This window comes from Novosphingobium sp. NBM11 (assembly GCF_015390225.1).
GTDB lineage: Bacteria > Pseudomonadota > Alphaproteobacteria > Sphingomonadales > Sphingomonadaceae > Novosphingobium.
Map to the genome: position 1 here is coordinate 738,538 of NZ_VUOG01000001.1, position 57,671 is coordinate 796,208.

A 57,671-nucleotide genomic window follows, 5' to 3' on the forward strand; every position below is an offset into this window, starting at 1 on the left:
CGAAGAAGAGCGCGCCGTTTCGATCACGCTGTCGATGTTGCAGGACCGCGTGCCGGCAAGCTTCGCCGAGGTAGCGCCGGTCGCGGGCGACATCGTCCTGCCGACCCTGCCCGCGGCGCGCCTCCATGAACGCCGGCGGTTTGCAATCGAAGGCGCTGGCCTCTCGGCATCCGAATATCTGGTCCAGGCGTCAGCCGACCTCGTCCTCGCCGAGCCCGAGTTCCTGGTGTCGTTGCTCGGCTCGAACATCTTCGCGGTCACGCTCGATCGTATCGCGCTGAAGGCGGGCGATAGCGCGCGGCTCATCATCATTCGCCGGGGAGCTGTCCAATGAGCGAGAGACCAGAAGAGACCGCACCGGATGCCGGTGGGCCTGGTGAGCAGAGCCCTTTCCAAGCGCATCTCGCCGCTCAGGCGGCGCAGGACGGCGGTGACGAAGCGCGGGGTGCGGCGCTGCTCGACTGGCGCGCGCGCTGGGATTCGCTGAGTTCGACGGGCAAACTGCGCGTGAAGCAATTCGGCGTGGCCACGGCGATCGGCGTGCTTGGCTACGGCCTCTATTCTGCGAGCACCGCCGACAAGCCGGTCGTCGCGGCGCCGGAGGCCTCCAAGCTCGATATGGGCGCGGGCCTCCGCGGTGACAGCCTCGAGGTGAAGCTGCGCGGCGATCTGAAAAAGGTCCTGGACGGCCAGTCCATGCTCGGCGACCGGGTGACGGCGATCGAGGAGGGCAAGACACCGATCGGGCCGCAAGGCACTGGCCCCGCGGCCGCAGGGGCGGACGGCGCGCCATTGCCGCCAGCGCTTCCCGGCGGCGGCGCGCCGGAGTTTCCGCCATCGCCATCCGGTGCTTCGGGCGCGGCGGGCGACAATAGTTTGCCAGCCCCGCCATCCGCACCGGTGGGACCTCCCGCTCCGCCGGCACCGCCGGTCGAAAAAGTGGTGGGTGCAATCGGCGCCGCCACATCGCCGGTCGTCCCCAAGGATGCGGCCGCGGCGTCGGACGAGTCGAAAAAAAAGATTCGGACGATCTATTTGCCGCCTGGTTTCATGAAGGCGCGGCTGCTGACGGGCGTGGACGCCTTGGCGAGCCACGACGCGACCTCGAACCCGGAGCCGATCATCGCGCGGGTCCAGGCGCCAGCCGTGCTCCCCAATGACGTCAAGGCGAACCTGTCCGGTTGTTTCGTCATCGGCAACGCGACCGGCAGCCTCGCCAAGGAGCGCGTCGAGATCCAGCTCGTGACGCTCTCCTGCGTCGACTTCGACGAACATTCGGTCGTCGACCAGAGCGTCAAGGGCTTCTTTGTCGATACCGACGGCAAGAAGGGCCTGTCGGGCAAGGTCGTCACCCGCGCCGGCGCGGCCTTGGCCCGGACTTTTATCGCAGGGACCATCAGCGGCATCGCCCAGACGGTCGAGAATAGCTTTGGTGATACGTCGACCTCGGCGCTCGGCACAGTGAGGACGCTTAATGCCGGCGATGCCGCCAAGTCCGGCATAGCGGGCGGCCTTTCCAAATCTTCGGACAAGCTGACCGATTTCTATCTCGATCTCGCGCGCCAGGCCGGCCCGATCGTCGAGGTCGGCGCCGCGAAGGACGTGGTCGTCGTCATCCAGGAGGGCGTGACGCTCGAAATCAAACCATCGGCGGGGAGCAAATTCTGATGCCCAGAACCCTTTCATGCAAGGTCTCGATCCGCGGTCACCGACTGCTTCTCATCCCGGTGATCGCGGCCCTTGGTGGCTGCGCGACGCTCGGCTCGGTGATGTCACCTTACTCCGAAAAATATAGCTGCAAGAACAGCGACCATGGACAGTGCGTGCATCCCGAGAAGGCCTATGAGGATGCGGTCGCCGGCCGCCCGTCCCGGTCGGACCCTGCAGTCACCAACGACAAGAAGCTGCTGCGCGGCCAGGCTGCTGCACCGGCAATGTCTGGCATGACCGCCAAAGGCGCAGCCGCGCCGGTGGGTGCCTATCTCGGGTACAAGGACAGCGTCTATCGCGAGCTGCAGGGGCTGATCGACCAACCGGTCACGCCGATGCTCAAACCGCCGCGCACCGTTCGCACGCTGATCCTGCCTTATGCCGACCGTCAGCGGCCTGACCGCCTCTACATGCCGCGCTACGTCTTCTCGATCGTCGAGACGCCCGCCTGGGTCGTCGGCGACTATCTGGTCGATCCGGTTCAGCCATCGACCCAGGCGCCCGTCCTGGGTCAGGTCCAGGAGCGTGAGATTGACGGGGCTATTTCCGCAACGGCGCTGGCGCCGCCGGCCAGGGACCCGCGCACGCTGGTGCCAGCGCCCATGAATGCGCGTCCGTTGGCGCCGACGCCCAGGGCTTCGAGCACGCTCGGGCCCGCGCCGAAGGATCAGAGCAAGTGAAGGCGCGCGGCTCCCGAACAGGCGGCGATCTGAGCTTTGCCCAGCTGCGGCAAAGCGTCGCGCGCGATCGCTTCTCCGATTACCTGCCGCTCGTTGCATGGGACGAGGATGAGGAGGCGTTCCTCTGCATCGACGATGGTTGGGGCTATGGCTGGGAGCTCGTGCCGAGCGCCTACATGTTTGCGCATGTGCATCAGGCGCTGCTCGGGCTTCTCAACATTCACTTCCCCGATGGCACGGTCCTTCAGCTTCACAGTTTTGCCGACCCGCTGATCGAGACGGCGCTCGATGCGTTTCTCGATCTCAAGACCCGCGACGATCCCCTGATCCAGGCATCGGCCAGGCGCACCGCCGATTATCTGATGGCGGGGACACATGGCCTTCGTGCGATGCACGGCATACCGATCAGGGACTTTCGCACCATCCTGTCGGTAAAGACGAGGCGTCCGCTGGGGAGCGATCTGCGCCGCCAGATCGAGGAGCAGCTCGCCAAGCTCGGCATCGTCCGGCTGCCCCCGGAGGAGATCGTCTCCTTCTATCGCCGGATCTTCAACGGTGTGTTCGCCGCCGCGCCCGGCGTTTTCTCGTCGAGCCCTGATGCAACCGGGGCGGCGCCGCCGATCCGCAAGCAGATCATCGACGCGGGTCCCGACCTGCTGTTCGAGGGTCCGGAGCTGTTCCTCGGCAACCAGGTCGCGCGCTGCCTCACGCCCAAGTCGCCGGCGCGGCGGATCACCGCCGAGCGGGCCAATCGCCTGACGGGCGGCATGCGCGGTTCGGCCGAGGACAGCGACCAGATCGGGGGGCCGTTCCTCTACACGCTCAACGTCCTGTTCGATCATTCGCAGTTCGAGATCCACAAACGCGCCCAGGTGCTCTCTGCGCAAAAGGCCGCCGGCAGCTTTGCGGTCGAGGTCAGCAAACAGATCGAGGAGATCGGCTGGATCCTCGACGAGGCCGGCAACTCCAAATTCGTGCGGGTGATCCCGACCGTCTGGGTGTTCGGTCGCACCAGCGCCCATGCCCGGGAGATGGCGGCGCGCGCCAAGCGGCTTTGGGAAGGCGAACCCCTGCCCTTCATGATGCAGGAGGAAAGCTATCTCAATCCGATCCTGCTCACGATGAGCCTGCCGTTCGGGCTGTACCCGGACGGGCGCACCTTGCGAATGCTCGAGCGCGATTTCCGGATGCCGGTGAAGGCTGCGGTGCTGATGGCGCCGATCCAGACCGACTTTCGCGGTGGCGGGCGCCCTGCCCTCCTCTACACCGGCCGGAAGGGCCAACTGGTCACGCTCGACCTGTTCGATCCGCGCATCAACAATTACAATTTCATCGTCTCGGCGGAGAGCGGCGCCGGCAAGAGCTTCCTGCTCAACAATCTGTGCCAGCAATATTATGCGCAGAATGCGCTCATTCGCATCATCGATATCGGCGGCAGCTATCGCAAGCTCTGCACGCTCTGCTCGGGTCGTTACATCGACATCGGCGAGGAGAAGCTCGTCCTCAACCCGTTCGACATGGGCTTCGCGCTCGACGGCGAAGACAAGCAGTCGGCGATCTCGATGGCGGTCGCGATCGTCGCCGAGATGGCGAACGCCGCCACCCGCAAGGGTGTCACCACCTCGGAATGGAATCTCCTGAAATCGGCTGTCCAGTGGACGATCGATGAAGGTCATTCCGAAGAGGGCATCGATGCGGTCCGTGCATGGCTCGGCGCCTATCCCGCGTTCGCGGCATCGGATCTCGACCGCGTCGATCATCTGATACCGGTCTCGAGGGAATTGGCCTTCAACCTGCGCGATTTCGCGAGCGAGGGCGCTTACGGCCATTTCTTCAATGGGCGTTCGACCTTCGATATTTCGGCCGACGAATTCGTGGTACTCGAGCTCGAACGGCTGAAGAGCATGCCCGACCTGTTCAACGTCATCGTCATGGTGGTGGTGAACGCCGTCACCCAGGAGTTGTACCTCTCGGCGCGCGACCGGCCGCGCTTCGTCCTGTGCGACGAAGCCGCGCAGTTCATGACCAAGACCGAAGGCCAGGACCTGTCACGTCTGGCCGAGGCGTTCGGCCAGGGCTATCGGCGCGCCCGCAAATATCAGGGCAGCTTCGGGATCGTCCTCCAGTCAATGAACGATCTGATCCTGTTCGGCGGCACCGGCCAGGTGATCCTCGAAAATGCCGCGACCCGCTTCCTCCTCCAGGGCTCCACCTATGACAAGGCGGTCGAGAACAAGATCCTCGATTATTCGGGGTTCGTGCTCGAGCTGCTGAAGTCGGTGCGCAATTCCAAGCCCAACTATAGCGAGGTCTTCATCGACTCTCCGCTGGGTCTCGGCATCGCCCGGCTCGTCGTCGACCCCTTCTCCTACTGGATCAACACCAGCGCGCCGCAGGAGGTTGCCGCGTTCGAGGCGCTGCTGCGCGCCGGCCGCTCTCCGCTCGACGCGGTGTGTGAACTCGCCGGCGTCGATCCGGCCGAGATCCTTGGGTCTCGCCCAGAACTGCCCCTGCATGAGGAGATGGCGTGATGCTGAAGCGCAAGCCTCCGCAGAAGCAGATGGTCTTTGATCTGACCTCGTTCGACAGCAGCAAGGATGCTCAGCTCGAACGGATGATCGAAGCACGCGTCGCGATCCGCGCCGAGGCGGCGGCGATCCGCTGGCGGTTCCGGCTGATGGTGATCGAGGCGGCCATGATGATGAGCCTGGTGCTCGTAGCCGGGTTCGCCCTCAACCAACCCCATGCGATGGTGGTGCGCAGTGCGCTTATTGTCGGCGCGGCCTGCTTCGCGAGCGGTGTGATGCTGGTGGGCCTGTCCGGCGCTACCGGCCTGGCGATCTCCGCCTTTCGTCGATGGAGGGCGCGATGATCCGCGTGACACTCGCCGACGGCACCGCGGAGGTGATGGAGCGCGAGATCGAGCCGCGCCGTCCGGGCGAGACGCTGTACGATTTCATGCTGCGCTCGGCGCATGAGACAAGCCTCGAGGCGAGAGCGCTGCGCGCCCTGCTCGATGCCCATGTGGCGAGCCTTGGCGCGGAGCGTGCGTCCGTCGTGCGGCGGCGACGTGCGATGCTGGTCGGGCAGAGTTTCATCTCAGGCTTGGTCGCGAGCGTCCTGATCCGGCCCGACACGGTCGGTGACGCCTGGATTATCGCGATGCCGGTGGCGGTCCTGACCTTGGGTGCCAGCCTGGTGCTGTCATTCTTCATGCCGGCCCTCGACAAGGGTGTCGTCCGGATGGCGCGGTGGTGGCGGCGATGAGGGGTATCTTGTCCTCGACGCCGTCGCTCGGCTCGATCCGTTTGCTGCTCGGCAGCAAGCTGCTGTTGCTGATCCAGGCGTGGATCGTGCTGCGCAGCGGTCAGCTTCTGGACGGTATGCACTGGTTTGTCGTCGGCGCGATCGTCGTCATCGCCATCCTGTGTCTCGTCGGCGCCGTCATCGGCGAGCCGGACGACAGCGCCGAAGACCATAACCGGCCGTGGCGGCGCAGAGCGGAGGGTCGTCATCATGAATGAGGCTATTGGCGGCGCGGCAAGCTTCACCACCCCTGCGCGCATTCGTGTCGTGTTGTTCCAGGGCGCCACAACGATCGTTCTGCTCGCCTGCGCGCTTGTCACCGCTGCGGCGCATGCCCAGACTTCGGTGATCGGACGCACCTGGCCGATCGCGGAACCCGATGCCCTGGAGGAAATCGAGGGTCGCACACAGAAGCTGCCGGCCTTTATGGCCAGCCGTTTCGGCCCGCGCGCGAGCTGGTCGGCGATGAAGGCCGCTCCGCTGGCCGTAGCGCAGGCGAACCGCGTGCGGAGCGTCGTTCCGTTCTACACGCTCGATTTCGATGTGAAGCTTCCGGACGGCAAATTGCTTTATCCGAAGGGCTTCACCTTCAACCCGCTGACCTATGTGTCGCTGCCGCAACGCCTGGTCGTCGTCCGCCCCGAGGATCTTGGCTGGGCGCTGCGCACCGCCACGCCATCAGATTGGATCCTGCTTGCCGCCGGCCCGCGTGGCGGGAGCGATCCGATCACGCTCGGCCAGAAGGTTGGCCGCTCGCTCTTCATCCTCGAGCAGCGCGTGAAAGACCGTCTCGGTCTCGAGGTGGCGCCGGTCATCGTGTCGCAGATCGGCCAGAAACTGGAGCTGACCGAGGTGAAGCTCAACCGCACCGGGAGCGCGCCGCGATGACCCGTCTCGCATTGTTGCGCAGCATAGCGGCTGCCTTTCTGCTTCTTGTGCTGTCCCCGGCTTCGCCAGCGCATGCGTCGTCTTGTCCGACCGGGACGGTGTTCAACCCGATCACGAAAGTGCGCTGGACGTGCATCTTTCCGATCACTATCGGCGGCGTGAAGATCGGCACGGGCGACAAGCTCGGCAAGGCGCTCGACGCGCAGTCGTCCTCGAGTCCGATCTGCGCCTGCCGGAAGGGTGCGACCTTCTGGTTCGGGGTGAAGGTCTCCTTCTGGTCGCCCAATCGCATGGTCGACGTGGTGACCGAGCCAGGATGCATGATGGCGCTCGGCGTCGACCTGATGCCGACCCACGGCAAGCTGCAAGGCAGCCAGTCGTCGATCGCCGACGGGACGAACACGCGCAAGATGTTCGCGCAGATGCACTATTATATCTCGCCGGTCTGGAAGATGCTGGACATGTTCACGGACCTGCCCTGCTTCCAGGATGACGGGTTCGACGTGGCGCTCATCACCGAGGTGCTGCCGACCTGGCAGTCGGGGACGCTCGGCGCGATCATCCAGCCCGAGGGCATATTGTTCGGCAACCCCGCCGCGGGGCTCGCCTGCATGGCCGACAGCGCGGCCGCGGCTGCCGGCAAGGTTCTCGACCCGCTCTTCTGGTGCATGGGCAGCTGGGGTGCGACCTATCCGATCGCCGGCGACATTCATTTCGATGACTCGGTCGAAGCCTGGGCTGGCCTCGCCGCGCGCGGTACCTTCATGATGGGCCGCCTCGGCGCGCTCACCATCTCGTCGACTGACGGCTGCTCGTTCAAGGCCCAGCCGATCTGGACCAAGTCCCGCTACAAGCTCCAGCTGATGGAGCCGGTTAAGGGCGGGAGTTGCGTCAATATCGGCCGGCCAGGTTCCTTGTGGTCGAGCGCGAAGCACGCGCCCGGCAAGGACAATGCCCAATTCATGCTCTTCGAAAAGACGATCTGCTGCGCCGGAGTGTCGGTGCCATGAGCGGATCGTTTCACGGACACCTCGTCAGTTCCGGACGTCAGGCCGGGTCTGCCCGCCAGGACCCGTTGGGTCTCCCGGGACAAAGCGAGGTGGGAGCGGCGCTGCACAGCCCCCGCGGTGCCGCTCCAACCCCGGTCAGCGCGGCCGGCTCCCTCCCGGCTCGGCAGATGGCATTCCCCCGTGCCTCTGTCCTGGCGGCGGCCGCGCTGACCATTTTTGAAGGCCGGGCGGTGTCCCGCCTTTCCCGTTCTTCGGACTCCCAGGCAGCTCCACCGTTTCCGCCTTCGTCAAAGATCGCGGCAGGACGGGCCGTCGGAGCGCGTGCTATGAGGCGAGCTGTCGCGGTTCTGCTCGTCGTCAGCGCGCTTCCCGCGATGGCGCATGCCCAGACGATGGAGGATCGCGCCCGCGCGGCCGCGCAGGCGTCGCGTGCGAAGACGGGTGACAGCGATACGCTACTCAACACCACGATCACGCCGGCGATGAGCGGGCAGCCGATCGCGACCGTCGACAACAGCAAGACGTTCACGCCGACGATCGCCTGCCAGAAGACGCAGAGCCTGCTCGAAGTGTTGGTCCAGCCCTCGGCCAGCGGTGACATTGGTATCGTCCGGATCAGCCAAGACAAGGATTTCGACGGGACGTTCAACACGGTGAGCAACCTGCCCGTGCCGGTGTCCGGTATCTGCGCGAACGGCATCATCTCCTGCGCGCCCGGTACCTGGAACCAGTGCAAGTATTTTCGCTGGGATGTCGACTCGTCCAAGTCCTTGAAGCTGACCCAGGTCGACATGCCCGAGCTTTCCGGTTGCTACTGCGTCAACAATAGCTGCGGCGCCAATCTCGTCTGGAACAACCTCAATTCGGTGCTGGGCGATCTCGGCGGCGGCATGGTGGGCGCGCTCACTACCGCCGATCCGCGCATCGGCGTGGCGCAGGCACAGATCAATGGTCCGGTGATTGACTATGTCGGTGCCCAGTCGACCGCTTGCGCGAGCGACGGGACCGTCGCGCAGACGGCGTATAAGAACAACCCGGCCGCCATCCAGGGGGATGCCGCGTCGATCGCCGCCGGCAACAGCATCTTCCAGATGGTCGCGGCGTCACCTGCGGGTTCGGGAAAAGCGCAGCAGACCAGGGCCTGCACGATCGAGCGTCAGGTCAATGTCATCGACCCACAACTCGATGACATCATCGCCCGCACCGCCGGCGGTTATGCGACCAGCCGGACCGCCAACAACGTTGCCGATTTCCTAATGGGCTCCCCACCGGACAACAGCCTGAGCGGAGGGTCCTGCAGTCTCTTCGATTTCCGCATGACACTGCACGTATCCGACCCCGCGCGCATTCGGCAAGCATCCCTGGTCGAATGGTTCGCGGACGACTGGGGTCAGGTGCGGATCGACGGCAACCTCGTCGATTCGGGACCCTCGCCCTGGACAACCAGCGGTCTGCCGCCCGGAAAATGCGAGCTGAAGAAGACCTATTACGCTTTCCCCAATCTCGACCTGAAACCCTATCTGACCAAGGGAGACCACGAGATCTGGTTGCGGGCGGCGGTCAGCAGCGGTGGTGAGGCGTTCGCAGATGTCCATGTCGAGGTGGATGACAGCTGCGGTTCCACGGAGCAGCTCGTCGACCTGTGTTCAGGGTACGCGGCGGACAGCAAATGCCATCTCGACAGCGAGGATGTCGACGGCGTTGAGACCTTCCGGGGCGGCGTTGCCACCGGCCTGAGGCCCCTGCCCCAGACCTGGCTGTTCGGAGCCGACCGGTGCACGTTGCAGCTCACCCGCGACTTCTTCCTGCGCAAGCGCAACTATGTCTGCGAGACGGACAACGCGGCGTTGCCCGATCCGGACCTGAGCCGCGGCGCCTATATCATCGACCATTCGACCGAGACGTTGCTCGCTGACAAGCAAACCCAGGCGGATGGCAGCGTCACCACTACGACCCGGCCTTTCAGCCTTCCGGATCGGGGCAGCGTACCCGCCTGCGAGACGATCTGCAAAACCCAGGCGCCGAAGATCAACACGGCCGCCGCGCCATCGGGTGTGATGGGAAGCCAGCAGAATGATCCGACCGGGATCGACACCTTCTATCACGTCTGCTCGGCCGACAATGTCTGCCCGACCGGCCCCGGCGAGCAAATCGTCTCTGCCTGCGGTTGCCTCGACGATTTCCCTGAAGCCGTCGTGATGATGCAGACGGTCAGGCTCGGCGGCGCTGACATGACCTGCACGAGTGCCACGCCATGAAGAGTTCGTTCCTCAGCCGATCGCTGCTGCTCGTCTCAGCTCTGTCGCTTGTAAGCGGCCAGTCGGCGGCTTATGCGCAGGCGAGCGCCGCCGCGATGCCGCAAGCGCGCGCGGTGATCGCCATTCCTGTCGAGCCGATCGATCCGATCGAACCGACCGACCCGACGGGCCCAACCGGACCGACCGGCCCCGCGCCCACCAGCGCCAGTGAAATGTGCGCGGTCGATCTCAACGGCAATGGCGATGCGGCCGATGAGGGCGAGACGGCGAGCTGCGCGGCGACGGCGAGCGGCGGCTGGCAATGCCCGATCAGGGCAGTAGCGTGTACGGTGACGGGGCCGGCCACCTATGCTTGCCCGCTCGGGGACCAATATGCTTGTGAGGTGCCGGCTGGCGGCGGCGCGCCGACCTGTTCGCCCGACGCCTGTATCGACACGGGCGCCAATCCGGTCGTCACCGATCCGGTCGTGGACGATCCCGGCGTGCCCAATGACGGCCAGGTCGACGCCGACGGGAACTGCCTCGACCATATCGAGATCTTCTCAGGCCGCGCGCTGCGGTGCCGTCCGCCCGGCCTGCTCGATACCTTCCAGAACTGCTGCGCCGACAAGGGCAAGATCATCAAGGATGGGATCGGTTCGTCGCTGACCTCGCTCAGCACGAAGATCGCGGTCGCCAAGGGCGTGCTGACCGGCATGAAAGCCGCCTACACCGCCTTCAAGGCTGGCGCGACCGCCAGTCAGGCGGCCACCGCCGGGCTCAAGGGGATCATCGGCATCGACCCGACCTCGCTCGCCATCAGCCTCGCGATCAACCTCATCATCGAGTTCCTGTTCCAGGGATGCGACAGCCAAGACATGGAGACCGGCATGCTGCGCGGCTCAGGCATGTGCCACGAGATCGGCAGCTACTGCACCTCGAAGATTCTTGGCATCTGCATACAGAAGGCCAAGGGGCATTGCTGCTTCAACACCAAACTCGGCCGCATCATCCAGGAGCAGGGTCGGCCGCAGCTCAAGTCGTTCAATTCCATTGGCTGGGGCACGCCGAAGAACCCGATGTGCCGGGGTTTCACGCCTGAGGAGTTTCAGGCGCTCGATTTCTCGAAGCTGGACCTCTCCGAATATTATTCGGACATCGAGGCCCGGGCTCAATCCGACATCCAGATCGATATGAAGGACCGCGTCGATGCGTATATGCAGACGATCGGCAAGAATTAGCCTCGTCCTGGCCCTGGCGCTCGGGGTAACCCCGGCCGTGCGGGCGCAGACCGTGGCCGGATCGCCGCCGAGCCCACCGCCGACCGACGCGCGCTCGAAGGCAGCCAGCGAAGGCAATGCCGCCATGGAGCGGCTCAAGCAAGCCGTCAGCGCGCAAAAGGGTCGCGCAACGACGGGGGAGCCCGCCCCGTCGGTTCAGCCTTCGGCCGAGCTCCGTCGGCGGGCTTTCGATGCTTTGCGGCGGCATGCTGCTTCACCCCAGATGGATGCGCGTGCTCGCGCAGCGTTCGCGACGGGACAGGCCGGGCTTGATGCCGAGCGCGAGGCAATGGCCGCGAAGCTCGGCCAGGCGCTGGGCCTCAGCGCGCCTGACATGGCCGCTGTCGCCGGCGCTGCCGCGCCGGATACAGTCAAAGGCTGGGTGCCGGTCCTGTTCGCATCGTCGTCGATGCCGATTCCGACGCTGAGGGCCTATGCCGCACAACTTGAGCGCGTGGGCGGCGTGTTGGCGTTCCGGGGTATGCCGGGCGGTCTTACCCGCGTTGGACCCATGGCGAAGCTGTCCGCCGAGATCCTGCGGATCGATCCAGGCTGCTCGGGCCCCGCATGCGCAATGCGGGGTGTCCAATTGATCGTCGACCCGATCGTCTTTCGCCTGGCTGGCGTCACGCGGGTGCCGGCGCTCGCGATGATCCCGGGCGATCCCACCCAGCCCTATTGCGAGCGCGACGCGGCTAGTCCGCCGATCGCTCGCATCGTGTCCGGAGACGCGAGCCTCTCCGGATTGCTTGAGGAATATGCCCGCCTTGGCGGCAAAGAGGAGGTGCGCGATGCTCAGACTCGCTTGGGCGCTCGCTAAATGGATTTGGTCCGAGTTGCGGTTCTTGCCCATACGGGCGGCGGTCGCGCTCGGCAGTGGTGGCCTTGGCCAGCCGCCAAAGCCTGAGCAATTGCTGAAGGCCTATCTGATCGTGTTGCCGATCGGGCTCGCGACCTGGTGGGTGATCCCGCAATTCACGCTGGTGATGACGCCCTCGATACACGCATGGGCGGTGCGGGCCGATCCGGGGCCGATCCACAAGGGCGATCTCGTCTCGTTCATGCTCACGAACGCGATCGCCGGGCCCAAGCCGGTGTCGGTCACCAAATATGCGCTGTGCATGCCCGGCGAACGGCTCGACATGATCGAGAAGCCGTCGTTCGGAGGCCACACGTGGGACGGCTGGTACTTCTGCAATGGCAAGCTGCTCGGCGTGAGCAAGCCCTACGGCCGCAAGGGACAGAAGCTCGATCACTATCAGCCAAACGGTGTGATCATCCCATCGGGCTATGCCTATGTCGGGTCGAACCATCCGGACGGGTTTGACAGCCGTTATTATGGGCCTGTCGCGATCGGCCGGCTGACCAGAATGGAGAAGTTGCTGTGATCGCCGGGATGCGCTGCCTGCGCGCGGCTCTTCTTGCCGCGATCACACTCTCGGTACCGGTCCAGGTCCAGGCCCAGGATCAGCGGCCAGCCATGACCGGCAAGGATGGGTATTGGTGGTACCAGGCACCGCCGAAGGCCGCCGAGGAAAAGCCCGATCCCGATGCGCTGGTGAAGCCGGTGATTCCGCCGATGGTCGAGCTTGCGACCTGGACGCCGCCGAAGATCCATAAGCTGATCGAGCAGCAGCGCGATTATGCGGCGACCGTGCTTACGGTCGATGCCGTCGCCGATTTCTGGAAGCTCGAGGATTTCGCGCGGCGCAAGGCGCGGGCGTTCGCCGGCGTGACCCAGATCGCGATGCTTCAGCATCCCGAGCTCAATTCGAAATCGGCCAATCCGATGGTCGGGGATGCGCGCGATCAATTGACCGCGTTCAAGGACGATGCGCGCAGGCAATATCTGCGCGCGCATGCCTCGGAGTTCGCCCTGGTCATGTTCAGCCGGACAAGCTGCGGATATTGTCGGGTGCAGTGGCCCATCGTCCAGCGTTTCCAGGAGGAAATGGGCTGGCAGGTCACGCTGATGGATCTCGACCGCCGGCCCGAGGTTGCCCAGCGCTTCGGGGTCGAGGTGACGCCGACGACGATGATCATCCGGCGGAACAGCCAACTGCGGATGGTGATCGCAAACGGCGTCGAGGCCTATCCCAACCTCGCACAAATGGCGTACCAGGCCGTGCGATTGCTCACCGGCGATATTCGGCCCGAGCAGTTCATGACCGGCGCCGGCGAGGAAGACGGGTTCTTCGACGCGCTCGCGAATGGGCCGGTCTCTGCGACCGATCCGCGCGTGCTCGGGGGCGATCTGGTCAACACCGGCGGGAGTCCGCGGCCGTGACGCGGCGTGTCCTTGCCGGAGCAGCAATGGTATCCGCCGTCGCGGGAATCGCGGCGGGAGCGATGGCTCAATCGGCATCGGCAGGGCAAGATGCAGCGCGTCGCGCCGCGATCCACCCGGTTGCGGACACCGCCAGCCTGCAGGCGTGGCTCGCTCGCGTTCCGCTGACCCGTCAGTTTCCGCCGGACTTCGCCGATACATTGCGCGGCCAGGCGCCGGCGTTCGTCATCGAAATGAGCACGAGCCCGGGTTGCGTACCGTGCGGCGATATGTGGACCAAGCTATCGGCCTTTGGCCGGCAATATGGCTGGCGCGTCGCTGCGATCGGCGGCCAGGAAGCGATGGTCCGTTCGGGCCGGCTTGGGCTGCCCTGGGTTGGCCATCCGGTCGTTTGGGTCCGACCGATCGCGGATTCGAACAGGATCGTGCCGATCGCGATCGGCACCGATCATGCGCTGAACCTCGCCCGCAACATCTATCTCGCCGTCAAGATGCTGACGGGCGTGCGACCTGATGTCGGCCTTCGGGCCATGTCCAAATATACCGGGATTGTCGGCGTGGGCGCGCCGCGGAATCCGGCCAACCGAGGAGGCTGAGCATGGCGGGCCAGCACCTCTTTCATCTCACTCGAACCCGAGGAAGCCCGCCATGTCGCTTGCCGTTCCCAGACTCTATCGTCGTCTAGCTCGCCCTCTCTCGTTCAGCCTGTGCGGGATCGTCGCTGCGTGCGGCACCGCGGCCCCGGCACATGCGCAGAGCTGGGCGGAAAGTTGGTTCGACAACGCAACCTACACCTCTCCCGGCAGCTTCGAGGATCAGACGCGCGGCTATGTGACCGCGGGTGGCATGTCAGGCCGTGTGGATGTCCATAACGACTATCTGATGTCGCTGAGCCTGCCCAAGATCAAGGCCGGATGCGGCGGCATCGACATGTTCCTGGGTGGTATGTCGTTCCTTGATCCCGACTATCTCGTCCAGAAGCTGGAGAGCATTCTTCAGGCGGCCCCCGCGGTCGCGTTCCAGTATCTGCTTGAGACGCTCGACGAGAAGATGGGTAACATCATTTCGAAGATGGAGGCGGCGACCAACTTCCTGAATTCGATTCAGGTCAATGATTGCCGGTTGGCCAACCGCGCGGTCCAGATCGCCAAGGGCGACGACAATATGAGCGGCATCATCGAGGAGATGACCGGCTACAAGTCGGTGAAGGAAGGGTTCGCGAAAAGCTACCAGCAGAGCCGCGAGAAGATCCAGGCGAACCAGAATAACCCGACCGAGGATCTGAAGGACGCGCTGCAGAATTGCCCGGCCGAGGTGACCGACATCTTCCGCACGGGATCGCTGCTTTCGCACGCGGCTTCGCGGGTCGGTGCCGGCGACTGGGCGGATGTGATGCGCGCGCGTGTCGGCGACGTCTATATGCGCTGGGACCCGACCGACAAGGTGCCGCTCTTCTCGGCGATTCCCGCCTGCCCGAAGCAGGATACGGAAAGCGCCGATGACTTCCTCTCCGGCCGCGTCCAGAAGCGCGCGCTCAATGTGCCGCCCACGGCCGGTGATTGCAGCCAGGACGGCACCAAAGGTGCGCTCGAACTCGCCCGCACCCGGATGGAGTCGATCGCCGGCAAGATCAGGACGCGGGGTGGGCTTTCGGCGGACGAACGCCAGTTCGTTGCCAATGTCAGCACGCTACCTGTGTATCGGATGCTCGAATGGGGCGTTCGACAAGGCGTCCAGGGCTCGGTCATCAGCGATACCGATGAGCTGGTAGCGTTCACCCTTGCCTATCAGATGCTGAACGACCTGACCCGCTCCATCGACTTCGCGCTCAGCAATGCCGAGCGTGGGACGACGGCGGCCGGCGCTGCCAATGCGACCAGTACCAATATCTGCCAGACCCGCATCCTCACCAAGGGCATCGAGCAATTGCGGGACCTGCGCGAGGAGGTCCTCCGCCAGCGTGCCCAGATGCGTCAGTCCTATCTCGCGGCGCTGAGCCAGGCGAACCTCTCGACATCCTATGCTGGGCTTTTGCGTCAGCGCGATCGCGATGCGCGCGACGCCGCTGGTGCCGCCGCGAACCGCAACCAGTAGGTGCTCCAATGATGCGTCGGATCCTTCGCGCCGTTGTCACGGTCGCCGCATTGCTCGCCGCCTCGCCGGCCTTTGCCGTCGATACGAGCTTCTACACCTATGACGGCTTCGCCGAGACGGTAGATGCATTCCGTCTCGTCGCGATGATCTTTGCCGACCCGCGTTACGAGACGCTGGTCGTGGTGATCGCGACGGTCGGGATTGCGGTGGGAGCGACGCTGACCGCCATTCGTGGCCAGGGTATGGGGCTTGTCGCCTTCGGCTTTCAGATGCTGGTCGGCATCGGCCTGTTCGTCGGTATGATCGCGACCACCGGCACGGTCCACGTCTATGACAAGGTGCGCAACGCCTATCAGCCGGTCGGCGGCGTCCCCAATCTGCTCGTGCTGGTCGCCGGCACGACCAACCTGATGGAGCGCGCCCTGGTCGAGACGATCGACGACAACACGCTCGATCCGGATTCCAAGATCGAGTTCGGCGCCGGGGGGCACACGTTCGACCTGTTCTTCAATGCCGTCGCGCCGCGTGGCCCGATGACCGACACCTTCCTTGATGCAACGATCAAGGACTATGTCCGGCAATGCTATCCGGTCGCGCGCGTGTCGCCGGCTTACGGCATCGACGATGACAAGTTGTTCCGCACGACAACCGATCTGCCAGCCGCGTTCGCAGCGATGGCGGGACCTGCGACCTTCAGCACGGTCTATACGGCGGCGGACAAGGGCGGCACGACGAAGAGCTGCGACGAGTCTTGGCAATATATTTCTGACAGGCTCTCCGATCCGACCTTGTTCGACGATTACACCAGGCAGGTTTGCCTGCGGACGGGCTTCGACGCGACCGATGCCAATCAGCTCACTCGCTGCCGCGCCCAGCTCGGCGAGGTGGGCGGCATGATGATGGGCTCTCCGCTGTCGCTTCAGGCATTCATGACAGATGTCCTGCTCGGCAACACCGTGGGCGACGTCCTGTTCGAGGATAGCCCGGCAACAGCGGCCCGGGTCATGGCCAATCGCGCCGTAATGTCGAGCGGTCTTGCCACGATGTCGGTTGCAAACGAATGGATGCCGACGATCCGCGCGGTCGTATTCGGCATCATGCTGTTCATGATCCCGATCGCGCTTCTGTTCATCCTGACGCCGATCAACCTTCGGGTCATGAGCTTCGCGCTTGGGCTGTTCGTGTTCGTCGCCTTGTGGGGCGTGATCGATGCCGGCATTTACCAGCTTACCCTTGGGCGCGCGATGGGCGCGCTTGCCGAGATGCGCTCGAACGCCAACGGCGCCAACGCCTGGCTTCTCGCCCCTTCTTCCGCGCAAAAGGCCCTTGCGATCTTCGGCAGCTTCCGCACGGCGGCGGCGGGCCTGGCGGGCGCGTTCGTGTTCACGGTGTTCCGGTTCTCGGGGAATGTCTTCACGGCGTTCACCAGCGGCGCGCTCGGCGTCCAGGGTCAGGGCACTGCCGCCGCGTCGCCTATGGGCACAGCGGAAGGTCGCGCCTCGGCCCTTGAGGCACAGGCGTCCGCGTTGGGCACATCCGCGCGACGCGGGGCTTCGTCGAGCTTTGGTGACTTTGGCGAGCGATCGACATTTGGCGCCAACCGCAGCTTCGGCGCGGCGAGCACGATGTTGGGTGAGCGCAACAGCGGGGTGCCAGGAGTGCCGGCATTCGGCATGGGCGGGATCGACGCGGCGCGCGAACTTGGCGGGCTCGCACCGGCGCTCGTCAATGGGGATCTGTCCAACCCTGCGACGCAACGCGCAGTCAGGGCCAACGCCACGACGGCCGCGTTTCAACAGTTCGCCGAGAAGGACGCGCTCCGGGCTTTGGGTACAACCTATTTCGGTTCCGGTCAGGCTGGTGAGCGCGCCTTCGCTGCGTTCTCGCAGCATCTGGTGCAATGGCGCGCCTTTGGGGATCAGCGCGCTTACGACATGATGCAGCAGGGCGCGACGCGGGCCTTCGAGCGAGGCGGCTACTCGCCGAAGGACGCTGCGCTGAAGGCGTCCGGTGTCATCGCTCAGGCCTCGGCGGACCCGACCTTTGCAAAGCTGACCGCCAATGCCTTCGACCAGGAAGCGATGCTCCGCAATGACATCACCTCCGCGCAGGTCCAGGTCGGTGCTATGGAAGGGCGGCGCGATTTCGCCGGCAACAAGGTCGCCGGCATCGAGCGCGGAAACGTGGCAACCGAGCAGGCCCATCGGACCGGCACCAACCAGGGACAACGCGACGCCGCCGGCATGCTTGGCCTGTCGGTTCAGGAGACCAGCCGCCGCATCGGCTTTATCAACGCGCTCGCCGGCGAAGCGCGCTCTTCCGCGATCACCCAACTCTCCCGCGCGACTGGCCGCAATGAGGCGCAGGTCGAGCACGCGCTCGAAACCTATAATGCGTCGACGCAACTCGGTACGGCGGATGGGGCCACCGCGGAAGCAGGACGCGAGGGAACGAGTGTCTACGGACGGACGCGCGAGACAGCCGGGTTCGATTTTGCCGAGCGCGCGGGCAAGCTCGACGCGCAACGCGAAGTTGGGCGGGACGGTACGAGGAGCGCGGCGCGCATCGGGGAAGAGCGTCGACAGTCGGACAATTTTGGGTTTGCGGAGGGCGCGGAGGCGGCAGGCGTCTCGACGCGCGAAGCTGCGCGGCTCGATAGCTTCATCCGCACGCTTGCCGGGACGGCCGGCAATCAGGTCGATATGGCTGACGGCGGCGCCGGTGGGATCGCGGATCGCGCGCGTAATGAGCGTACGTCTCGAATCGTCGACAATCAGCGCCTGACGCGAATGCAGGGGCTGCTGCGCGCCAATGGCATCACGATGACGAAGAAGCAGCTAGCGATGAGCCAGAATGGCGACCTTGCCATGAACGTAACGCCAGAGGTCGCTGGTCAACTGCGCCGCGCCGGGCTGATCAATGACAGCCAATATGGTGCAATTGCCGGTGGCGGTTCGGCGCGGTTCAGTTTCGCCGATAATGACCTCTTGGTGTCGAGCAGCACGGGTTTCACTAGATCGGCGCGTAGCGACACCAGCACACGCTTCGAAGCCGGCAAGCAGGCCGGCCCTGACACGATCGAGCATTTCCTCGGTGGCGGTGCCGAAGGAAAGGCCGCCATGGCCCATTGGCTCAAGGGCGGGTTCGAGATGGACCGCCAGGGGAATTGGCGGCTGAAACCGCAGGTCGCCGACACGCTCGAACGGGATGTTCAAGCAATTATGGCTCAAACCGGATGGTCGCGGAATATCACTCGTCGCGCGGAGGACAGCACCACTATGGGAACCGATGTCGGTCTTTCGGTTTCAGCAAGCGCGCAGCGCGGGTCCTCCAAGGGTGGCGGAAAAGGGAGCTCGGCATCTCTTTCCGGCGGCGCGGGCGGTTCGTTAGGTTTCGCAGGCAGCGACCGCGGAACAACTTCAGAGAATGCCGACGCTACACTAGACATAGTGAATTATGACGTGAGAGGAGCCGTAGCTTCCGCAGAACGCGCGGCATCTCGCTCGCCCAATCCGGAGCAAGCTTTTACACGAGTTCTCTCCGATCAGTTGCTTGGCGACCGTGGATTGCGGAACCGGTACCTCGAGGACGCTGATTCCGCGCGTGGGACAGCCGATATTACCGGACCCCTTACCTCGATCGAGCAATCGTCAGTCCTAGGCAGCGGCAGATTTTCGGATGATCTCGCTAACGGCCCGTTTGATGGTGATCCAAAATTCAAGGAGCGGCGGGATAAATGAAACTATTTCATATCATCTAGGGAACCCCTGAGCAAGTAGGCCTTGCAGAGTAGGCCTTGCAGAGGCAATGATGGAATGATTCTCTTCGCAAAAGGAGGGCCGCATGAAGCAGGGTCGTTTTTCAGGGATTGGGATTTCACGGCCACGCAAACAGACGCGGCTGGCGGTATTTCTGGATCAGATGGCGGCTGTGGTTCCGTGGGAGCGGTTCGAGCAGTTGATCATTGCGCATTACCCGGTGGTGGGGCGGGGGCGTCGTCCTTACCCGTTGCGGTCGATGCTGAAGATCCATTTCATGCAGCAATGGTTTGGCCTGTCCGATCCAGCGATGGAAGAAGCGCTGTGGGAGACGCCACTGTTGCGGGAATTTGCAAGGATCAGCCTCGACTTCGAGGGCGTACCCGACGAGACGACGATCTTGAAGTTTCGGCATTTGCTTGAGAAGCATGAATTGAGCAAAGCGCTGTTTGACGAGATGACGGCGGTTTTGACCGAGCGCGGTTTGCTGTTGCGCCAGGGCACGATCGTGGATGCGACTTTGATCGCCGCGCCGCCATCGACCAAGAACCGCACGAAGTCGAGCGATCCCGAGATAAAGCAGACCAGGAAGGGCAATCAATGGTATTTCGGCATGAAGGCGCATATCGGCGCAGACGCGGCTTCGGGCTGCGTGCATTCGGCCGAAATGACATCGGCCAATGTGCATGATAGCGTGGCGACCGATGCCTTGCTTTACGGCGAGGAGGAAATTGCCTTTGGCGACAGCGCCTATGCCAGCAATGAGCGTTCGCTCGAAGCCGATCGAACCGAAGCCGACGTCGTCTGGGCCACGCCCTTCAAGCGCAAGAAGGGCCAGGCCCTGACCGATGAACAGCGCCGGATCAACCGGCTGACGTCTTCGTTCCGCTCCAAGGTCGAGCATGTCTTCCGGGTCGTCAAGCGCCAGTTCGGCTACACCAGGACCCGTTATCGCGGACTGTACAAGAACAACCAGCAGATTTTCTGCCAGCTCACCCTGGCCAATATCTACATCATGCGCGAGCAATTGGCCTGAACTGCAGGATAATTGCGCCCGCAGAACGGGAAACGGCCCGGAAAACAGCCAAATACCGACGGAAATAGGCCGAAAATCCACAATATTGGCCAAATTCGCGCACCGCAAGGAGCGCGGCGCGGCAAAGCTCACCGTTGACGCCGCACGACGCCCAATTCTCTACCTGCGCAGGTTCCCTAGATATCGCCAGTGGTTGGGCGAGCGAGGATCGAGGGGGTCGGCCATCGGGTCGAGGTATCCACCAACGGAGCGCTTCGGAAACAACTCGTCATGAGATGGCTCGACCCATTCCCAGCCGTAATATTCCATCCACGCCGGTACAAAGCGCACTCCAAGAACCATCAAAGCGGTGAACGGATAGAGGGCGATATTGAGATAGCCGGCCACCGCGGTCGAATAAGCATCGTCGAGAACTGGGCTCCAATAGGAGGCGAGTTTGCCCGTCCAATAGATAGCGATGCTGGCCCACCAGAGTTTCGCATACCAGGGGCGCCACAGCCAGGCCGATGCTCGGGGCCGCGACCGCACAGCGCTCGCGTCCAATTCTGCCTGTTCGCTCATGACGTCGACTGGGCCCATGCCGGATCCTTTCTGCCGTGGAGAATACCATCGGCAAGGAAAGATTGGAATCCCGTCATGGCGAACTTCGGCTCCAATTCACGTCCTATGGTCATTCCCTTGGCGAGCGGCCGACCGCCCTTTCCCACTTCTCTCCTCACCCTGGAGTGGTCTGTTGTCGAGTTGCCTGATCCTCGGAGACAGCATCGCGATCGGTGTCGCCGCAGCGCTGCAGATCCTTCATTTCGGAGGGTGCGATGTCCTGGCGCGGAACGGGGCCTCTGTCGGGTCAATAGCGGCAATGGCACCTTCAATCGGGTATCGCCAGGTCGTTGTCTCAGCAGGCTCCAATGATCGTCTGAGCCCGTCGCGTGCACGCGACCTTGTCACACTGCGACGTAAGCTGTGGGGCGCAAAGGTTACGTGGATATACCCTCGGCAGCCGACGCCTGCATGGGATGTGTATCGCGTGGCGCGGCGTTTTGGCGACCGGACGGTCGATATAAAAAGCGCCGGCTCGAGGGACGGTGTCCATCCGCGAAGCTATATCGCGGTGGCACGCGCAATCCTTTTCCAAGCGGACCGGGCTAATTTTCAACAGTCGCGCTGGCGATCGGTGGGCGGGACGATGCGATAACGCCATCAGCGTTGACGTTACCTGCCCTGTTAGCGCCGAAGGAGATCGGTGAAGGCGATCTGTCCATCAAAGAGCGCCCGCACGATCAAATAGGCGCGCTGCGCGTTACCATAAGCCCGCCTCACCCCCTCGACATGTTCATGGGCGGTCGATCGCGATACGCCGAGAATATTGCCGATCTCCCGGTCGGTCTTTCCCCTTCCGACGAGGACAAGCGCTTCCATCTGTCGCGGCGTAAGGTCCGGTACAACGGTATCCTCAAGCCTCAATTTCTTCCGCATGATCCGCCTGGCTGCTTCGAATGCAAATGTACCGCACAGTTGGGCGATTGGCAGTGCGTTTTCGTGGAGTTGGTCGAGCGATCGCGCCGCGAAGGAGCATGTTCCCTGATATTCACCGGGCAGATGCACAGGCACCGTGAAACCAGCGCCAAGGCCGAAGCCGATGGCTTCCGAAAGAATCTGCTTGTGACGGGGCGTCAGACGGATGATGTCTCCGACGTCGTGCCACGAGAAGCCATTGACGGTCTTGGTACTTGCAAGATGGATAGGATCCTCCGCGAAATATGCGCGCTCGAGGACATGGGATACCCAGTCTTCGTTATAGGTCGATAACCGGATTGCTCCTTGCGGCGGGCACGTCAGGTCAACATGGTGGCCCATCGCAAACTGCGAGAACCCGAGCATATTGGTGACCCGCCTTAGGGCTTCATTTAAATCGTCTTCGGTCAGAACCGAGCGAAAGGCCTTAAGGAAGTGGTTCAGATCCAGTTTGGTCAACATAACGGCAGACCCTTCTAAAAGGAGGAATGCCTCTCGAGCCCTCTCCTGAACCGTGTACTTTTGAGCGAAAATCTCTTTCATTTCGTCGCAGGCCGAGTCTTCCCGATACCGCTAACTAGATGTGTTGTTCGCTAATTTCGACCAACAGCTCAAGGAACGTGGTTATCTCGCTATGGGCGGTCAGATCGTCGATGCGACACCGGTGGCCGCGCCAAAGCAACACCGCGCCAGGATCCAGACCCTTTTTGATCAGCTATCGGGCAGTGTCGAGTTCGTGTATATCTGCCCGATGTGGGGAGCTTCGCTATGAAGCTCTGCCGGGCGCCGGATGCAGATCCAGGTCGCCTCCTGCAGTACCTTCGTCCAGCGATCCCACCTGCAGTTCCTTCACGACGATCTCGCGGATGGCTGTCTTCAGCAGCTTCCCGGTCGCGGTATGCGGCAGCTCCTCGACGACCAGCACATCGTCCGGAATACTCCATTTGGGAATCTTACCCGTGTACAGTTCGACCATGTCCTGACGTGAGAAATTCATCTCCGGCTTGAGCTGCACGATGAGCACCGGGCGCTCGCCCCAGCGCTCGTCCGGCTTGCCGACGACAGCGGCCTCTTTGATGGCCGGATGGGCCTGGGCGATATTCTCCAGCTCGATCGAGCTAATCCATTCGCCGCCGGATTTAACCACATCCTTGGTGCGGTCGACGATCTGGATAAAACCATCGGCATCCATGGTCACGACGTCGCCCGTGTCGAACCAGCCCTCTGCCGCGTGCGCCGGGCTGATGGGGCTGTTGTAGTAGCCGGCGGCGACCCAGGGGCCGCGCACGAGCATCGAACCGAAGCTCTTGCCGTCCCTCGCGATCGGCTCGCCATCGGCGCCCTTGATGCAGAACTCCATGCCGAAAAGCGGCCGTCCCTGCTTGGCCTGCAGCGCCAGTTTCTGTTCGGCCGGTAGTCCTTCGTGCTTCGTCTTCAACGTCGCGGCGAGGCCGATCGGGCTGGTCTCGGTCATCCCCCAGGCGTGCCGGACCATGACACCCTTGTTCTGGAAGCGGCTGATCATGATCGGAGGCGAAGCGGAACCCCCGATCGCGACGCGCTTCAGACTTGTGAACGATTGGGCGTGCGAGTCCATCCAGTCCAGCAGTGCGAGCCAAACGGTCGGCACACCGGCGGTAAATGTCACGCCTTCCTGCTCGAACAACTCATGCAGGCTGGCGCCGTCCAGCCTCGGCCCCGGCATAACAAGCTTGGCGCCGACCATCGGTGCCGCGAAAGGGACACCCCAGGCATTGACGTGGAACATCGGCACGATCGGCGAGGCCGAATCCAGGGCCGAGAGTCCCAGCACATCGGGCAGCGCGCAGGTCATGGCGTGCAATACGCTGGACCGATGGCTGTAGAGCACGCCCTTGGGCTCGCCCGTAGTCCCGGAGGTGTAGCACAGGCCCGACGCGGTATTCTCATCGAGATCCGGCCACTCGTATTCGTCCGATTCTCCCGCGATCAGTGTCTCGTAGCAGACGAGACCGGGAAGGATCTCGGATTTCGGCATATGGGCTTCGTCGGTCATGATGACGACGGCCTTCAGATCCTTCAGCCTGTCCGCCAGCACTTCGAGGATCGGCAGGAACGACAGGTCCGAGAAGAGGATCCTGTCTCCGGCATGCGCGATGATATAGGAGATCTGCTCTGGGAAGAGGCGCGGGTTGATCGTGTGGCAGACGAGGCCGGATCCGGACACGCCATAATAGAGCTCCATGTGCCGATAGCCGTTCCAGGCCAGTGTTCCGACCCGGTCGCCGTTTTCGAGGCCGAGGCGTCCGAGGGCATTGGCGAGCTTCTGCGCGCGCCTTGAAAGCTCGGCATAGGTATAGCGGTGGATCGGCCCTTCCACCGTGCGCGATACGACCTCCGTGTCGCCGTGATAGGCCGCCGCGTGTCGCAGAATCGACGACACGAGCAGCGGCGAGTGCATCATCTGTCCAAGCATCACATTTCCTCCCAAGGAATTTCTGATCAAAGCAGTTCGGCTTCGATATCCATCAAAGACGCTGCCCCGCTGATGATTGCCGCCTCCAGCCAGAGCGTCTGCGGCAGCACCCGCTCTGCGAAGAACGTCGCGGTCGCCAGCTTGCGGCGATGAAGCGGAGTCTGTCCGGTGGCCGCCTGGGCCGCCATCCGGACCCACACCCAGCCGAAGGCCACGAGTGCGAAAAGGCGCAGATAATCGGCGGCGGCAGCTCCGGCCTCCGCGGGCGCGGCTCGCGCCGCGAGAAGGTGGCGCGTCGTGGTTTCCAGGCGGCCGAGCGCCTGGGCAGTGGCCTTCGTGATGACACCCGCTGCGGGTAAATCCGCAGCTGTACGCAGATCCTGCTCGATGAGCGCGAAAAAGCGCGAGGCCAGCGCGCCATCCTCCATCGGCAACTTGCGGCTGACGAGGTCGAGCGCCTGAACGCCGTTGGTGCCCTCGTAGATCTGCGTAATGCGCGCGTCTCGGACGAACTGCTCCATGCCCCATTCGCGGATGTAGCCGTGGCCGCCGAGCACCTGCTGCGAGGCCACGGCCGTCTCGAAGCCGAAATCGGTGAACGCTGCCTTCACAACCGGCGTGAGCAGTGCCACGAACCCGTCGGCTTCCCTGCGCGCGGCCTCGTCAGGATGCCGGGCGGCGATGTCCATTTGCATGGCGGTCCAGATCGCCAGCGCCCGGGAGGCATCGGCCAGGCTGCGGCCGGTCAGCAGCATCCTGCGTACGTCGGGGTGTTCGATAATCGCAACGGGACCGCGGGTGCCGTCTGAAGAACGGCCCTGAAGGCGCTCGCGTGCGTAGCCCGTGGCCTTCTGGTTCGCCGCTTCTGCGATGCCGAGTCCCTGGATGCCGACAAAAAGACGCTCGGCGTTCATCATCGTGAACATGGCGTTGAGGCCGCGGCCCGCCTCGCCGACGAGCCAACCGATCGCGCCGTCGTAGTTCATGACGCAGGTCGGCTGCGCGTGAATGCCCATCTTGTGTTCGAGCGACCCGACGGACATGTCGTTGCGCGCTCCGAGCGAACCGTCCTTCCCGATGAGGAACTTCGGAGCCAGGAACAGGCTGATGCCCTTGACCCCCTTCGGCGCGCCCGGCAAGCGCGCGAGGATCAGGTGGATGATATTGCCGCCGAAGTCATGGTCGCCGGAGGAGATGAATATCTTCGTGCCCTTGATCCGATAGGAGCCGTCGCCAACGGGCTCTGCCTTCGTTGTCAAAAGGCCGAGGTCGGTACCGGCCGCGGCTTCGGTGAGCGCCATTGCGCCAGTCCATTCGCCGGAGATCATCTTCGGCAGATAGGTCGCCTTGAGGTCCGAGTTCGCGTGGCGGGAGATCGCCTCCACCGCGCCTCGGGTGAGCCCGGGGAACAGGCCGAAGGACAGGTTCACGGAGGAGATCATCTCATCGACCAGTATCTGTACGACGCGCGGCAGACCCTGGCCGCTATATTCCGGATCGCCCGAAAGACCGGCCCAGCCGGCCTCTACGAATGCCCGATAGGCTTCGGGAAAGCCCTTCGGCGTGGAGACGAACCCGTTTTCAAGCCGGCAGCCCTCCTCGTCGCCGGACCGGTTCAGCGGTTCGAGCACGCCGACGCAGAACTTGCCAGCCTCATCGAGAATCGAGACAGCGAGGTTCGCGTTGACGTCTTCGTGGCCCGGCAGCCTCCGCATCAGGCCGTCGAAGTCGAAGACCTCTCCGAGCAGGAAGGTTATGTCGCTGACAGGCGGTGCATAGGATGTCATTGTTCTGTCTTTCTCTCGTCAGTTGCGCAGCGGCTTGCCGGTCGCAAGCATGTGCTTCACGCGGGCCACTGTCTCCGGCGTCCCGCACAGGGCGATGAACGCGCGCTTTTCCATCGCGGTAATCTCGTCCTCACCGACCGGCTTCAGCGGATCGGCGCTGACACCGCCCGTCAGGGTGTCGATCAGGGCAATGCCCACGACCCGATCATGCGCTGTGGCGCGACCGGCGATCACCTCGCTATCCAGCAGGTTGCGGATGGCGGGCGCTCCCGATAGACCGGCCAACGCGATCTTCGGCCTTTCCGGAGCCGAGTAGCCGGGCACGAGATCCAACGCCTTCCGCTTCGCATCGGCGAGCAGTCGGTCCCGGTTCATGGTGATACCGTCGGTTACCCTCAGCAAACCGAGATTGCGCGCCTCGAAGGCGCTCCCGGAGACCCTGGCCGATGCGATCAGATTGAAGGCGGCGATCGCGGGCGCCACAGGGCCGTGCGGTGCGGCTGTCAGTGCGTACTGCCTGATCAACATCTCCTTGCAGCCGCCCCAGCCGGGGACGACGCCGATCTTCGTCTCGACGAGACCGATCGACGCCTCGGCATGCGCCTGGATTGCACTGCAATGGAGCAGGATCTCGCAGCCGCCGCCGAACGCCATCGCCGCGAGTGCGCCGACGACCGGGAACGGGGCATATTTGATCGCCCTGAAGGTAGCGTGACCCCGATCGATGAAGGCATTGCCAGATGGGCCGCGATGCCGGAACCCATAACGCCCGCGCCGATCACGGCGGCTTCGGCAATCACCCTCATCAGGCCGCTTCCAGGACCATAGCGATGCCTTGTCCTCCCCCGATGCACTGGGTGGCCAGCCCATAACGTCCGCCATCGCGCTTCAGCACGCTCGACGCCTTGCCCACCAGACGCGCGCCCGTGGCGCCGAGCGGATGACCGAGCGCGATGGCACCGCCATCCCGGTTGAGACTGGCCGGATCGATCCCGAGATCGCGACAGCAGGCGAGGACCTGCGCGGCGAAGGCCTCGTTCATCTCCACAACGTCGAGGTCAGCCACGGAGATGCCGGCTCGCTTCAAGGCCTTTCGGCTCGCCTCGACAGGTCCGATGCCCATGATCTCTGGAGCACAACCCGTAATCGCGTAACCCGCCACACGCGCTAGCGGATCGAGCCCGTGCCGCCTGACGAAGTCAGCGGAGCAGACGAGCGTCGCGGAGGCGCCATCGGTGAGCGGCGACGAGTTGCCAGCGGTAACGGAGCCGTCGACCTTGAACGCCGTCTTCAATCCGGCAAGCTTCTCCGCATCCGTTTCCCGCGGACAACCATCGGAAGCGATATCGCCGACCGGGGATATCTCGGCAGCCAGCCTGCCGTCCGCCCGCGCCGCCAGCGCTTTTTTTTGGCTTTCGAGCGAATAGGCATCCTGCACCTCGCGGGAAAGGCAGTAGCGTTCCGCCAGGGTCTCCGCGGTAAGACCCATGTTGAGGAAGACGAGCCGCTGAGCATCCGTCCAACCGGGGTTGGGTTGAGGATTGAAACCCATCATCGGTACGCGGCTCATGGATTCGACACCGCCGGCGATGAAGGCGTCGCCAGCTCCCATGGCGATCGCGCCGGCGGCCATCTGGATGGCCTGCATGGAAGAGCCGCACCAGCGGTTGACCGTGGAGCCGCCGACCGATTGCGGCAGGCCGGCGGTCAGCGCGGCGCAGCGAGCGATGTTGAGCCCCTGCTCACCTTCCGGAAAAGCACAGCCGAGATTGACGTCCTCGATCTCGTCGGCCGGGAATCCCGCTCGGGCTACGAGCGCCGCGATGACGCTGGCAGCGAGATCGTCGGGTCGGACCGGGGCGAGCGCACCCCTGTAGGCCGGAGCGAACGGCGTGCGCAGATAATCGACGATATAGGCTTCGGCCATTCCGGTCTTCCTTGATGTGTTAGTTATCGACCGTCAGATCGGGGGCATTCTCGCGCCGTTGATGGCATAGGCATGGAGGACAGTTGAGCGAAGTAAGCTGCGAGATCATCAACGGCGGTCCATCATCAGACTCGACACTCGGATTTCCCCTTGAAATTCAGATCGCCCGTTAAGAAGCGCCTGATCGAACCTAGAACCGGTAAGTTACTCCGACGCTGGTCAGGACCGGGTCGATGTCCAAACGGGTCCGGACAGGCGCTCCACCCAGTGAACCGGTGGCGTGCGTGGAGAAGGGAACGTATCGAACGTCGGCGTTGAGCATCCATTCTGCGCCAAGCTCATACCGAACACCCACCTGAGCCGCAGGCGCCCAACTGTCGTCAATGCTGAAATTAGCCAAAGCCCTGTCGCGCGCATTCAGAAAGATGATCCGTCCGACCCCCACTCCCAGATAGGGATGAACCTTGCCAAGATTGTTGAAATGGTACTGGGCCGACAAGATGATGGGTCCATAGTTGACTTTGGCCACTGTTCCGAGCGGCTCAAGCGAACCGGCGCCGTCAATTTGCGCGGTCGGTGGTACGCCGAGAAACAAATTTCCGGCAATATTGGGCGTGACGAAATATCCGATATCAGCAGTCACCGTCGTTGCGTCTCCGATCCTCACATTCGAGCCGGGGACATGCCCTCCCGCCAAGGTGATGTCGGGCGCATTCTCACTCACCAAGACCCGGGTTGCATTCACACTTACTGCCCACCGCTTGAAATCTCCCGAGTCCTGGGCCCACGCAGGTTGAGGGGAGGCACTCAAGACGGCGAGAGCGGCGGTGTATTGCGCAAGCCTTGTATAGGTATGTGCTGCATTTTTTCTCATGAAATTATCCTCCCTATGGGCCGCCACTATTCTGGATCGGCATTTTTTGATGGATCTATACGGTTCCAACTGTCGTCCTATTTCTGCGACGAGTTAGCGGGCTGCCTCCATGTCGGTGCTGAGTGCGAGTTTCGTTTCCCCAAGAATGAGCTCGGCAGCTCTTTCCGCAATCATCATCGTCGGGGCGTTGGTGTTTCCGGCGACCAGCGTCGGCATCACCGAGGCGTCGACGACGCGAAGACCTTGCACGCCACGCACCCGGAGAGACGGATCGACGACCGACTGAGGGTCTCGTCCCATCCGGCATGTTCCCACAGGATGATAGATCGTCTCCGCTCGCCGACGGATATCCGCCACGATATCCGCCTTGCTCTGGACCGCTGGCCCAGGGACCAGTTCGGTTTTCGAGAAGGCCGCCATTGACGGCGCCGACAGAATTTGCCGGCCGATCTTCACCGCCGCGACCATGGTCTCGATGTCTTCGGGGGCAGAGAGATAGCTTGGATCGATCAGCGGATCGTCGAGCGGGTTGGGGCTTGTGAGCCCGATGCGGCCCCGACTCTTGGGGAGAAGATCGCAGACATGCAATGTATAGCCATACCCGAACGCAATTTCGCGCCCATGGTCCTTCAAAAGCGTGGGGAGAAAATGAAACTGTAGATTCGGCCGACTCCGCGAAGGTGTGCTTTTGACGAAGCCGCCCGCCTCGGCGACGTTGCTCGTTAAGAAGCCCTTTCGGAGGAAGGCGTAAGAAAACGCTCCGGACAGCGCACGCGGGATGAATGACGGTGCGATGCCGATCGGTGTATGGTCGTTCGCCTCATGCATGATTGTGATATCGAGGTGATCCTGAAGATTCTTTCCGACTGCCGGAAGGTCGACGACCACCGGAATACCGAATGCGTTCAGCTCGGCTGCGTCGCCGATACCGGAAAGCAGCAGTAGTTGCGGGGAATTGACGGCGCCGCCCGAAAGAATGACCTCACCCTCCCTGGTTCGCACATCGACGAGTTTGCCCCCCACGGCATAGGTCACGCCGACCGCTTTGCGGTCCTCCAGAATGATCCGGGTAGCCCGCGCGCCCGTGACTATCCGTAGATTGGGCCGGCCCTTGGCTTTGGAAAGAAAGGCGCGCGCGGAACTCCAGCGCCGGCCTTTGTGCTGGGTGACCTGGTACAGGCCGACGCCGTCCTGCGTCTCCCCGTTGAAATCGACGGCACGCGGAAACTGGGCCTGTTGTCCAGCCTCGACGAAGGCATCGCTCAAGGGGTTGCGGGTTCGCAGGTCACTGACGTGAAGCTCACCGTCGCCGCCATGAAACGCGTCGGTTCCAAATCTTTCGTTGGACTCCATTGCTCTGAATAGCGGCAGTACATTGTCATAAGACCAGATCGGATCGGCTGCCTCGCCCCACGAATCATAGTCATCCCGGTGCCCGCGAATATAGACCATCGCATTGATCGAACTCGATCCGCCAAGGGTTTTGCCGCGCGGCCAAAACAGCCGTCGACCGCCAAGATTGGCCTGTGGCTGTGTTTCGAATGCCCAATTGAGAGTCTTGCTCTTTGCCAGCAGCGCTATCCCGATGGGCATGTGAATCAGCGGGCTGCGGTCGGACGGGCCCGCCTCAAGCAGACAGACCCGCGTCCTGGGATTGGCTGACAACCGCTCCGCCAACAAGCATCCGGCAGATCCCGCTCCAACAATAATATAGTCAAACATCCTGATCTCCAGACGGCAGCTACCGACGCCGCTCTCTTGTTTCTCGATTCAACCCAAAAAGCGGACGGTTAGATTGATCAGCTTCTTTACGGCCGGGGTGTACGGCGGGAATAGAAGGCGCAGGACAGAGAATTTATCTCTCAGAACCGCACGTTCATGGGAGAAGGCTTTGAAGCCGTAGAATCCGTGTGCCGTGCCGATACCGCTGTTGTTCACACCGCCAAACGGCAGGTTGGGATGCAAGAATTGGACGACATTGTTGTTCACGCAGACGCCACCTGAGCTGGTACTCAGTATGATATCCTCGCGAACGGCGGCGTCGTTGCTGAAGACATAGATGGCAAGCGGCTTTGGACCCGCGTTGATCGCATCGACAACGACGCTGATGTCATCATACTCGATGATCGGAAGAACCGGACCGAATATTTCTTCCTGGGAAATCGCCATCTGCGGCGTCGTCCCGCCGAGTATGGTCGGCGAGAAATAGTTCTGGCCTGGATCTCGGTCTCCGCCTTCCAGGACGGTCGCGCCGCGCGATGTGGCGTCATCGGCCAAGGCAGTCAGGCGCTCGAAATGCCGCCGGTTCACGATTCGGCAATAGTCCGGCCCGGTTTTCTGCTGGCCGTCCGTTTGCCCGTAGACCCGCCTGATCTCGAGCCGCAGCGCATCAATCAGCGCCGGGGCCTGGTCTCGAGCGACATAGACATGATCCGGAGCGATGCAGGTCTGGCCGTTATTGGCGAACTTGCCCCAGACGATCTTGCGAGCGGCTTGCTCGATATTCGCGGTCGAATCGACGATGGTCGGGGACTTGCCCCCGAGTTCAAGCGTCACGGATGTTAAATGTTTCGCCGCGGCCGCCATCACGATCTTGCCGACCTGGGGACTGCCCGTGAAGAAGATATGGTCGAAGGGCAGATCCAGCAAGGCCTGCGAAACCTGGACGTCGCCCTCGCAGACGGCGACCAGATCCCGGGGGAAGGTTTGCTCGACGATGTCCCTGATCAGGGCGGACGTCGCCGGCGTCAGTTCGGAAGGCTTGATGATGGCGGTGTTTCCGGCCGCAAGCGCGGACACCAGCGGCCCGAAACTGAGATTCACCGGATAGTTCCACGGGGAAATTATCAGACAGACGCCCTTGGCCTGATAGCGGACCTCGGCCGCGATTCCGAACATCCCCAAAGAGCCGTGAACCCGGTGCGGTCTCAGCCAGGATCGGAGGTGGCGCCGGGCATGCGATATTTCCTGATAGACCGGGAACAGTTCGGTCAGACGCACCTCGGATTCTGGCTTCCTGAAATCCGTGTAGAGAGCTCGGATAATCTCGTCTTCCCGGGTCTTCATCGTTGCCTTTAGTCGCGACAACATAGCCAGTCGCGCTTTTAGCGTGAATTTCGTCCTGTTCTCTACGGCCGATCGGCGGTGCGATGAGAACAGGGAATCGATCTCGCCGTCGCCGTCGGGATGAATCGGTGCCGCGGTGGTCGCGGTGACTGCATGAACGTTCACTCGGCCCTCCTCAAGGAATTCGCAAGGTTGCAAAGCGGGAAGACAAGTGTCCGCCCGAATGAGTCACCGATAAAGGTCATAATCTTCCTTGGTCGCGCCGCAGTCCGGGCAGTACCAATCGGCGGGTACATCTGCCCAACGGGTGCCAGGTGCCACGCCCGTATCGGGATCACCGAGGGCCTCATCGTAGATATGGGCGCAGGTCACGCAGTGCCATTTCGCGAACGGCACGGTTTCGACGGCACCTGACGGTTCCGCCTCCTGGTCGCCCTTGGTCATCGTTCGGCTCCGGAACCAGATTGAGGCCCCGCCTCGTCTCCGACCTCGCCCGAGTCCAGAGGGATGAAATCGGCTTTGTCGCGCACTGCGCAATCGGGACAGGCCCAATCCTCGGGGATTTGCGCCCAAGACGTATTGGGCGGGAATCCCTCGTGGGCCTCACCCCTAAGTTCATCGTAGATGTAGCTGCAATCGGGACACTGATACCGCGCCATGGCGCCTTGTTCCTTTTGTCGACTTGAGTTTTTAAAAACCTTCGGGACAGGCCGCTGACGAGGATGCGATCGCGCGGCACGCCCTTTTCAGGACGCCATCGCGGCCCGCGACTGCCGGCCGAGGAGACTCGGAACGAGCTCCTCGGCTAGTCGCCAAGGCAGGCGACTATTCGGCGGCCGCCCGCGTCGGCCGGTGTGAAGCAGCACCAAACTTGCGTTCGATCTTCTTCCTGCGCGCGCCGTCGATCTGAATCTTGCCAAGATCGCCGTCAGCCCATCCCACGACGCGGCGGTCCATGACAGATCGGAACACAGGCGGAATCAGCGCCATGAAGAACATGCCGGGGTAGCCGCTCGGCAACTCCGGCAGGCCCTCAAAGTCCCGGAGCGACTGATAGCTGCGGGTCGGGTGGGCGTGGTGATCGGAGTGCCTTTGGAGATGGAACAGGATCAGATTGGAGGCGATGTGATTGCTGTTCCAGGAATGCCGGGGCTGGGCGCGTTCATAACGTCCGTCCGCCATTTTTTCGCGCAACAACCCATAGTGCTCGATGTAGTTAGCGCTGGTCAGCTGCCACCATCCAAAGGCGATCTGGATAGGCAAGAACACCAGCAGCTTGGGGTCGGGTCCGAACGCCAGCAACAGGGACGTGTAAAGGACGATTGTAATCAGCAGCGGCGGGATGATTTCGTTGTCCAGGCTCCAGATTCCCTTGTTCAAGCGCTCCAGCCGCACCTTTTCCAGATTCCAGGCGCGCTTGAAGGCGCCCGGAATTTCGCGCAGCGAAAATTTATAGATGCTTTCTCCCATCCTGGACGTAGCGGGATCCTCGGGGGTCGCAACGTCGCGATGGTGGCCTTTATTGTGCTCGATGAAGAAATGGCCGTAACCCACCACGGCCAGAACGATCTTGGCCATCCAGCGGTCAAAGGCTTCCTTCTTGTGTCCCAATTCATGGCCGGTGTTCAGAGCCAGGCCGTTGACGATGCCCAAAGACAGCGCAAGCGCGACAACTTCCCACCAGGCCATCGGCTTGGTCACCACCCACCATGCCGAGACGATGAGTGAGGCATAATGCACTGGGACGGTAAGATAGGTTAGAACTCGATAATACCGATCCGCCTCGAGACGGGCCACGGCCGCCTCCGGGGGGTTATTCGGATCATTTCCAAACAAGACGTCCAGCGCCGGGATGACGGCATACCAGACGACCAGCGTAAAGGCGTAAAACACACTCCACCCGGTCACGCTGACAAGGTAGAGGCCAATCAGCGGCGCCGCTGGCCAGACGACCGACAACATCCATAGATAGCGCTTCCTGTCGACATAGCGATCAGGCGCGGTATAGGGAGACGGATCTCGTGCGATGGTGCTCATCAGGTACTCTCCTCATCTCAATGAAGACACACTTCACTGGACTTATTAAATCGGCTCTCATTGCCCGTTCCCACCAAATTGGATTCATCAAGGTCACGGAACAACCCCACTAAAGTGTGGTTTTAGCCGGGCGCCTCTAAAATCCCCTTTAACCGCGTGAGGCGATTCACTGCCACCGGCGAGAGCGGGAGGCAGCGATGGTACAGCACGGTTTCTTCGATGTGGATGAGCGGCTTGCGGCATTGTCGGCGGCGGGCGACCCGCTGGACCGACTGAGTGCGGTGGTAGACTTCGAGCTGTTCCGGCCGGTGCTGGATGCGGCCCTTGCGCGGTCGGATCGCAGCACGAACGGTGCCTCGCCCTGTGACGCCCAACCCGTCAAAACCTCTGTGCAGAGGTACTAGAGTCGGATGACATCAGCTCGATCCATATCCTGAGTTGAGTAGGTAATTGCGGCATTCGGCGGGGCTGAAGGCGTCGAGCAAGGAGCCGATACGGCGCCAGGTTGCATCGTGGGTACGTTCTGCGGCCTTGCGCATCAGGTGCTTGAGTTTGGCGAAGACCTGCTCGATCGGATTGAGATCGGGGCTGTATGGCGGCAGGAACAGGAGCTTGGCGCCAGCGCTCCGGATCGCCTTGCGGATGGCGGGGCGTTTGTGACTGCTCAGATTGTCCATGATGACGACGTCGCCGGGCGAGAGCGTCGGCACCAGGAACTGCTCGACATAGTCGGTGAAGCTCTGGCCGTTGACCGGCTGGTCGAGCACGCACGGGGCGTCGATCCGGTCACAGCGGAGCGCCGCGAGGAAGGTCATCGTGCGCCAATGGCCATAGGGCACCTTGGCATGGAGCCGTTGACCGACGGGCGCCCAGCCGCGCAACGGCGCCATGTTGGTCTTCGCCCAGGTCTCGTCGATGAAGACGAGACGAGCTGGATCAAGCAGGCCTTGATACTTCTTCCACTGCTCGCGCCGCCTTGCGATCGCGGGCCGGAGCTGCTCGGCGGGCAGCACGCTTTTTTTTGAAGCTCAGCCCCTCGGCATGAACAAAGCGCCAGACCTGAACATAATCGACCTTCACGCCGCGTTCGGCCAGCTCGGCCACCAGCCCGCGTAGCGTGAAGTCCTTGGCGGCGCGCTCCAGCAACCAGTCGCGATTGGCCCCGGACAGAATGTTAGGCTTGTGGCCCCCCATCTGACCTGGCGCCGCGCTGCCCGTCTCTCGGACACGTTGAACCCATTTGATCGCAGAACTCGCCGCGACCCCAAAGCGCTTCGCTGCCGTGTGGCGCGACATCCCGTCCTCAATCACCGCCGCCACCACCCGCTCGCGCAGGTCCATCGAATAGGGTTTCGCCATGCTCGCTGGCCTCCAATCCCAGCCAGCATCTTGAATCAGAAAATCATCTCAAAGGGAATCCCACTCGATTCAGCCAAACGTCATCCCGCTCTAGCGGACTACCTGTTCTCGGGGCGCCGTGCAGCCGGTGCGCTACAGTAACGCACCGGCTGAAACAGTGAACGGAGACGCCGGTCTAGTGCTGCGATTGCGGGGTGCGCACGACCAAGCCTTCGAGATCGCCGGACACGGTGATCTGACACGCCAACCGCGACGCGGCGGTGACACCCTCGACCATCTCCAACATCGAGCGCTCGGCCTCGCCGATTTCTGGCAGTTTTCCCGCCAGCGGACCCTCGATGTAGCAGTGGCAGGTCGCGCAGGCGCAGGCGCCACCGCAGTCGCCGTCGATGCCGGGCACTAAGTTGTCGACCGCCGACCGCATCAGCGACTGGCCGTTTTCGGCATCAAAGCTGCGCTCGGTTCCGTTGAATTCGATGAAAGTGATCTTGGTCACGTTGTAACCCTTTTAGTGTTGATCCGCATCATGCGGAAATTCGAAAAAATTGGGGATGCGGCACTCGGCCGCGCATGAAATCATACCGCCAGCGCCTTTGCTTCGATGCTGTCGTCACCCAACTGCTGCGGCGACGGCGCCTTGCGGTCCCAGATCCAGCGCTTGGCCAGGGTGAACTCGGCCGGCCGGTTGACGGCGTCGACAGCCAGTAGCCGCCCGTCCTTTAGGTAGAACGCCGCAAACGAGCGCATCGCCATGTTGCCCCGGATCACGACCTGGTCGTAGCCCTGACTCAGACCGGCGGTCTGCAGCTTGAGTTCGTACTGATCGGACCAGAACCACGGCACCTGGTCGTACGCCAGCGGTTTACCGCAGATGTCAGCCGCCGCCGTTTTGGCCTGCTCCAGAGCGTTGTGCACGGATTCAAGACGCAAGCGCCGACCGTACAGGCGGCTCGGATGGTTGCTGCAGTCGCCGACCGCATAGACCCCCGATGCCGACGCCCGGCAGAACGCGTCGACGACGATGCCGTTGTCGCAGTCGATCCCGGCCGCCTGCGCCAGCTCGACGTTTGGCAGCAGGCCGACACCGGCGACGACCAGATCGGCCTCGATCCGGTCACCCGCCGTCGACACCACCACCGCCTTGCCGTCCCGGTCCTCGATCGCGCTGACCGCGACACCGGTGCGCAGATCCACACCAGCACCGCGATGAACGTTTTCGAAGAAGCCAGCGACCTCCGGGCTGGCGACGCGCGCCAGCACCATCGGCGCCATTTCCAGGACGACCGGCCGCAGCCCGTGCTTGATCGCGACTGCCGCCACCTCCAGACCGATGTAACCGGCGCCGACGATGACGATGCACGCGCCCGGAACGAAGCGGGGACGCATCGCGTCGACATCGGCGATCGTGCGCAGATAGTGCACGGCCGGGTGATCCGCGCCCGGACACGGCAACGGCCGCGGCCGGCCGCCGGTAGCCAAGATCATATGATCGTACGTCAGTTGCCCTCCGTCCGACAGCGTCAGGCTACGGCGCCCGGCGTCGAGGCCGGTCACCTCGATGCCCAGACGCACATCGACTCCCGCGCCCTCGTAGAAGGCGGACGGCCGCATCAGCAGGCGCTCGCGCGGCAACTCGCCGGCGAGGTAGGCCTTGGACAGCGGCGGCCGCTGGTACGGCAGGCTCTGTTCGGCCGTGACGAGGGTGATGTCCCCGTCAAAGCCACCCTGCCGCAGGCTGGCCACCGCCTGCCCACCGGCGTGCCCGCCGCCGACGATCACGACGTTCGCGCTCATTGCGTCGATCGCTCAGGCATTGATCCGGACCGGCAGCGCCTCGAAGCCCTTGACGAAGGTCGAGAAAACCCGGCGCGGCTCGCCCACGACCTCGATCTGCCCGGGCTTCGGCCATCGCTTGAGCGTTTCCTCCCACAGCACGCGCAACTGCATCTCCGCGAGGCGATTGCCGACACAGCGATGGATGCCGAAGCCGAACGACAGGTGATGACGCGGATTGGCACGGTCGATGATGAACCGGTCGGCGTTCTCGATCTCGTCGCCGTCACGGTTGCCCGAGACGTACCACATCACAACCTTATCGCCCTTCTTGATCTGCTTGCCGCCGAGTTCGAAGTCTTCCAGCGCCGTGCGGCGCATGTGCGCCAGCGGCGTCTGCCAGCGGATGATTTCCGATACCATCGACGGAATCAGTGTCGGGTCCGCGCACAACTTGCGGTATTCCTCCGGATTCTCATTGAGCGCGAGCAGGCCACCGCTCATCGAGTTGCGAGTGGTGTCGTTGCCGCCGACGATCAGCAGCACCATGTTGCCCATGAACTCTTCCGGGCTCATGTTGCGGGTGTTTTCCGAGTGCGCCAGCATCGACAGCAGATCGGGCTGCGGATCAGAGTTCGCACGCTCGTTGAACAGCTTGGTCATATAGGCGCCGCACTCTTGGATCTCCTTGATGCGCTGCTCTTCGGTCTCGACCCCGCAGGTGCCGAGTTCGCAAGTCGTGACGTCTGACCAGTGCGTCAGCTTGGTGCGATCCTCGAACGGGAATCCGAACAGCGTCGCCAGCATCTGCGCGGTCAGGTTGATCGAGACGCGCTCGACCCAGTTGAAGGTCTCACCGGCCGGCAGCGCATCGAGTGCATTCTGGGTGCGCTGACGGATCAGGCCTTCGAGCTTGGCGAGGTTTTCCGGCGCGACGATCGGGGTCACCGTCTTGCGCTGCACGTCATGCTTGGGCGGATCCATCGCGATGAACATCGGCAGCGACGCCGCCGCATTGTTGTCCATGATCGTGATGCCGCCGGAGCGGGACGCGGACGAGAACACCTTGTGGTTGGTTTCCACGCTCATGATGTCCTTGAACCTGGTGACCGACCAGTACGGCCCGTACTGGCTGTCATTGCAGTAGTGAACCGGATCTTCCTTGCGCAAGCGCTCGAAGTAGGGCCACATCATGTTGTCGCGGAACAGCGCCGGATCGGCGACGTTGATCCTGTCCAGCGGAATCGAATATGCATCGGCGCGATCGGCGGTCGCAGCAGCCTGAGTCATCTCCTGGTCTCCTTCTGAGTCATCTCTAGTCTCCTAGTCTTCTTTTTGGGCGCAGCGGCGGGCTTCGATACCAGCAAGGTGCTGGCGCCGGTTCGGTGGACGGATTTCATGCGATGGTGCTCATCCGGCGTTCTCCTCATCCCATTGGAAGACACATTCACTGTGTTCTAAAATCAGTTCTAATTGACAGTCCTCAGCGAATGGGGTTCGGCAAGGCACGGAACAACCCCACTAAAGTGTGGTTTTCAACCCCTCCCCTTCAGGCCCCCTTATGCTTGGAGCAGGCTCGCAGGCGCGGCGGGTGCTTTGACATCCCGCGCGAGGCGCTCGGTTTGGGCGAGAGGGCTTCTATGAGCCGATCGGACGCGCATGTGGTGATCTTTGGCGCGGGCCACGCCGGGGGAAACGGTCGCCGCCCTGCTTCGTCAATATTGGTTTGAGGGAGCCGTAACGCTGGTCGGCGAGGAACTCATCGCGCCTTATCATCGCCCGCCGCTGTCCAAAGCGTGGCTCCGGAACGGTCCCGGCGCCGCATCGCTCCGCTTGAAGCCGGTGGAATTCTACGCCGGACACGGCATTGGCCTCCGACCTGGTGTTCGCGCGGAAAAGCTGACGCGTCAAACCAAGGCAGTTCATCTCTCGACGGGCGAAGTCCCGAACTGGGCAACCCGCCTTCGCCCTGAAGGAGATCGCGGAGATCGCAGCCTAACTAACAGCCGGAGATTGAAAGTTGATGACACGGACACTGCCTTGAACGCATACGAACGGCGAGTGAGGGCCTGCGGTCGGCCAACCCAATCGGCCCAAAGCCCACACTAAAGAGTGGTTCTGGATTGCACACGGGCGGCCTGCTGCTATAGTTCCGCCCCGATGACGCATGTAAAAACAGACACAGCATCTGCGAAAGTGAGAGGCATTCGAGCGGATGAGCCTGCGTCGACTCATCCGCTCGGATTTGAGATGCGGCCTCGGGAGACCGACTCTAGCCCGCGACAAAGGGCACAGCCTCCCACAGGCTCTATCAATGAGCGAGTGGCGTCGTTGGCCTCCGGATGCCTTTCGCGCCCTCGCCTCTTCGCTGCCGAAAAGCCGACGCGCTGCTATCTCCTTCGGGCGCCTCAAGGTTACGGAAAGACTGTCGCGATGGCACAGCATTGGGCCGATCGTCGACAAGTCTGTGCTGCGGCGGCATGGGTTTCCATCAAAGAATGCCGGGGCGATCTGCAACTCCTCGCGGACCGTATCTGCGCGCAGCTCGCCGCTACCCAAGAGGCCGGCGGCCACGACACGCCGCCCCCGCCGCGGCCGAGAGAATGTCCTCGCAGCCTCTATGACCTCGCCACTTGGCTATGGGAGACCAAGGATCGACTAGGATCGAAGGTTCTCATCTGTTTCGATGATCTCGAATTTGATCTGCATTCGATAGACGAGATCGAGGCCTTCATGCTGGCGACGCCAGCCGAAGTGGAATTCATCGCGGCAAGCTCGGCAGACATCGGCTTTGCGCGCATGAAAGCGCGACGAGAAACCCACGAGCTAAGACATGACGCGCTTGCCTTCAATTTCGACGAAGCAAAAGCAGTCGGGCTCACGGAGGAAAGGCGAGCAGTCTCAGAAGTTGAAACTTATTCGCTTTGGAAGCGCGCCCAAGGCTGGCCAGAGATATTCTGCCTTTTGATGCAAGCAGCATCGGAGAACCACTCAACCAATCGCCTTATAGTCAACAGCATCACAGGCGTAGATATTGACTTGGATAAATATTTCCGGAGCACAATACTACACTCACTTCCGAATGATATTCGAGAATTTTGTCTCTGCGCCTCCATTCTTGGATCGGTATCAGCAGAATATTTCAACCATGCGTTCCAACGAAATGATGCAGCTTATTTTATAGACAAACTTTCCACCGAGCAGATGCTTCTCCAGCCTCTGGACCGATCGCAGACAGCTTATGAGTTCCACCCTTTGCTTCGCGAATTTCTAGAGCACAGATTCTCGGTGGAGAACCCCGGCATGAAGCCGAACCTGCTCGCCCGCGCCGCCCAATGGCAAAGACAAAACAACAACATTCGCGACAGCATCAATCTCTCCTTACGCGCGGGTGAGAACGAATCGGCCGCTGATGTTGCGTCTGAAAATATGATGGATATTGCTCTGCGGGAAGGCGAGATAGATCAAATCCAGTTTTGGCAAGGCAGTTTTTCCGCTGCTGTCATTTCGGGTTCTCCAACAATCGCCCTTGGCCTGGCCTGGGCCCAGATTTTTAGTCACGACCACCGGCGGGCGAGTGGGCTGTTGGCCGATTTGCGGGCCACGGAACTTAGCGGTCTTGATCAACAAGTAAGCCGACAAATAGAGTGCTGGTGCGACCTCATCGAAGCCATCGGAGAAGCAACCGGCGACAATCTGTCGGAAAGTCGGCGTCAGTGCGAAGCCTGGATGAAAGTCTATAACGAGGCGGACCTCGTCAGCAAAGGTGCTGTGCTCACCTGTCTTTGCTTCCTTGCGGCCAGCGAGCACCGGTTTGGTGATTTAAGGACACTGTCCTTGGAGACGTCATCGGTAAACAACATCGCGGATCACCACTACGCACTGGGATGGCTTTACGGCGCCATGATTCTCGCCGAGCTTTCAAGAGGAGATATGCGCGCAGGTGCTGCCTTACTCAAAAAAGCGCGCGGTGACGAAAATGCTCAAATTAACACGACCCCTTTCTCAGTAAACCTTCTGAACACGCTGGAACTAGAAATTCAGTACGAGGCGAACCAACTTGACGGCATAGAAGCACACGTCGACGAGATTCTTGATTTTGTACGGCGGCATGGCATTGTCGATTTTACATTCTCGGCCTATCGCACCGCTGCAGCAATTGCCCGCTGCAAGGGCAATCCAAAACGTGCTGCCGAGCTTCTTAACGAGATGGACGCCTCGAAAAACCGGTAGCGTCTGATGGCCCGAGATGATTCACTGCTTCTGCGCGGCAGCGGAGGCAGAGATGGCGGGACAGCCTGGTTTCTTCGATCTTTCGAACCGGTACGAAGCACTGAGCGCGGCAGGCGATCCCCTCGAGCGACTGGCCGCGGTAGTCGACTTTGAGGTTTTCCGTGGACCGCTTGTGGCGGCACTGCGCCGCAGCCCTCGCGGCAAGGGCGGACGGCCTCCGTTCGACCCGGTCCTCATGTTCAAGATCCTGGTGTTGCAGGCGCTCTATTCGCTGTCGGATGAAGGCACCGAGTTCCAGATCAAGGACCGGCTCTCGTTCCAGCGCTTCCTTGGCCTTGGTCTCGACGGGACGGTGCCGGATGCAACGACGGTTTGGCTGTTCCGCGAGCGCTTGGTGAAGGCGAAGGCGATCGACAAGCTCTTCGCCCGCTTCGACGCCGCGCTCACCGAGCGAGGCTACCTCGCGATGGGTGGCCAGATCATCGATGCCACGGTGGTGCCAGCGCCCAAGCAGCGCAATACCCAGGAGGAGAAGGCGGCGATCAAGGAAGGGCGGATCCCCGAGCGCTGGAAGGACAAGCCTGCCAAGCTCCGCCAGAAGGACCGCGATGCGCGCTGGAGCATCAAGTACACCAAAGCCAAGGTGAAGGACGGCGCCGACCCCAAGACGTTCAAGCCAGTCGACCTCGCCATCCCGACGTTCGGCTACAAGAACCACATAGGCATCGACCGCACTCATGGCCTGATCCGCACCTGGGACGCCAGCGCCGCCAATGCTCATGATGGCGCAAGGCTGCCGGTCCTCATCAGCCCGGACAACACGGCCTCGGGCGTATGGGCCGACACCGCGTACCGCTCCAAGAAGAACGAGGCATTCCTGGCCAAAGGTATGTTCACCAGCAACATCCATCAGCGAAAGCCGCACCGCCGTGCGATGCCCGAACGCGTCTCGCGCGCCAATGCGAGGCGATCGGCGGTGCGCTCCGCCGTCGAGCACGTCTTTGCCGGGCAGAAGCACCGTATGGGCCTGGTCGTGCGCACCATCGGCATCGCTCGCGCGCGCATCAAGATCGGCATGGCAAACTTGGCCTATAACATTCAGCGGCTCGCCTGGCTCGAGGGGCGAACTGCGCCCGCATGATGCCCATGCGGCTCTGAACGGCGCATCAGATCCCGCAAAACAGCAAGAACGGACCCGGGATCACACAACCAACGCTGGCACGATCACTCCTCGCGCCGCTCTCACGCCCAAATCAACGGTTCTTCGAGGCGTCCAGATGCGCGTGATAGCGGGAGAATCTGGTTTCGTCCGGCTTGAGGTCCTGGCGCGACTGACGCTCGCGGATATGTTCGTTGCAGAGAGCGCGGAGCAGGCGCTCTCCACCTTGCCGAACCACAATCACCCAATTTTTCTCTCGACACATGGACCGTATCTCCGCGCACGGCAATCGCTGACCGAAGCGCGCATTGCGGCGCGACAGGGGAAGTTTCACCTTTCCAACCGCTTTGCAAACGTCGCTTTAGACCACGCACGCCGATCAGAACTTGGCCGGCTGGAGGTTGCGGCGTTACTCTGCACCGCCGTTGCTTGTGCCGGGACAGGAAGATCGGCCGTGTCTGAACAGCGCGTAGCCGACGCGATCGCCATTGCTTCGCGACTTGGATGTTATCGCACATTCCTCGATGAACGGTGGCATCTGGAAGCGCTTGGACCCATCTCGACGCCACTGTTGAATCTCATTCCGAGCGAGGAGGAATTGGGGCGTCGAGAACCCGCGCCCGGCGACTATCGCGTCCGCTCGCCGAGAAGCACAACTTCGGTTGTGCTCACGAGAAAGGAACTGGCGATGCTTCAAAGGATAAGAGAAGGCCTCTCTAATCGTGACATCGCGTCCAAGCATCGCATAAGTGAAGACACCGTCAAATGGCACATTCGCAATCTATTTGCCAAACTGGCAGTCAAGAACAGAGTCCAAGCGCTGCTGGAATCGGAGAGGCTCGGAATTCTACAGTAAAACTACCCGCGACCATGAGCGCTACACGATTTCAGAGGTCGTTCCTTCGCCAAATCACCCTCCGGTTCCGCTTCGCTCCACCTGCAGCCAACACTGGCGAGGGAGACAACGATGCGCTAACACTTAAGCGGGACCGCCCGGTGGAGGCGATCGAAATGCGGGCTGTCGGGTCGGGCGCAGAAATGAGATCACCTATGAATGAACCAAGCCGAGCGATCTTCAGAACAACCGATGGCCTCGACCTCGCCGCAGATATGCATGGTCGGCCAACGCGCGGCTCAGTACTCGTGGCGCACGGCGGCGGCCAGACACGGCATGCCTGGGCCAAGACGGCGGCGGCGCTTGCGGATCGGGGCTGGGAAGTGGTCACGCTCGATCTTCGCGGCCATGGCGAGAGTGGCTGGTCACCGACGGGCGACTACGGGATTCGGCGGTTCTCGGAAGATCTCGCGGAGGTCGCGCGCGCGATGGGTGGCCGTCCGGCGTTGATCGGCGCGTCGCTCGGCGGTCTCGCCGGACTGTACGCGGAGGCCGAGATCGCGCCCGGGGGTTTCAGCTCGATCACCCTGGTCGACATCGTTCCGAACATGGACCCAGACGGCGCCGCCAAGGTCATGGAGTTCATGAACGCCCATGTCGCCCAGGGATTCGGCAACCTTGAAGAGGCTGCAGACGTCATTGCGGCCTATCTACCTCACCGACCGCGGCCAGCGGATCATTCTGGACTGGCCAAGAACCTGCAGCAGGGCGATGACGGGCGGTTCCGCTGGCATTGGGATCCCGGCGTTGTCTCTGGCATGCAAAGCTGTCGATCCTTGCGGGATGCCGACGCGTTCCAAGCCCGATTGACCGGCTTGACGCTTCCGGTGCATCTCATCAGGGGTCGGCTGAGCGAGTTGGTTTCTCGGGAGGCGGCGGAAACCTTCGTCGCGCAGCTTCCGAACGGAAAGTTCACCGATGTCGCCGGCGCGTCGCACATGGTGGCTGGTGATCGCAACGACGCCTTTCTCAGCGCCGCGGTCGGATTTCTTGAGCGGCTGGACCGGCAGACGCGAGCCTATGACGGCTGAAGCCTTACCGAACGTCTTCGCCCTGACTCCTCTCGACCCGAAATTCAGAGCCGATCCCCATGATGCGCTCAACGACCTGCGAACATGTTGCATCGTGAATTGCGATGAGGTTCGTCCTCCTCGTGTGAGGATCGGCTCGGCCCACCCGAGCAACCCTCGGATCACCAGTGTAGGGCGAACCACCTCTAACAACGTAACCGACCGGTTGAGGCCGCCTGCCTTGCGGTGATGTGAGCGCGTAAGGGACGTCCATAAGGACGTCGTTATGGACGTCCTGAGCCAAAGCGAGGGACGGCGGTGGAGATATTGGGCCGGGAACGGCGTCGTCGGTGGAGCAACGCGGAGAAGCTCGATATCGTCGCCGCTGTGGGAGTGAACGGAGAGACGTTGGCGCGCGTCGCGCGGCGCTACGATGTGTCGCGAAGCCAGATCTATCAATGGCGCCATCTGTTCAGGAAGCGGGGGTTGCTACCTGCGGCGGACGGACCGACCTTCTTGCCGGTCGATATCGGGGTGCCCATGCTAAGCGCGGAGCCCGTGCTCGATGACCGGGTGGTGGTCTCGCCCTTGATCGTCGAGCTGGAGACCCGCAAAAACCTGTAGCGTTTACGCGGTCATGGTGATTCACTGATCGGGAGCGATTATGGAGAGCCGTGGTGGATCCGAAGTCCCTGTTCAGTTTGAGCGACCATCTTGAAGCGTTGAGCAAGGAAGGCGACCCGCTGGAGATTTTGCAGCAGGCGGTAGACTTCGAGTATTTCCGCGCGTGGCTGGTTGAAGGGCTCGGCTACGGTGATGGTGCCAGGGGTGGGCGCCCGCCGTTCGATCCGGTGATGATGTTCAAGGCCCTGATCCTGCAGGCGCAGCACAACCTGTCGGACGCACGGATGGAATTCATGATCCGGGACCGCCTGAGTTGGATGCGGTTCCTTGGACTGTCGCTCGGGGATCGAACGCCGGACGAGAACACGATCCGGCATTTTCGCAATTGCCTGACCGAGACCGGGACGCTCAAGCGGGTGATGAAGGCCTTCGACTGGCAACTCCAGAAGAAGGGATACATCCCGATGTCGGGACAGATTGTTGATGCCTCGCTGGTGCCTGCACCCAAGCAGCGAAACACTGAAGGTGAACGCGAGGCGATCAAGTCGGGGAAGAGCGCGAAGGAAATCTGGCCGGGCGAGCCGCACAAGGCCGCGCAGAAGGACATCGATGCACGCTGGACGCTCAAGATCGGTGGCAAAGTCCGCTATCGCGCGGACGGCACGCCATTGCCCATGATTGCCCTGCCAGTCTTCGGCTACAAATCCCACATAAGCATCGATCGGCGTTTCGGCTTCATCCGGGAGATGGCGGTGACTTCGGCGTCGGCCGCCGACGGGCGCCTTCTGCGCCAGGTCGTCAGCACGGACAACACCGGCTCCGAGGTCTGGGCAGACAGCGCCTATCGCTCAAAGCGGAACGAGAAGTGGCTGTCGGACCGGACGCTTACGTCGCGCATCCATCGGCGCAAACCGATGGGCAAGCCCATGGCGAAGGCCACTGCGCGGGCCAACGCTGCCAAATCCTCGATCCGCGCCCATGTCGAACACGTCTTTGCCCATCAGAAGAACAGGTTCGGGCTGTTCATCCGAACCATCGGTCTGGCCCGCGCCGAAGCGAAACTCACCCTTTGCAACCTGGCTTACAACTTCAACAGGCTGATCTTCCACGAGCGCCGGGAGAGTATGGGCTGATTCTGCCTGCAACCCGGGAGAACCGGGTCAAATCGCCCAGAATGACCCCGGAAACGAACCAAAGGCGCGCCCAACAGCGTCGGACAGCATCGGGATCACCCGTCGTCGGGTTAACCAGCCTCCACGTACCCGGTTTTTGCGGGTCTCCAGCTGTGTCTGGCGCAAGGACGGCGGCTCGCTTCGATGCCGGCATCGAGGCTACTGCCTTGACCCGGCTTATCCGGTCGGTGGAAGCTGCATGATCGGACCGGGCACCGGCGTAAGGGTATATCTCGCCTGCGGCGTCACTGACATGCGCAAAGGGATTTCGGGTCTTGCAATGCTGGCCCAGACCGTGCTGCGACAGAAGCCGGCGAGTGGTGCCGTATTCGCCTTTCGGGGACGGCGCGGCAAATTACCGACATTCAGCATACGCTTTGCGCCGCGAGATGATCGCCTACCCGTGGCATCCGTTCTTCGGAATGATGCTGCAGGTGGCGCCTTTCCGTCGAGGCAAGCAGCTTAAGCTCGTGATCACCGACCAGTTGCCGGGTTATTCGCGCGAGGTGCCGCTGTGGATGTTCGACGACGAATATTGCGGCAGCATGGTTCAGGGGCCGCCCGAGATCAGCATCGGTGGTCTCACCGAGTTAGCAAATCTGTTGGCTGCATTGGGAAAGACTCGGAAGCGTCGGGCACGATCGGCTTCTTCGAAGTCGAAGGAGAAGCGACGTGCGAGCAATCCGACAACAGAACCGGTCGCAGCTCAAGCTGCAGTTCGATCCACCAGAGCCGAAACCGTTGGACGACCTGCGTCCGAAGGGGGTGGTCGAGACGCTGGCCGACCTCCTGCTGGAGGCGGTCGGTGCGACAGCAAAGGGAGGCGTGGATGACCACCAGGATCACGCCTGAGCATCTCTCGCGGGCGGCTATCGTCTACGTGCGCCAATCGACGATGGCGCAGGTAACCGGCAATCTGGAGAGCCAGCGCCGTCAATATGATCTCGCCGCCGCCGCGACCGCTACCGGCTTCGCGTCGGTCACGGTAATCGACGAGGACCTTGGCCGTTCGGGGTCGGGCAGCATGGAGCGGCCGGGCTTTGAAAAGCTGGTCGGGCTGGTCTGCACGGGCGACATCGGCGCTGTCTACTGCATCGAAGCGTCGCGTCTTGCCCGGAACGGCCGGGACTGGCACCATCTGATTGATCTGTGCGCGCTCGCCGGAACGCTGGTTATCGATCCAGACGGCACATATGATCCGCGCCTCATCAATGATCGCCTGCTGCTCGGGTTGAAAGGGACGATGTCGGAATACGAGCTCAGCTTGATCCGTCAGCGGGGGCTCGCCGCACGGGACGCCAAGGTGCGCCGGGGGGAGTATCGGTTCGCGCTGCCACCCGGCCTGTGCTGGAGCGAGGCCGGATCGATCGAGCTTGATCCTGACGAGCATGTCCAGGAAGCAGTACGACTCGTGCTCGCCAAGTTCAGAGAGCTCGGCAGCGCGCGCCAGGTGTTCCTCTGGCTTCGGATAGCCGGCATCAAGATGCCGGTGATGCGCCGAAACGTCGACGTCTGCAAAATGGAGTGGAAACCGCCCGCCTATCATGGCGTGATGCAGATCCTTCACAATCCGCTCTACGCCGGTGCCTATGCGTTCGGGCGGGTGGGCCAGCGCACCAAGGTGGTCGATGGACGGTCGCGCAAGATCAGTGGCTACAAGAAGCCGCGAGAAGAATGGTCGACGCTCATCCACGATCATCATCCAGGCTACATCAGTTGGCAGGACTTCGAGGAAAATCAGCGCCTCCTGCTCGAAAATGCTCATATGAAGAAGAACTGCGATCGCAAGTCTGGGCGCGGGGGTCGGGCGTTGCTGACCGGGCTGATGCGTTGCGGTCGATGCGGGCGAATGATGCGCGTATTTTACGGAATGGCGAAGGGCAACGCCCACCGTTACCAGTGCCGCGGCGATGACGGCCATGTTGGCGCCGGCCTCTGTATCGGCATCGGTGGTGTGCGTGTCGACAAGGCCATCGCGATGGCCTGTCTCGATGCAGTGTCCGACCGGGCGGTTGAGGCGGCGATCTTCGCGTCCGACCAGGTGGTGCGCTCGACCAACGACATCATCGCCGCAAACGAGCGCGACCTTGAGGGTGCACGTTATGAGGCCTCGCTCGCCGCACGGCGATATGAGCTGGTTGATCCCGCGAAACGGCATGTCGCGCGCGAGCTCGAAGCGCGTTGGAATGCCGCCCTCGAGCGCATCCTGGAGCTCGAGAAGCGCGTCGAAGAAAAGAGGGCTGCTGTGGCGGCTCGGCCGAAGATCGATCGTGCGCTGCTCCTCCAGCTCGCTCAGGACCTTCCAGCCGTCTGGAACGCGCCGTCGGCCGACACGCGGACGAAGCAGCGGCTGATCCACGCACTGGTCAAGGAGATCACCTTCGAGCTCGACGACCAAACGCGCGAGGCCGTGTTCCTCATACACTGGGTCGGCGGGCGCCACAGCGAGGTCCGTGTGGCCCGGGTTAAGACCGGGCGTTATCCAAAAGACAATATCCCGACCGCGGTCGAGGCGCTTCGTAGGCTGGCCGGCCACTGGCCAGACCGGGAACTCGCGGTCTCGCTCAATCGCATGTTGTGTAAAACGAGTGATGGCGAAACCTGGACCACCGTGCGGGTTCGCGACATGCGTGAACGGCTCGGGCTACCCGAATACGACGCCATCAAGAGCGACGGAAAATACATGAGCCTGGCGAAGGCCGCGGAACATCTCGGCATCTGCCTCGGATCGGCGCGGACGTTGGCGGAAAAGGGTATCCTGCCCGGCAAGCAGATCATGAAGGGGTCGCCCTGGCTGGTGCCGGTCGAGGCGCTGTCTTTGGAAACGGTCCAGATAGGGGTGCAACAAGTGATCGACCGGCGTCCGAAACATTATGAAGATTATCAGTATGATAAGGTTGTCCGCCTTCCCGGCATCTGACGGAGTGACGCATTATGAATCGCAGTGGGGCGACAGGCTGAAGCTGCTTTACTGGGATGGTCAGGGATTTTGCCTCTATTACAAGATCCTGGAGCGCGGCCGTTTTCCCTGGCCCTCTGCGGCTGACGGCGCGGCGCGACTGACATCGGCCCAACTCGCGATGCTGTGGGAAGGGATCGACTGGAGGCGCCCCAACTGGGGTGCGCCGCCGACACACGCGGGGTAAGTTTTCTTCTGCGAAAGCGGCTGTTTTGCTAGGCTTTGCGGCCGTTTTCCTGTAGGAAAAGCCATGCTGAACGCGGCATCAGATCTTCCCGAAGACCCGGCCCTCCTCAAGGCGATGATCGCCCAGTTGCAGGCCCAGAACACGAAGCTGACGACGACGCTGCGCGCCCATGATCTGGTCGTCCAGGCACTGCGGTTGCAGATCGCCAAGCTCAGGAAGCAGGCTTTCGGCAAATCCTCCGAGAAGATCGAACGCGAGATCGAGCAACTCGAGTTCGCTCTCGAAGACGCGCTTGTCTCGATCGCGCAAAAGGGCCTCGTGACAAGCGACCAGGACGATTCCGTGGCGCAAGCCGCAGCCGCTTCTCCCGACACCACCCCCGGGCCGCGTCCATCTCGGCGCCCACGCGTCTCGGCGGATACGCCCCGCCAACGCCACGAACTTGACCCCGGCAGCACCTGTCCGGAGTGCGGCGGCGAGCTGCGTCTCGTCGGCGAAGACGTGAGCGAGATCCTCGAGATGATCACGGCAAAGCTCCAGATCATCGAAGTCGCCCGCCCGAAGAAGTCCTGCCGTTGCTTCGAGAAGATGATCCAGGCGCCAGCCCCGAGCCGACCGATCCCCGGCAGCATGGCTGGAGGAAGTCTCCTGGCTCACGTGCTGGTCTCGAAGTTTGACGACCATTTGCCGCTGTACCGGCAGAACGAGATCCTCGCGCGCATGGGTGCCGACATCCCACGCAGCACGCTGGCCGACTGGTGTGGTCGCTCGATGCGGATCCTGCAGCCGGTGATCGACCGGATCGAGGCCTCGGTCCTGGGCAGCGACATCCTGCACGCCGACGACACACCGATCCGCGTGCTGGCTCCGGAACGACGCGCCAAGGGGATCGGCAAGGGTGTGATGCAAGGCCGGATCTGGGGCTATGTCTGTGATCAGCGGCCTTGGGCCGGTACCGCGCCGCCTGGGGTCGTCTACCGCTATGCGCCCAACTGGAAAGCCGAGCACGTGCTGGCCCACCTGGGCAGCGCGAGCGGTATCCTTCAAGCCGACGCCTACAAAGGCTATGCAAAGCTCTACGAACCCGTCGCGGATGGTGAGCCTCGCTTCCGGGAAGCGGCCTGCTTTGCGCACTGGCGACGCGATTTTCATGACATCTGGACGTCACATGCTGATTCCGACGATCCCGGCCGCCCATTCCGATCTGATCCCGGTCACTGTTCCGATATGATGCCGGCCGGGTGAAGCCAGATCGTGGGTAATTATTGGCATGCAGGTTTTGAGTGGGTCAAGCGGCTTGAGCGTGGAGATTTCGGCGCATGGATTCGCCGGAGAGTTCTAGGCGATGGGCGTTGTGAACGAGGCGATCGAGGATGGCATCGGCGTAGGTCGGGTCGCCGATCAGATTGAACCAGCTGGCTACTGGGAGCTGGCTGGTCACCAACGTTGATCGACGGCCGTAACGGTCTTCGAGGATTTCGAGCAGGTGATGACGGGCATTGCCGTCGAGCGGCTCAAGCCCCCAGTCGTCAAGGATGAGCAGGTCGACGCGCGCCAGGCTCTTCATTCGGGCCGCGATGCGGCCGTCACCCTTGGCCAGCGACAAGTCATCGATCAGGCGCGGTAGGCGGGTGTAGAGCACCGAGCGATTGTCCCGGCAAGCCTGGTGGCCGATTGCACAGGCAAGCCAACTTTTGCCGACGCCTGCTGGCCCGATAATCGCGCAGTTCTCGTGGGCGGCGATCCAGTTGCCCTTGAGCAGCATTTCGAACAACCGGCGGTCGAGCCCGCGCGCAGCGCGGTAATCGACGTCCTCGGGAACAGCGTGGTGCCGTAGCTTGGCGTGTCGCAGGCGCAGCGCGAGGCGCCGGTCGTTACGCCAGGTAGCCTCGTGATCGAGCAGCAACGCCAGCCATTCGGCGTGGTTCAGGCTGGCGGCATCGCCGTTGTTGTCGAGGTCGGCGAAGGCGTGCGCCATGCCGGTCAGGCCGAGCTGGTTCAATTGATCAAGGGTTGGGTGTCTGAGCATCATTGTTCCTCTCAATGGTAGTATTGGGAGCCCCGGATGTTGTCGTGCAGGATCGGCTCGCGCTCCGGGGCTTTGGACACGGGCACCTTGTCGAGCCCCTTTTCGAGGATCGATTTGACGGAAGGATAATTGCGCGCCTGGATCTCCAGAGCGCGGACCGCGGCGGCTTCAAGCCGATCGGCGCCGAAGCGCTTGGCCAAGCCGATGATGCCAAGGCACGAGCGGTATCCCTGTTCGGGATGCGGCCGATCGTTGATGATGCGCTCGACCAACAGCGACAGCATCGGCCCGATCCGGGCCGCCTCGTCGCGGATCTTCGCGGGCGTCCATTCCAGATAGCGCCGGTGGCTCGAGGGCATATGCTCGGGCACAGTCGTGTGCCGGCCATTTCCGCTGCCACGCATGTGAACGGCAATGCGCTCGCCGCCCAGGAAGATCTCGACAGTGCGTGCGGTAAAGCGGGCTTCTACCTCACGGCGGGCGAAGCGATGCGGCACCGAGTAGTGATGCTGCTCGAGCGCGATATGGTAGTCGAGCCCGACCCGGCAGCGCTTCCACTGGGCATGGACCCAGGGCTCGGCAGGCAGCGGTTTGAGGTTGGGCGCGTCAACCTCATCGAACAGTTCGCGCCGGGTCTTCTGGAACTGGCGTAGCACGCGCCGGTCGTTGAGATCGGCAAGGCACTCGGCAATGCCCGCATTGACCTCGGCCAGACTGTAGAAGATCCGGTTGCGCAGCCGGCCCAGCACCCATCTTTCGACGATGCCGACGCAAGCCTCCACTTTCGCCTTGTCTCTCGGCTTCCGGCTTCGTGTCGGGAGCACCGCCGTACCGTAATGGCGGGCGAGGTCGGTGTAGCTGCGGTTGACCATTGGATCGAAGTTGCAGGCCTTGATCACCGCGACCTTGGCATTGTCGGGCACCAGCAACCGCGGCACGCCGCCGAAGAACGCGAACGCGGCGTTGTGGGCCTCGGCCCAGTCAGCAAACTGCTCCGTCCAGGTCGCGCACGCGAACGACAGGCTCGAGCCGCCCAGCACCGCCACGAACAGATGCGCGGCGCGGATCTCGCCGGTCCGGCGGTTGATCACGACCGGGACAGTGTCGCCCGCGTAGTCGACGAACAGCTTCTCGCCGCCGGCATGGCTCTGGCGCATCACCAGCGACAACCGGCCTTCCCAGTTGCGGAACAGCTCGCACCAGCGACTGTACCGATAACCGTCGGGATGAGCGGCGATGTATTCTTCCCACAGGACCTGCAGCGTCACGTGCTTGCGCTTCAGCTCGCGTGCCACCACCGACCAGTCGGGCTCGGATTGCTTGCGTCTGCCCGGCTTTACCCCGGCAGGCCCATAAAGCCGGGCTTCCAGTTCCGCGTCGCTGATCTCGGCCGGAACCGGCCAGGAAAGCCCCGAGCGCTCGAAGCGGACCACCATGTCTCGCACCGTCGAGCGTGCAATGCCCATCATACGGGCCACCTCGCGCATCGGGACACAGCCTTCCCGGTGCAATCTCAATACTTCGCGCACATCGCGCATCTTCGGCCTCCTCGTCGGCATCCAGTCCTCCCGGCTCACACGCAGCCGCAAGGATGGCCCAACGATCAGGCTTCTCATCCCCCGGCAGGTGGCCGGGAATTAATCGGAATGCCGGCCGGGATCAGGTCGGAATGCCGGCCGGGATCAAATCGGAATGGTGGCCGGCATGACCTCGGAATCCGCAGTCACAAAAATCCGAGATCGCGCACGAGGCGCTCGAGCGTATCGGGCAACTCTACGACATTGAGCGCGAGATCGCGGGCAAGCCTGCCGATATCCGCCGTGCAGTACGCCAGGAGCTGAGCCGACCCAAGCTCGAGGCTCTGCATAGCTGGGCCGAGAAGCAACTCACCCGTATCTCGACCAAGGGAGACCTGGCGAAAGCCTTTCGCTACGCTCTGGGGCGCTGGCACGCCTTCAGCTTGTTTCTCGACGATGGACGCGTCGCCATCGACAACAACGCTGCCGAGCGGGCTGTCCGGCCCATATGCCTGGGCAAGAATTATGCGAAGCGCCGGATTATGCGCAGGTGCCGACGGCGGGTCCAGTTGTTGCACCAGACCCGCCGCCATAAACTTCACATAATCACAACGACTGCAGGAAGCTCATCAGATTGTCGGAGGCTCGGAAGCGCCCCGGCGCGGCGGCGCTTGGTTGCAGCTTCATCAGAGCCTGTTCCTTCATCGCGAGATCGGCTTCGACGTACATATGCGTCGTTGCCGTATCCTCATGACCGAGCCACAGGGCGATGACGGTGATGTCGACGCCCGATTGAAGCAGGTGCATCGCCGTTGTGTGTCGAACCGTATGGGGTGTGACTGGGCGGTCAAGGAGCCCCGGATTCTTGCGACCTGCAGTCGCAACGGCAAGGTTCAAGCGCTGGGTGACGTTCGAGCGGGTCATGCGGCCGCCACTTCGGTTCGGAAACAAGATACTATCCCCCGAGGGATCGCCGATCTGGCGGCGCCAGGACCTGATCAGCGCGGCAGTTGGGCGCCAGAGCGGCACACTGCGTTCTTTGCGGCCCTTGCCACGCAGATGCGCGGCGGGCTGTCCTTCAAGGACAACGTCCCGGCACCGCATGCCGATCATCTCGGAAACGCGGGCGCCCGTGTTGTACATCATGCTGAACAAGGCGCGGTCGCGTTGTCCGGCCCAGCTAAGCCGGTCAGGTGCTTCGAGAATGGCGCTGATCTCGGGCCGTGACAAAAACCCGACCATTGATCGATCGAACCGCTTGAGCGGGATCGCCAGCGCCCGTTCGATCGTCGCCAGCGACGCAAGGTCGTGATGCGATGCATATTTAAGGAACGTCCTGATCGCGGCGAGACGTGCGTTGCGGCTTCGAACGCTGTTGCCTCGATCCTTCTCGAGATGGTCCAGGAAGGCGAGCAACAACGGCGCGTCGAGATCGGGCAAAGTGATGGCGCTGGGCGTTCGACGGAGTGCTGCCGCCGCGTAGTTGAGGAGCAGGCGCAAGGTATCCCGGTATGCCGCTACGGTCTGAGCGCTGACCGCACGCTGCTCGCCGAGATGATCCAGAAAGAAGCGCTGGACGAGCGTCGGCAATGTCGGGGGAGTAAGCTCAGCCATGAGCTGCCTCCCCGAAAGCGAAGTGTTCAAAACGGTTGCCTGCGGTGGCCATCAAATCCGGGATGCCGGTCAAATACCAATAGGTGTCCGATACCTTTGCATGGCCAACGTAAGTCGAGAGCGCCGCGATAGCATTGTCGATATCAGCACCTTCGGCTTGCCACCGTTGGATGCGTCTGCAGATGAACGTGTGCCTGAGGTCATGGATACGAACGTCGCGATAGGCACCCCGGGCAACGATGCCCGCTTCGTTGCGCAACTTCTGGAAGGTCCAATGTACTGCGCGCTTTTTTAGCGACCGTGATGGGGTCGAGACGAAAAATGTGTCCTCAGCCACGCGCGGTAGAAAATGATCCCGCATGCGAAGATAATCGGCGAGTGCGACGGCGACGGTGGCGTGGAAAGGCACATGCCGCGATTTGTTGAACTTCGTCATCCGGACCGTCAGGCATCGACTTCCAAGGTCCACATCGGCGCACCGCAGCTTGATCGCTTCGGAAACGCGCAAGCCGGTTGCGGCGATCAATCCGTAAAAGGCTTCGAACGCAGCGGGTCGAAGCCCGCCTTCCGGATCGAGACGGCGTGCCGCTGCGAGCAACGCCAAGATCTCGTCTTCCGTATAGATATGGGGCGTGGCTCGGCGATGGGACTTGCCGAATATCTGAGTCTGCGGGAACTCCGTGGCCGGATCTTCCCGCAGAAGGTAGGCGGCGAAGGGCCGAAGTGTATCGAGCCGGCGAGCCCACGCCCTCGGCTCGCGACTGCGAGCATGCCCCTTCGCCCACTCGATCGCGAGGTCCGATGTGAGAGAACTCCGGTGGCCAGAGTCGTCGAAGAATCTGGCGAACGAACGAAGCTGGCTAGCGTTCGGCCCGGCGCCAAGAAATCCCAGCGTCGTACGTTCAGCAAGATAGGCCTCTACCTGCGCTGTCATGGTGATCGTCATCATCACGCCCTCCCTGGCCAGGGCATGGCCACGGCCGACAGGCGGCGAAGATCGATCTTGGTATAGATCTTCGACGTGTCGAGGCTACGGTGACGCAAGACATCGGCGATGTGCTTCATGGGCGTGCCGTCGGCGAGCAGGCGGCTCGCGATGCTGTGACGAAGGACGTGGGGATCAGTTCGATCCAATCCGCATCGTACGAAAGCTGCGATCACCGCATGCTTGGCGACGCCTGCCCTGATCGGGACGTCATACGGCGCGACATGGCGCACGAAGATCGCACGGTTGCTGGTCTTCGGTCGCTCATGGCGCAAATAGTCTGCGATGGCGTCGCCGGTGGCAGTCGGCAATGGAAGGCTGTCGGTGAAATGCGTCTTGGTCCTGGCTATACGAATGATCCCGTTGCGCCAGTCGAGGTCGTCGAGGCGAAGCTTTACGACTTCGGAACACCGGAGCCCGAGATCGGTGACGCATCTCACCATCGCGTAAGCGCGCCGCCGTGAGGGTAAATGATCGTCGAATGATGCGAGAACCGCGTCAATCTCGTTTGGCGATAGCACGTCGGGCAACTCTGCTAGGCGCCAATGCGCGGCCCGCGGAATCGCCCGCAGGAGTCGGCCGATATCATCACCCAACATCTTGCGAAACTTGAAATAACAACCGACTGTGCCGCCGGCGACACGCACGGCGCCAGCACTCCAACAACGGCCTTCACCGAGGACAAAACGCCGGACGACTGCCGGGTCGAGCTTCTCAGGATCAATCTCGCCATCACCGAACCGCTCGAGGAGCAGCCGGCGAATGATATGGATCCGCTGCCGCCGCGTCGTGTCCGCCAGACCACCGACATCGCGCATGTAACGATCGAATGCTGCCAGTTCACCGTCGAGCCGGCCCCTCTGTTCGATCGCCGGAATCCGCCTTTGGGCACGAAGCACGTGCAGAAGGTGCCGGATAGCGACGCGCAACTCGTGGCGCAGCTTGCGAACCGGGTAAGGGCAATCGCAAGATGGCACATGGGTATCCAGGAACCGTCGTTGCGCCGCCTCATCGATCAGCGCGATGTCCAAGCCTTCCTCGGTCGCCCACTTCCCGAAATGCGCGACGCAAGCAAAATATACTCGCACTGTGTTCGGATGATATCGGCCCGCTCGAAGATAGGAGACATACTCCTCCTCCACGGACGCAAAGACACTGTTCGCCAGCCAGCGACGCGGTCCCGGCTGCAATAGATCAGACTTCATGAAAGGCTCCTCTCCAGATGGTGGGTGGAGAGGAAGGCGTATTATGTGCAGCTGAAGTTAGTCATGCTGCAACATGTGCGGCGAAAAATGGCGGACTGGGCACAACCCGCCGTCGGCACCTGCGCATAATCCGGCGCTTCGCATAATTGCGCTTATGCATACCTTTCCATAATCGTAAGAACTGGCTATTCGCCGGCTCCGAAACAGGCGCCGAAACCCTTGCCAGCGCCATGACGCTGATCGAAAGCGCCAAAATGAACGGCCTCGATCCACAAGCCTACATCACCGACCTGCTCAATCGCATCCACGATCACAAGATCAACAGGATCGGCGAGCTGTTACCCTGGAACTGGGTGCCGCGCACCGTCCCGCAAGCACTGGCCGCCTGATGGCCGCCGTCACCTCCTTCCTCACCCTCGACTATGTCGCCAGGATACTCGACGAGAACGTGGAGTTGCTGGAGGCCATCATTTCAAACGACGACAACCTCACCTATGGCGCCATCGTCAGCGTCTACACCGGTCCGGAGGAGGCCATCACCGCGCTGACCGATCACGGCGTGCAAGAACTGACGGACATGCTAAGCGAGGCGCGTCTCACGACCAAGGCCTGGCACCAATTCCTCGATGACTTTGTCGACGATCCCGAGCTCGCTTCGCGCTTCAAGGCACATAAGCCGCGGTAACAATCGGACGGTTACCTAACAACGAGCCGGACATACGGTCTTACGGTAGAGCTACCCCGATCAAGCGCCGAAGCGAAGGTGGGCACCTCCATCAACCTCGCGATTTGACAGCATTTTGACGTCTTTCGGCTGATTGGTCGCGGATTTCGGCTTTTGGTACGCGATTTGGCCGATCTTCTTCTGCCCTTGGCCATAGTCCCCGTTTTCCAGGCACACCTATCCCATGGCCGCTCGCCGTTCGTGGAAGATCAGGCGGTTCATGTTGTACGCCAAATTGACGAGCGTGATTTTGGCCTCGGCGCGCTTGATGCCGATGGT

General features: G+C 62.4%; 51 protein-coding genes and 6 pseudogenes (2 of these 57 only partly in view). 35 read left to right on the top strand and 22 right to left on the bottom strand.

Going from position 1 to position 57,671, the window contains the following annotated elements; genetic code table 11:
- The 18 genes from F1640_RS03520 to F1640_RS03605 form a co-directional block, all read left to right on the top strand.
- On the top strand, positions 1-334 hold the 3' portion of the coding sequence (locus F1640_RS03520) for a type-F conjugative transfer system secretin TraK (protein ID WP_194917789.1). The gene continues 437 nt to the left of window position 1, outside the view; only the last 334 of its 771 coding nucleotides appear in the window; the start codon falls outside the window, past its left edge; the stop codon is at positions 332-334.
- Positions 331-1,668: a TraB/VirB10 family protein gene (locus F1640_RS03525; protein ID WP_194917791.1), complete on the top strand. Its 1,338-nt coding sequence runs from the start codon at positions 331-333 to the stop codon at positions 1,666-1,668. The genes F1640_RS03520 and F1640_RS03525 overlap by 4 nt, the downstream gene beginning before the upstream one ends.
- The gene (locus tag F1640_RS03530; RefSeq protein ID WP_081988697.1) at positions 1,668-2,390 is read left to right on the top strand and encodes a TraV family lipoprotein; all 723 of its coding nucleotides are present in this window, start codon (positions 1,668-1,670) and stop codon (positions 2,388-2,390) included. Before F1640_RS03525 ends, F1640_RS03530 begins: the two co-directional genes overlap by 1 nt.
- Complete coding sequence (locus F1640_RS03535; protein ID WP_194917794.1) at positions 2,387-4,921, top strand: TraC family protein; 2,535 nt, start codon at positions 2,387-2,389, stop codon at positions 4,919-4,921. The genes F1640_RS03530 and F1640_RS03535 overlap by 4 nt, the downstream gene beginning before the upstream one ends.
- Positions 4,921-5,262 (top strand): hypothetical protein, encoded by a 342-nt coding sequence (locus F1640_RS03540; RefSeq protein WP_255530201.1) that lies wholly within the window; start codon positions 4,921-4,923, stop codon positions 5,260-5,262. Before F1640_RS03535 ends, F1640_RS03540 begins: the two co-directional genes overlap by 1 nt.
- Complete coding sequence (locus F1640_RS03545; RefSeq protein ID WP_194917796.1) at positions 5,259-5,657, top strand: hypothetical protein; 399 nt, start codon at positions 5,259-5,261, stop codon at positions 5,655-5,657. Before F1640_RS03540 ends, F1640_RS03545 begins: the two co-directional genes overlap by 4 nt.
- Positions 5,658-5,665: 8 nt before the next feature.
- Positions 5,666-5,914 carry a hypothetical protein gene (locus tag F1640_RS03550; RefSeq protein WP_182914010.1) on the top strand — a complete coding sequence of 83 codons (249 nt, stop codon included), beginning with the start codon at positions 5,666-5,668 and terminating at the stop codon, positions 5,912-5,914.
- Between the two features lie 49 nt (positions 5,915-5,963).
- A complete protein-coding gene (locus F1640_RS03555; protein WP_052192336.1) occupies positions 5,964-6,584 on the top strand; it encodes a conjugal transfer protein TraW in 621 nt (206 codons plus the stop codon).
- A complete protein-coding gene (locus tag F1640_RS03560; protein ID WP_119748572.1) occupies positions 6,581-7,594 on the top strand; it encodes a TraU family protein in 1,014 nt (337 codons plus the stop codon). Before F1640_RS03555 ends, F1640_RS03560 begins: the two co-directional genes overlap by 4 nt.
- Before the next feature lie 326 nt (positions 7,595-7,920).
- Positions 7,921-9,852, top strand: a complete 1,932-nt coding sequence (locus F1640_RS03565; protein WP_206694617.1) for a hypothetical protein — start codon at positions 7,921-7,923, stop codon at positions 9,850-9,852.
- Between the two features lie 212 nt (positions 9,853-10,064).
- Positions 10,065-11,072: a conjugal transfer protein TraN gene (gene traN / locus F1640_RS03570; protein ID WP_255530449.1), complete on the top strand. Its 1,008-nt coding sequence runs from the start codon at positions 10,065-10,067 to the stop codon at positions 11,070-11,072.
- A 37-nt stretch (positions 11,073-11,109) separates the two neighbouring features.
- On the top strand, positions 11,110-11,931 hold the full coding sequence (locus tag F1640_RS03575) for a type-F conjugative transfer system pilin assembly protein TrbC (protein WP_309229188.1): 822 nt from the start codon (positions 11,110-11,112) through the stop codon (positions 11,929-11,931).
- Positions 11,903-12,499, top strand: a complete 597-nt coding sequence (locus F1640_RS03580) for a S26 family signal peptidase (RefSeq protein WP_194917798.1) — start codon at positions 11,903-11,905, stop codon at positions 12,497-12,499. Before F1640_RS03575 ends, F1640_RS03580 begins: the two co-directional genes overlap by 29 nt.
- Positions 12,500-12,507: 8 nt before the next feature.
- The gene (locus F1640_RS03585; RefSeq protein WP_194921119.1) at positions 12,508-13,398 is read left to right on the top strand and encodes a conjugal transfer protein TraF; all 891 of its coding nucleotides are present in this window, start codon (positions 12,508-12,510) and stop codon (positions 13,396-13,398) included.
- A gap of 62 nt (positions 13,399-13,460) precedes the next feature.
- Entirely contained in the window at positions 13,461-13,994 is a 534-nt protein-coding gene (locus F1640_RS03590; protein WP_194921121.1) for a hypothetical protein, read from the top strand.
- Between the two features lie 52 nt (positions 13,995-14,046).
- Positions 14,047-15,492, top strand: coding sequence for a conjugal transfer protein TraH (locus tag F1640_RS03595; protein WP_255530204.1), 1,446 nt, complete (start codon positions 14,047-14,049; stop codon positions 15,490-15,492).
- An 11-nt stretch (positions 15,493-15,503) separates the two neighbouring features.
- Positions 15,504-19,232, top strand: a complete 3,729-nt coding sequence (locus F1640_RS03600) for a conjugal transfer protein TraG N-terminal domain-containing protein (RefSeq protein WP_194921132.1) — start codon at positions 15,504-15,506, stop codon at positions 19,230-19,232.
- Positions 19,233-19,335: 103 nt separating this feature from the next.
- A complete protein-coding gene (locus F1640_RS03605) occupies positions 19,336-20,286 on the top strand; it encodes an IS5 family transposase (protein ID WP_037483063.1) in 951 nt (316 codons plus the stop codon).
- Positions 20,287-20,445: 159 nt separating this feature from the next.
- Here F1640_RS03605 and F1640_RS03610 read toward each other — a convergent pair whose 3' ends face one another.
- The gene (locus F1640_RS03610; protein ID WP_194917800.1) at positions 20,446-20,865 is read right to left on the bottom strand and encodes a hypothetical protein; all 420 of its coding nucleotides are present in this window, start codon (positions 20,863-20,865) and stop codon (positions 20,446-20,448) included.
- A gap of 645 nt (positions 20,866-21,510) precedes the next feature.
- Positions 21,511-22,263, bottom strand: a complete 753-nt coding sequence (locus F1640_RS03615; protein WP_052192319.1) for a LuxR family transcriptional regulator — start codon at positions 22,261-22,263, stop codon at positions 21,511-21,513.
- 115 nt (positions 22,264-22,378) lie between these two features.
- Between F1640_RS03615 and F1640_RS25955 the strand changes: the two are divergent.
- A pseudogene (locus tag F1640_RS25955) lies at positions 22,379-22,495 on the top strand (IS5/IS1182 family transposase); the annotation flags it as partial.
- Positions 22,496-22,567: 72 nt separating this feature from the next.
- Here the strand turns inward: F1640_RS25955 and F1640_RS03625 are convergent.
- The 10 genes from F1640_RS03625 to F1640_RS03670 all read right to left on the bottom strand — a co-directional run bounded on the left by F1640_RS03625 (position 22,568) and on the right by F1640_RS03670 (position 33,947).
- Entirely contained in the window at positions 22,568-24,256 is a 1,689-nt protein-coding gene (locus F1640_RS03625; protein WP_119748563.1) for a long-chain-fatty-acid--CoA ligase, read from the bottom strand.
- Positions 24,257-24,282: 26 nt separating this feature from the next.
- Positions 24,283-26,043, bottom strand: a complete 1,761-nt coding sequence (locus F1640_RS03630) for an acyl-CoA dehydrogenase C-terminal domain-containing protein (RefSeq protein ID WP_194917802.1) — start codon at positions 26,041-26,043, stop codon at positions 24,283-24,285.
- Between the two features lie 18 nt (positions 26,044-26,061).
- The gene (locus F1640_RS03635; protein WP_194917804.1) at positions 26,062-26,925 is read right to left on the bottom strand and encodes an enoyl-CoA hydratase/isomerase family protein; all 864 of its coding nucleotides are present in this window, start codon (positions 26,923-26,925) and stop codon (positions 26,062-26,064) included.
- Positions 26,849-27,970: a thiolase family protein gene (locus F1640_RS03640; protein WP_194917806.1), complete on the bottom strand. Its 1,122-nt coding sequence runs from the start codon at positions 27,968-27,970 to the stop codon at positions 26,849-26,851. The genes F1640_RS03635 and F1640_RS03640 overlap by 77 nt, the downstream gene beginning before the upstream one ends.
- 190 nt (positions 27,971-28,160) lie before the next feature.
- Complete coding sequence (locus F1640_RS03645) at positions 28,161-28,844, bottom strand: OmpW family protein (RefSeq protein ID WP_043154047.1); 684 nt, start codon at positions 28,842-28,844, stop codon at positions 28,161-28,163.
- A 93-nt stretch (positions 28,845-28,937) separates the two neighbouring features.
- On the bottom strand, positions 28,938-30,566 hold the full coding sequence (locus F1640_RS03650; protein WP_033964749.1) for a GMC family oxidoreductase: 1,629 nt from the start codon (positions 30,564-30,566) through the stop codon (positions 28,938-28,940).
- Between the two features lie 48 nt (positions 30,567-30,614).
- Positions 30,615-32,075: an aldehyde dehydrogenase family protein gene (locus F1640_RS03655; RefSeq protein ID WP_081988692.1), complete on the bottom strand. Its 1,461-nt coding sequence runs from the start codon at positions 32,073-32,075 to the stop codon at positions 30,615-30,617.
- Positions 32,076-32,138: 63 nt separating this feature from the next.
- A complete protein-coding gene (locus tag F1640_RS03660) occupies positions 32,139-32,354 on the bottom strand; it encodes a rubredoxin (protein WP_194917808.1) in 216 nt (71 codons plus the stop codon).
- Complete coding sequence (locus tag F1640_RS03665) at positions 32,351-32,569, bottom strand: rubredoxin (RefSeq protein WP_081988691.1); 219 nt, start codon at positions 32,567-32,569, stop codon at positions 32,351-32,353. Before F1640_RS03665 ends, F1640_RS03660 begins: the two co-directional genes overlap by 4 nt.
- Positions 32,570-32,735: 166 nt before the next feature.
- Positions 32,736-33,947, bottom strand: coding sequence for an alkane 1-monooxygenase (locus F1640_RS03670; RefSeq protein WP_033964747.1), 1,212 nt, complete (start codon positions 33,945-33,947; stop codon positions 32,736-32,738).
- A 197-nt stretch (positions 33,948-34,144) separates the two neighbouring features.
- Here F1640_RS03670 and F1640_RS03675 point away from each other — a divergent pair.
- Positions 34,145-34,315: pseudogene (locus F1640_RS03675) on the top strand (IS5/IS1182 family transposase); the annotation flags it as partial.
- A gap of 48 nt (positions 34,316-34,363) precedes the next feature.
- Here F1640_RS03675 and F1640_RS03680 read toward each other — a convergent pair.
- The 4 genes from F1640_RS03680 to F1640_RS03695 form a co-directional block, all read right to left on the bottom strand.
- Positions 34,364-35,306 (bottom strand): IS630 family transposase gene (locus F1640_RS03680; protein WP_375336175.1). Its coding sequence is split into 2 segments (ribosomal slippage): positions 34,364-34,955 and positions 34,954-35,306, totalling 945 coding nucleotides; the frame shifts between segments, so codons are not numbered across the junction.
- Between the two features lie 175 nt (positions 35,307-35,481).
- Positions 35,482-35,802: a 2Fe-2S iron-sulfur cluster-binding protein gene (locus F1640_RS03685; RefSeq protein WP_194917812.1), complete on the bottom strand. Its 321-nt coding sequence runs from the start codon at positions 35,800-35,802 to the stop codon at positions 35,482-35,484.
- Positions 35,803-35,882: 80 nt separating this feature from the next.
- Complete coding sequence (locus tag F1640_RS03690; protein ID WP_025549966.1) at positions 35,883-37,100, bottom strand: NAD(P)/FAD-dependent oxidoreductase; 1,218 nt, start codon at positions 37,098-37,100, stop codon at positions 35,883-35,885.
- 12 nt (positions 37,101-37,112) lie between these two features.
- Positions 37,113-38,249: a cytochrome P450 gene (locus tag F1640_RS03695; protein ID WP_255530208.1), complete on the bottom strand. Its 1,137-nt coding sequence runs from the start codon at positions 38,247-38,249 to the stop codon at positions 37,113-37,115.
- A 1,263-nt stretch (positions 38,250-39,512) separates the two neighbouring features.
- Here F1640_RS03695 and F1640_RS03700 point away from each other — a divergent pair.
- The 12 genes and pseudogenes from F1640_RS03700 to F1640_RS03750 all read left to right on the top strand — a co-directional run.
- Complete coding sequence (locus F1640_RS03700) at positions 39,513-41,312, top strand: hypothetical protein (RefSeq protein WP_194917814.1); 1,800 nt, start codon at positions 39,513-39,515, stop codon at positions 41,310-41,312.
- A gap of 52 nt (positions 41,313-41,364) precedes the next feature.
- Complete coding sequence (locus F1640_RS03705; protein WP_194917816.1) at positions 41,365-42,453, top strand: IS5 family transposase; 1,089 nt, start codon at positions 41,365-41,367, stop codon at positions 42,451-42,453.
- 136 nt (positions 42,454-42,589) lie between these two features.
- A complete protein-coding gene (locus F1640_RS03710; RefSeq protein WP_206694620.1) occupies positions 42,590-43,327 on the top strand; it encodes a helix-turn-helix transcriptional regulator in 738 nt (245 codons plus the stop codon).
- A gap of 194 nt (positions 43,328-43,521) precedes the next feature.
- Positions 43,522-44,397 carry an alpha/beta fold hydrolase gene (locus F1640_RS03715; RefSeq protein WP_194917818.1) on the top strand — a complete coding sequence of 292 codons (876 nt, stop codon included), beginning with the start codon at positions 43,522-43,524 and terminating at the stop codon, positions 44,395-44,397.
- Between the two features lie 297 nt (positions 44,398-44,694).
- Complete coding sequence (locus tag F1640_RS03720; RefSeq protein ID WP_309229189.1) at positions 44,695-45,000, top strand: transposase; 306 nt, start codon at positions 44,695-44,697, stop codon at positions 44,998-45,000.
- Between the two features lie 50 nt (positions 45,001-45,050).
- Positions 45,051-46,133, top strand: a complete 1,083-nt coding sequence (locus F1640_RS03725) for a transposase (protein WP_375336176.1) — start codon at positions 45,051-45,053, stop codon at positions 46,131-46,133.
- 238 nt (positions 46,134-46,371) lie between these two features.
- On the top strand, positions 46,372-46,638 hold the full coding sequence (gene tnpB, locus F1640_RS03730; protein WP_194917823.1) for an IS66 family insertion sequence element accessory protein TnpB: 267 nt from the start codon (positions 46,372-46,374) through the stop codon (positions 46,636-46,638).
- 206 nt (positions 46,639-46,844) lie between these two features.
- The gene (locus F1640_RS03735) at positions 46,845-47,024 is read left to right on the top strand and encodes a hypothetical protein (protein ID WP_194917825.1); all 180 of its coding nucleotides are present in this window, start codon (positions 46,845-46,847) and stop codon (positions 47,022-47,024) included.
- Positions 47,002-49,092, top strand: a complete 2,091-nt coding sequence (locus F1640_RS03740; RefSeq protein WP_194917827.1) for a recombinase family protein — start codon at positions 47,002-47,004, stop codon at positions 49,090-49,092. The genes F1640_RS03735 and F1640_RS03740 overlap by 23 nt, the downstream gene beginning before the upstream one ends.
- Positions 49,061-49,318 (top strand): IS66 family insertion sequence element accessory protein TnpB, encoded by a 258-nt coding sequence (gene tnpB / locus F1640_RS03745; protein ID WP_255530210.1) that lies wholly within the window; start codon positions 49,061-49,063, stop codon positions 49,316-49,318. The genes F1640_RS03740 and tnpB (F1640_RS03745) overlap by 32 nt, the downstream gene beginning before the upstream one ends.
- 63 nt (positions 49,319-49,381) lie before the next feature.
- Positions 49,382-49,690: pseudogene (locus tag F1640_RS25960) on the top strand (transposase); the annotation flags it as partial.
- Positions 49,691-49,702: 12 nt separating this feature from the next.
- A pseudogene (locus F1640_RS03750) lies at positions 49,703-50,482 on the top strand (IS66 family transposase); the annotation flags it as partial.
- Positions 50,483-50,606: 124 nt separating this feature from the next.
- Here the strand turns inward: F1640_RS03750 and istB are convergent.
- A complete protein-coding gene (istB, locus tag F1640_RS03755; RefSeq protein ID WP_194921074.1) occupies positions 50,607-51,347 on the bottom strand; it encodes an IS21-like element helper ATPase IstB in 741 nt (246 codons plus the stop codon).
- An 11-nt stretch (positions 51,348-51,358) separates the two neighbouring features.
- The gene (gene istA / locus F1640_RS03760; protein ID WP_194917528.1) at positions 51,359-52,885 is read right to left on the bottom strand and encodes an IS21 family transposase; all 1,527 of its coding nucleotides are present in this window, start codon (positions 52,883-52,885) and stop codon (positions 51,359-51,361) included.
- A gap of 191 nt (positions 52,886-53,076) precedes the next feature.
- Between istA and F1640_RS03765 the strand changes: the two are divergent.
- A pseudogene (locus F1640_RS03765) lies at positions 53,077-53,385 on the top strand (transposase); the annotation flags it as partial.
- Between the two features lie 85 nt (positions 53,386-53,470).
- On the opposite strand, the gene F1640_RS03770 reads toward F1640_RS03765, so the two are convergent.
- From F1640_RS03770 to F1640_RS03780, 3 genes are read right to left on the bottom strand one after another with little or no spacing between them, the layout of a single operon-like run.
- Entirely contained in the window at positions 53,471-54,478 is a 1,008-nt protein-coding gene (locus tag F1640_RS03770; RefSeq protein WP_194917832.1) for a tyrosine-type recombinase/integrase, read from the bottom strand.
- A complete protein-coding gene (locus F1640_RS03775; RefSeq protein WP_206694621.1) occupies positions 54,471-55,427 on the bottom strand; it encodes a tyrosine-type recombinase/integrase in 957 nt (318 codons plus the stop codon). The genes F1640_RS03770 and F1640_RS03775 overlap by 8 nt, the downstream gene beginning before the upstream one ends.
- The gene (locus tag F1640_RS03780; RefSeq protein WP_194917834.1) at positions 55,427-56,668 is read right to left on the bottom strand and encodes a tyrosine-type recombinase/integrase; all 1,242 of its coding nucleotides are present in this window, start codon (positions 56,666-56,668) and stop codon (positions 55,427-55,429) included. Before F1640_RS03780 ends, F1640_RS03775 begins: the two co-directional genes overlap by 1 nt.
- Positions 56,669-56,841: 173 nt before the next feature.
- On the opposite strand from F1640_RS03780, the pseudogene F1640_RS03785 reads away from it, so the two are divergent.
- A pseudogene (locus tag F1640_RS03785) lies at positions 56,842-57,057 on the top strand (transposase domain-containing protein); the annotation flags it as partial.
- On the top strand, positions 57,057-57,353 hold the full coding sequence (locus tag F1640_RS03790) for a hypothetical protein (RefSeq protein WP_194917836.1): 297 nt from the start codon (positions 57,057-57,059) through the stop codon (positions 57,351-57,353). The pseudogene F1640_RS03785 and the gene F1640_RS03790, both read left to right, overlap by 1 nt.
- Positions 57,354-57,569: 216 nt before the next feature.
- Here F1640_RS03790 and F1640_RS25965 read toward each other — a convergent pair whose 3' ends face one another.
- A protein-coding gene (locus tag F1640_RS25965; protein WP_206694622.1) for a transposase crosses the window boundary here: on the bottom strand, positions 57,570-57,671 show its 3' portion. The gene runs 255 nt beyond the window's last position; 102 of the gene's 357 nt are visible here — the last part of the coding sequence; the start codon falls outside the window, past its right edge; its stop codon occupies positions 57,570-57,572.

Coding starts and splice junctions, on each gene's coding strand:
- F1640_RS03585 (WP_194921119.1), top strand. CDS start 12,508: ATGCGCTGCCTGCGCGCGGCTCTTCTTGCCGCGATCACACTCTCGGTA.
- istA (WP_194917528.1), bottom strand. CDS start 52,885: ATGCGCGATGTGCGCGAAGTATTGAGATTGCACCGGGAAGGCTGTGTC.
- F1640_RS03670 (WP_033964747.1), bottom strand. CDS start 33,947: ATGAGCACCATCGCACGAGATCCGTCTCCCTATACCGCGCCTGATCGC.
- F1640_RS03630 (WP_194917802.1), bottom strand. CDS start 26,043: ATGACATCCTATGCACCGCCTGTCAGCGACATAACCTTCCTGCTCGGA.
- istB (WP_194921074.1), bottom strand. CDS start 51,347: ATGCTCAGACACCCAACCCTTGATCAATTGAACCAGCTCGGCCTGACC.
- F1640_RS03615 (WP_052192319.1), bottom strand. CDS start 22,263: ATGTTGACCAAACTGGATCTGAACCACTTCCTTAAGGCCTTTCGCTCG.
- F1640_RS03660 (WP_194917808.1), bottom strand. CDS start 32,354: ATGACCAAGGGCGACCAGGAGGCGGAACCGTCAGGTGCCGTCGAAACC.
- F1640_RS03580 (WP_194917798.1), top strand. CDS start 11,903: ATGCTCAGACTCGCTTGGGCGCTCGCTAAATGGATTTGGTCCGAGTTG.
- F1640_RS03560 (WP_119748572.1), top strand. CDS start 6,581: ATGACCCGTCTCGCATTGTTGCGCAGCATAGCGGCTGCCTTTCTGCTT.
- F1640_RS03665 (WP_081988691.1), bottom strand. CDS start 32,569: ATGGCGCGGTATCAGTGTCCCGATTGCAGCTACATCTACGATGAACTT.
- tnpB (WP_255530210.1), top strand. CDS start 49,061: ATGATAAGGTTGTCCGCCTTCCCGGCATCTGACGGAGTGACGCATTAT.
- F1640_RS03600 (WP_194921132.1), top strand. CDS start 15,504: ATGCGTCGGATCCTTCGCGCCGTTGTCACGGTCGCCGCATTGCTCGCC.
- F1640_RS03740 (WP_194917827.1), top strand. CDS start 47,002: ATGACCACCAGGATCACGCCTGAGCATCTCTCGCGGGCGGCTATCGTC.
- F1640_RS03775 (WP_206694621.1), bottom strand. CDS start 55,427: ATGATGACGATCACCATGACAGCGCAGGTAGAGGCCTATCTTGCTGAA.
- F1640_RS03590 (WP_194921121.1), top strand. CDS start 13,461: ATGGCTCAATCGGCATCGGCAGGGCAAGATGCAGCGCGTCGCGCCGCG.
- F1640_RS03715 (WP_194917818.1), top strand. CDS start 43,522: ATGAATGAACCAAGCCGAGCGATCTTCAGAACAACCGATGGCCTCGAC.
- F1640_RS03530 (WP_081988697.1), top strand. CDS start 1,668: ATGCCCAGAACCCTTTCATGCAAGGTCTCGATCCGCGGTCACCGACTG.
- F1640_RS03645 (WP_043154047.1), bottom strand. CDS start 28,844: ATGAGAAAAAATGCAGCACATACCTATACAAGGCTTGCGCAATACACC.
- F1640_RS03540 (WP_255530201.1), top strand. CDS start 4,921: ATGCTGAAGCGCAAGCCTCCGCAGAAGCAGATGGTCTTTGATCTGACC.
- F1640_RS03610 (WP_194917800.1), bottom strand. CDS start 20,865: ATGGGCCCAGTCGACGTCATGAGCGAACAGGCAGAATTGGACGCGAGC.
- F1640_RS03605 (WP_037483063.1), top strand. CDS start 19,336: ATGAAGCAGGGTCGTTTTTCAGGGATTGGGATTTCACGGCCACGCAAA.
- traN (WP_255530449.1), top strand. CDS start 10,065: ATGTGCGCGGTCGATCTCAACGGCAATGGCGATGCGGCCGATGAGGGC.
- F1640_RS03700 (WP_194917814.1), top strand. CDS start 39,513: ATGGCACAGCATTGGGCCGATCGTCGACAAGTCTGTGCTGCGGCGGCA.
- F1640_RS03545 (WP_194917796.1), top strand. CDS start 5,259: ATGATCCGCGTGACACTCGCCGACGGCACCGCGGAGGTGATGGAGCGC.
- F1640_RS03650 (WP_033964749.1), bottom strand. CDS start 30,566: ATGTTTGACTATATTATTGTTGGAGCGGGATCTGCCGGATGCTTGTTG.
- F1640_RS03640 (WP_194917806.1), bottom strand. CDS start 27,970: ATGGCCGAAGCCTATATCGTCGATTATCTGCGCACGCCGTTCGCTCCG.
- F1640_RS03635 (WP_194917804.1), bottom strand. CDS start 26,925: ATGGCGGACGTTATGGGCTGGCCACCCAGTGCATCGGGGGAGGACAAG.
- F1640_RS03690 (WP_025549966.1), bottom strand. CDS start 37,100: ATGAGCGCGAACGTCGTGATCGTCGGCGGCGGGCACGCCGGTGGGCAG.
- F1640_RS03780 (WP_194917834.1), bottom strand. CDS start 56,668: ATGAAGTCTGATCTATTGCAGCCGGGACCGCGTCGCTGGCTGGCGAAC.
- F1640_RS03710 (WP_206694620.1), top strand. CDS start 42,590: ATGCGCGTGATAGCGGGAGAATCTGGTTTCGTCCGGCTTGAGGTCCTG.
- F1640_RS03595 (WP_255530204.1), top strand. CDS start 14,047: ATGTCGCTTGCCGTTCCCAGACTCTATCGTCGTCTAGCTCGCCCTCTC.
- F1640_RS03705 (WP_194917816.1), top strand. CDS start 41,365: ATGGCGGGACAGCCTGGTTTCTTCGATCTTTCGAACCGGTACGAAGCA.
- F1640_RS03770 (WP_194917832.1), bottom strand. CDS start 54,478: ATGGCTGAGCTTACTCCCCCGACATTGCCGACGCTCGTCCAGCGCTTC.
- F1640_RS03790 (WP_194917836.1), top strand. CDS start 57,057: ATGGCCGCCGTCACCTCCTTCCTCACCCTCGACTATGTCGCCAGGATA.
- tnpB (WP_194917823.1), top strand. CDS start 46,372: ATGATCGGACCGGGCACCGGCGTAAGGGTATATCTCGCCTGCGGCGTC.
- F1640_RS03525 (WP_194917791.1), top strand. CDS start 331: ATGAGCGAGAGACCAGAAGAGACCGCACCGGATGCCGGTGGGCCTGGT.
- F1640_RS03565 (WP_206694617.1), top strand. CDS start 7,921: ATGAGGCGAGCTGTCGCGGTTCTGCTCGTCGTCAGCGCGCTTCCCGCG.
- F1640_RS03625 (WP_119748563.1), bottom strand. CDS start 24,256: ATGCTTGGACAGATGATGCACTCGCCGCTGCTCGTGTCGTCGATTCTG.